The 48,952-nt window shown below is 54.5% G+C and carries 48 protein-coding genes, 2 tRNA genes, 1 rRNA gene and 1 pseudogene (1 of these 52 running past the window's edge); 20 read left to right on the top strand and 32 right to left on the bottom strand.

Annotated elements, in window-relative coordinates; all coding sequences use genetic code 11:
* On the bottom strand, window positions 1-758 hold the 5' portion of the coding sequence (proB, locus tag ACQE3Y_RS18570; RefSeq protein WP_426982235.1) for a glutamate 5-kinase. The gene continues 346 nt to the left of window position 1, outside the view; 758 of the gene's 1,104 nt are visible here — the first part of the coding sequence; its start codon is at window positions 756-758; its stop codon lies beyond the left edge, outside the window.
* A gap of 244 nt (window positions 759-1,002) precedes the next feature.
* Here proB and ACQE3Y_RS18575 point away from each other — a divergent pair, with 244 nt between their 5' ends.
* Entirely contained in the window at window positions 1,003-2,115 is a 1,113-nt protein-coding gene (locus tag ACQE3Y_RS18575) for a porin (protein ID WP_426974706.1), read from the top strand.
* Between the two features lie 131 nt (window positions 2,116-2,246).
* Here ACQE3Y_RS18575 and crl read toward each other — a convergent pair whose 3' ends face one another.
* The 3 genes from crl to gpt form a co-directional block, all read right to left on the bottom strand.
* Window positions 2,247-2,648 carry a sigma factor-binding protein Crl gene (crl, locus tag ACQE3Y_RS18580; RefSeq protein WP_426974707.1) on the bottom strand — a complete coding sequence of 134 codons (402 nt, stop codon included), beginning with the start codon at window positions 2,646-2,648 and terminating at the stop codon, window positions 2,247-2,249.
* Between the two features lie 60 nt (window positions 2,649-2,708).
* Entirely contained in the window at window positions 2,709-3,953 is a 1,245-nt protein-coding gene (gene frsA / locus ACQE3Y_RS18585; protein ID WP_426974708.1) for an esterase FrsA, read from the bottom strand.
* 121 nt (window positions 3,954-4,074) lie between these two features.
* The gene (gpt, locus tag ACQE3Y_RS18590; protein ID WP_085067843.1) at window positions 4,075-4,533 is read right to left on the bottom strand and encodes a xanthine phosphoribosyltransferase; all 459 of its coding nucleotides are present in this window, start codon (window positions 4,531-4,533) and stop codon (window positions 4,075-4,077) included.
* Between the two features lie 253 nt (window positions 4,534-4,786).
* Between gpt and pepD the strand changes: the two genes are divergently transcribed.
* Window positions 4,787-6,241 (top strand): beta-Ala-His dipeptidase, encoded by a 1,455-nt coding sequence (pepD, locus tag ACQE3Y_RS18595; protein ID WP_426974709.1) that lies wholly within the window; start codon window positions 4,787-4,789, stop codon window positions 6,239-6,241.
* A 74-nt stretch (window positions 6,242-6,315) separates the two neighbouring features.
* On the opposite strand, the gene ACQE3Y_RS18600 is transcribed toward pepD, so the two are convergent.
* The 3 genes from ACQE3Y_RS18600 to dinB all read right to left on the bottom strand — a co-directional run bounded on the left by ACQE3Y_RS18600 (window position 6,316) and on the right by dinB (window position 8,580).
* The gene (locus ACQE3Y_RS18600; protein WP_426982236.1) at window positions 6,316-6,918 is read right to left on the bottom strand and encodes a hypothetical protein; all 603 of its coding nucleotides are present in this window, start codon (window positions 6,916-6,918) and stop codon (window positions 6,316-6,318) included.
* A 158-nt stretch (window positions 6,919-7,076) separates the two neighbouring features.
* Window positions 7,077-7,208: a hypothetical protein gene (locus ACQE3Y_RS18605; protein WP_426974711.1), complete on the bottom strand. Its 132-nt coding sequence runs from the start codon at window positions 7,206-7,208 to the stop codon at window positions 7,077-7,079.
* Between the two features lie 316 nt (window positions 7,209-7,524).
* Window positions 7,525-8,580: a DNA polymerase IV gene (gene dinB, locus ACQE3Y_RS18610; RefSeq protein WP_250651944.1), complete on the bottom strand. Its 1,056-nt coding sequence runs from the start codon at window positions 8,578-8,580 to the stop codon at window positions 7,525-7,527.
* A gap of 255 nt (window positions 8,581-8,835) precedes the next feature.
* Between dinB and dpaA the strand changes: the two genes are divergently transcribed.
* Window positions 8,836-9,573 carry a peptidoglycan meso-diaminopimelic acid protein amidase gene (gene dpaA, locus ACQE3Y_RS18615; protein ID WP_426982237.1) on the top strand — a complete coding sequence of 246 codons (738 nt, stop codon included), beginning with the start codon at window positions 8,836-8,838 and terminating at the stop codon, window positions 9,571-9,573.
* On the opposite strand, the gene ACQE3Y_RS18620 is transcribed toward dpaA, so the two are convergent.
* On the bottom strand, window positions 9,544-10,311 hold the full coding sequence (locus ACQE3Y_RS18620; protein ID WP_426974713.1) for a class II glutamine amidotransferase: 768 nt from the start codon (window positions 10,309-10,311) through the stop codon (window positions 9,544-9,546). The genes dpaA and ACQE3Y_RS18620 overlap by 30 nt on opposite strands.
* Before the next feature lie 156 nt (window positions 10,312-10,467).
* Window positions 10,468-11,049, bottom strand: a complete 582-nt coding sequence (gene lpcA / locus ACQE3Y_RS18625; RefSeq protein ID WP_084971004.1) for a D-sedoheptulose 7-phosphate isomerase — start codon at window positions 11,047-11,049, stop codon at window positions 10,468-10,470.
* Between the two features lie 290 nt (window positions 11,050-11,339).
* Here lpcA and fadE point away from each other — a divergent pair, with 290 nt between their 5' ends.
* The gene (gene fadE / locus ACQE3Y_RS18630; protein WP_426982238.1) at window positions 11,340-13,787 is read left to right on the top strand and encodes an acyl-CoA dehydrogenase FadE; all 2,448 of its coding nucleotides are present in this window, start codon (window positions 11,340-11,342) and stop codon (window positions 13,785-13,787) included.
* A gap of 333 nt (window positions 13,788-14,120) precedes the next feature.
* Here fadE and ACQE3Y_RS18635 read toward each other — a convergent pair whose 3' ends face one another.
* From ACQE3Y_RS18635 to ACQE3Y_RS18645, 3 genes are all read right to left on the bottom strand, one after another.
* Entirely contained in the window at window positions 14,121-14,639 is a 519-nt protein-coding gene (locus tag ACQE3Y_RS18635; RefSeq protein ID WP_426982239.1) for a GNAT family N-acetyltransferase, read from the bottom strand.
* 3 nt (window positions 14,640-14,642) lie between these two features.
* Window positions 14,643-14,915, bottom strand: coding sequence for a DUF1778 domain-containing protein (locus tag ACQE3Y_RS18640; RefSeq protein ID WP_426982240.1), 273 nt, complete (start codon window positions 14,913-14,915; stop codon window positions 14,643-14,645).
* A gap of 369 nt (window positions 14,916-15,284) precedes the next feature.
* Window positions 15,285-16,760: a TrkH family potassium uptake protein gene (locus ACQE3Y_RS18645; protein ID WP_426982241.1), complete on the bottom strand. Its 1,476-nt coding sequence runs from the start codon at window positions 16,758-16,760 to the stop codon at window positions 15,285-15,287.
* 324 nt (window positions 16,761-17,084) lie between these two features.
* Here ACQE3Y_RS18645 and ACQE3Y_RS18650 point away from each other — a divergent pair, with 324 nt between their 5' ends.
* Complete coding sequence (locus ACQE3Y_RS18650; protein WP_426982242.1) at window positions 17,085-18,575, top strand: sensor domain-containing diguanylate cyclase; 1,491 nt, start codon at window positions 17,085-17,087, stop codon at window positions 18,573-18,575.
* A gap of 91 nt (window positions 18,576-18,666) precedes the next feature.
* On the opposite strand, the gene mtnK is transcribed toward ACQE3Y_RS18650, so the two are convergent.
* Complete coding sequence (gene mtnK, locus ACQE3Y_RS18655) at window positions 18,667-19,866, bottom strand: S-methyl-5-thioribose kinase (RefSeq protein ID WP_426982243.1); 1,200 nt, start codon at window positions 19,864-19,866, stop codon at window positions 18,667-18,669.
* A 107-nt stretch (window positions 19,867-19,973) separates the two neighbouring features.
* Between mtnK and mtnA the strand changes: the two genes are divergently transcribed.
* Window positions 19,974-20,996, top strand: a complete 1,023-nt coding sequence (gene mtnA / locus ACQE3Y_RS18660) for an S-methyl-5-thioribose-1-phosphate isomerase (RefSeq protein ID WP_426982244.1) — start codon at window positions 19,974-19,976, stop codon at window positions 20,994-20,996.
* Window positions 20,997-21,003: 7 nt separating this feature from the next.
* Here the strand turns inward: mtnA and ACQE3Y_RS18665 are convergent, their stop codons facing one another.
* Genes ACQE3Y_RS18665 through ACQE3Y_RS18675 form a run of 3 tightly spaced genes read right to left on the bottom strand, consistent with a single transcriptional unit; the run spans window position 21,004 to window position 22,843 of the window.
* Window positions 21,004-21,546 (bottom strand): 1,2-dihydroxy-3-keto-5-methylthiopentene dioxygenase, encoded by a 543-nt coding sequence (locus ACQE3Y_RS18665; RefSeq protein ID WP_426982245.1) that lies wholly within the window; start codon window positions 21,544-21,546, stop codon window positions 21,004-21,006.
* Window positions 21,543-22,232 (bottom strand): acireductone synthase, encoded by a 690-nt coding sequence (gene mtnC / locus ACQE3Y_RS18670; RefSeq protein ID WP_426982246.1) that lies wholly within the window; start codon window positions 22,230-22,232, stop codon window positions 21,543-21,545. The genes ACQE3Y_RS18665 and mtnC overlap by 4 nt, the downstream gene beginning before the upstream one ends.
* Window positions 22,232-22,843 (bottom strand): methylthioribulose 1-phosphate dehydratase, encoded by a 612-nt coding sequence (locus ACQE3Y_RS18675; protein WP_426974723.1) that lies wholly within the window; start codon window positions 22,841-22,843, stop codon window positions 22,232-22,234. Before ACQE3Y_RS18675 ends, mtnC begins: the two co-directional genes overlap by 1 nt.
* 148 nt (window positions 22,844-22,991) lie before the next feature.
* Here ACQE3Y_RS18675 and ACQE3Y_RS18680 point away from each other — a divergent pair, with 148 nt between their 5' ends.
* The 5 genes from ACQE3Y_RS18680 to ACQE3Y_RS18700 all read left to right on the top strand — a co-directional run bounded on the left by ACQE3Y_RS18680 (window position 22,992) and on the right by ACQE3Y_RS18700 (window position 28,036).
* Window positions 22,992-24,152: a pyridoxal phosphate-dependent aminotransferase gene (locus ACQE3Y_RS18680; RefSeq protein ID WP_426982247.1), complete on the top strand. Its 1,161-nt coding sequence runs from the start codon at window positions 22,992-22,994 to the stop codon at window positions 24,150-24,152.
* A complete protein-coding gene (locus ACQE3Y_RS18685) occupies window positions 24,140-24,910 on the top strand; it encodes an amidohydrolase (RefSeq protein ID WP_426982248.1) in 771 nt (256 codons plus the stop codon). The genes ACQE3Y_RS18680 and ACQE3Y_RS18685 overlap by 13 nt, the downstream gene beginning before the upstream one ends.
* 362 nt (window positions 24,911-25,272) lie before the next feature.
* Window positions 25,273-26,640, top strand: a complete 1,368-nt coding sequence (locus ACQE3Y_RS18690; protein WP_426974726.1) for an MFS transporter — start codon at window positions 25,273-25,275, stop codon at window positions 26,638-26,640.
* Window positions 26,641-26,656: 16 nt separating this feature from the next.
* Entirely contained in the window at window positions 26,657-27,442 is a 786-nt protein-coding gene (locus ACQE3Y_RS18695) for an AraC family transcriptional regulator (RefSeq protein WP_426974727.1), read from the top strand.
* 105 nt (window positions 27,443-27,547) lie between these two features.
* The gene (locus tag ACQE3Y_RS18700) at window positions 27,548-28,036 is read left to right on the top strand and encodes a hypothetical protein (protein ID WP_426974728.1); all 489 of its coding nucleotides are present in this window, start codon (window positions 27,548-27,550) and stop codon (window positions 28,034-28,036) included.
* 55 nt (window positions 28,037-28,091) lie between these two features.
* On the opposite strand, the gene ACQE3Y_RS18705 is transcribed toward ACQE3Y_RS18700, so the two are convergent.
* The 7 genes and pseudogenes from ACQE3Y_RS18705 to hpxU all read right to left on the bottom strand — a co-directional run bounded on the left by ACQE3Y_RS18705 (window position 28,092) and on the right by hpxU (window position 34,204).
* A complete protein-coding gene (locus ACQE3Y_RS18705) occupies window positions 28,092-29,417 on the bottom strand; it encodes a nucleobase:cation symporter-2 family protein (protein ID WP_426982249.1) in 1,326 nt (441 codons plus the stop codon).
* 64 nt (window positions 29,418-29,481) lie between these two features.
* Window positions 29,482-29,817, bottom strand: coding sequence for a hydroxyisourate hydrolase (gene uraH, locus ACQE3Y_RS18710; protein WP_426974730.1), 336 nt, complete (start codon window positions 29,815-29,817; stop codon window positions 29,482-29,484).
* Window positions 29,814-30,305, bottom strand: coding sequence for a 2-oxo-4-hydroxy-4-carboxy-5-ureidoimidazoline decarboxylase (gene uraD, locus ACQE3Y_RS18715; protein WP_426982250.1), 492 nt, complete (start codon window positions 30,303-30,305; stop codon window positions 29,814-29,816). The genes uraH and uraD overlap by 4 nt, the downstream gene beginning before the upstream one ends.
* A complete protein-coding gene (gene hpxK / locus ACQE3Y_RS18720) occupies window positions 30,305-31,585 on the bottom strand; it encodes an allantoate amidohydrolase (RefSeq protein WP_426982266.1) in 1,281 nt (426 codons plus the stop codon). Before hpxK ends, uraD begins: the two co-directional genes overlap by 1 nt.
* 8 nt (window positions 31,586-31,593) lie before the next feature.
* Complete coding sequence (locus ACQE3Y_RS18725) at window positions 31,594-32,835, bottom strand: pyridoxal-phosphate-dependent aminotransferase family protein (RefSeq protein WP_250651922.1); 1,242 nt, start codon at window positions 32,833-32,835, stop codon at window positions 31,594-31,596.
* 13 nt (window positions 32,836-32,848) lie between these two features.
* Window positions 32,849-33,092: pseudogene (locus ACQE3Y_RS18730) on the bottom strand (amino acid ABC transporter ATP-binding protein); the annotation flags it as partial.
* Window positions 33,093-33,364: 272 nt separating this feature from the next.
* Window positions 33,365-34,204, bottom strand: coding sequence for a MurR/RpiR family transcriptional regulator HpxU (gene hpxU / locus ACQE3Y_RS18735; protein ID WP_426982251.1), 840 nt, complete (start codon window positions 34,202-34,204; stop codon window positions 33,365-33,367).
* A 119-nt stretch (window positions 34,205-34,323) separates the two neighbouring features.
* Between hpxU and ACQE3Y_RS18740 the strand changes: the two genes are divergently transcribed.
* From ACQE3Y_RS18740 to hpxZ, 4 genes are read left to right on the top strand one after another with little or no spacing between them, the layout of a single operon-like run.
* Window positions 34,324-35,910 (top strand): gamma-glutamyltransferase family protein, encoded by a 1,587-nt coding sequence (locus ACQE3Y_RS18740; RefSeq protein ID WP_426982252.1) that lies wholly within the window; start codon window positions 34,324-34,326, stop codon window positions 35,908-35,910.
* A gap of 10 nt (window positions 35,911-35,920) precedes the next feature.
* Window positions 35,921-36,103 (top strand): oxalurate catabolism protein HpxX, encoded by a 183-nt coding sequence (gene hpxX / locus ACQE3Y_RS18745; protein ID WP_250651917.1) that lies wholly within the window; start codon window positions 35,921-35,923, stop codon window positions 36,101-36,103.
* Window positions 36,100-37,527, top strand: a complete 1,428-nt coding sequence (locus tag ACQE3Y_RS18750) for an AtzE family amidohydrolase (RefSeq protein WP_426982253.1) — start codon at window positions 36,100-36,102, stop codon at window positions 37,525-37,527. Before hpxX ends, ACQE3Y_RS18750 begins: the two co-directional genes overlap by 4 nt.
* A gap of 4 nt (window positions 37,528-37,531) precedes the next feature.
* Window positions 37,532-37,921 carry an oxalurate catabolism protein HpxZ gene (gene hpxZ, locus ACQE3Y_RS18755; protein WP_426974735.1) on the top strand — a complete coding sequence of 130 codons (390 nt, stop codon included), beginning with the start codon at window positions 37,532-37,534 and terminating at the stop codon, window positions 37,919-37,921.
* A gap of 46 nt (window positions 37,922-37,967) precedes the next feature.
* Here hpxZ and puuE read toward each other — a convergent pair whose 3' ends face one another.
* The 3 genes from puuE to ACQE3Y_RS18770 are packed head-to-tail and all read right to left on the bottom strand — an operon-like array spanning window position 37,968 to window position 40,417.
* Window positions 37,968-38,927: an allantoinase PuuE gene (gene puuE, locus ACQE3Y_RS18760; RefSeq protein WP_426974736.1), complete on the bottom strand. Its 960-nt coding sequence runs from the start codon at window positions 38,925-38,927 to the stop codon at window positions 37,968-37,970.
* A gap of 33 nt (window positions 38,928-38,960) precedes the next feature.
* Window positions 38,961-39,698 carry an aspartate/glutamate racemase family protein gene (locus ACQE3Y_RS18765; RefSeq protein ID WP_426982254.1) on the bottom strand — a complete coding sequence of 246 codons (738 nt, stop codon included), beginning with the start codon at window positions 39,696-39,698 and terminating at the stop codon, window positions 38,961-38,963.
* Entirely contained in the window at window positions 39,695-40,417 is a 723-nt protein-coding gene (locus ACQE3Y_RS18770) for a GntR family transcriptional regulator (protein WP_426982255.1), read from the bottom strand. The genes ACQE3Y_RS18765 and ACQE3Y_RS18770 overlap by 4 nt, the downstream gene beginning before the upstream one ends.
* 144 nt (window positions 40,418-40,561) lie before the next feature.
* Here ACQE3Y_RS18770 and ACQE3Y_RS18775 point away from each other — a divergent pair, with 144 nt between their 5' ends.
* Window positions 40,562-42,052: an NCS1 family nucleobase:cation symporter-1 gene (locus tag ACQE3Y_RS18775; RefSeq protein WP_426982256.1), complete on the top strand. Its 1,491-nt coding sequence runs from the start codon at window positions 40,562-40,564 to the stop codon at window positions 42,050-42,052.
* A 46-nt stretch (window positions 42,053-42,098) separates the two neighbouring features.
* Here the strand turns inward: ACQE3Y_RS18775 and ACQE3Y_RS18780 are convergent.
* Window positions 42,099-42,175 (bottom strand) — tRNA-Asp (locus ACQE3Y_RS18780).
* Between the two features lie 133 nt (window positions 42,176-42,308).
* Entirely contained in the window at window positions 42,309-43,040 is a 732-nt protein-coding gene (gene dnaQ / locus ACQE3Y_RS18785; protein WP_426974740.1) for a DNA polymerase III subunit epsilon, read from the bottom strand.
* Here dnaQ and rnhA point away from each other — a divergent pair.
* On the top strand, window positions 42,994-43,560 hold the full coding sequence (gene rnhA, locus ACQE3Y_RS18790) for a ribonuclease HI (protein ID WP_426982257.1): 567 nt from the start codon (window positions 42,994-42,996) through the stop codon (window positions 43,558-43,560). The two genes, dnaQ and rnhA, sit on opposite strands and share 47 nt — an antisense overlap.
* Here the strand turns inward: rnhA and ACQE3Y_RS18795 are convergent.
* Entirely contained in the window at window positions 43,545-44,279 is a 735-nt protein-coding gene (locus ACQE3Y_RS18795) for a class I SAM-dependent methyltransferase (protein WP_426982258.1), read from the bottom strand. The two genes, rnhA and ACQE3Y_RS18795, sit on opposite strands and share 16 nt — an antisense overlap.
* A gap of 42 nt (window positions 44,280-44,321) precedes the next feature.
* On the opposite strand from ACQE3Y_RS18795, the gene gloB reads away from it, so the two are divergent.
* Window positions 44,322-45,077: a hydroxyacylglutathione hydrolase gene (gene gloB / locus ACQE3Y_RS18800; protein WP_426982259.1), complete on the top strand. Its 756-nt coding sequence runs from the start codon at window positions 44,322-44,324 to the stop codon at window positions 45,075-45,077.
* Between the two features lie 70 nt (window positions 45,078-45,147).
* On the top strand, window positions 45,148-46,530 hold the full coding sequence (gene mltD, locus ACQE3Y_RS18805; protein ID WP_426982260.1) for a murein transglycosylase D: 1,383 nt from the start codon (window positions 45,148-45,150) through the stop codon (window positions 46,528-46,530).
* Window positions 46,531-46,581: 51 nt separating this feature from the next.
* Here mltD and ACQE3Y_RS18810 read toward each other — a convergent pair whose 3' ends face one another.
* Window positions 46,582-47,385, bottom strand: a complete 804-nt coding sequence (locus ACQE3Y_RS18810; protein ID WP_085067889.1) for an endonuclease/exonuclease/phosphatase family protein — start codon at window positions 47,383-47,385, stop codon at window positions 46,582-46,584.
* A gap of 194 nt (window positions 47,386-47,579) precedes the next feature.
* Here ACQE3Y_RS18810 and yafC point away from each other — a divergent pair, with 194 nt between their 5' ends.
* Window positions 47,580-48,476 (top strand): DNA-binding transcriptional regulator YafC, encoded by an 897-nt coding sequence (yafC, locus tag ACQE3Y_RS18815; protein WP_426982262.1) that lies wholly within the window; start codon window positions 47,580-47,582, stop codon window positions 48,474-48,476.
* Between the two features lie 203 nt (window positions 48,477-48,679).
* Here yafC and ACQE3Y_RS18820 read toward each other — a convergent pair.
* Together ACQE3Y_RS18820 and rrf are read right to left on the bottom strand one after the other, a co-directional pair.
* Window positions 48,680-48,756 (bottom strand) — tRNA-Asp (locus ACQE3Y_RS18820).
* 73 nt (window positions 48,757-48,829) lie between these two features.
* Window positions 48,830-48,945 (bottom strand): 5S ribosomal RNA (gene rrf, locus ACQE3Y_RS18825).
* Window positions 48,946-48,952: the final 7 nt, after the last annotated feature.

Below are 48,952 nucleotides of genomic sequence, written 5' to 3' on the forward strand. Positions count from 1 at the left end.
GTACCCACCGGTTTGCCTTCGATCACATCGCCAATAACGTTCGGACGGCCGCCCGCCGCGATAATCACCTCAATGCCGGAGCGGCAGGCGACATCCGCCGCCTGTAGTTTAGTTGCCATGCCGCCGGTGCCAAGGCCGGAAACGCTGTCGCCAGCGATGGTGCGCAACGCATCATCGATGCCATGCACATCACTAATAAGCGATGCCTGCGGATTATGACGCGGATCGGCAGTAAACAGCCCCGGCTGATCGGTCAGCAAAAGCAGCTTATCGGCACCGGCCAGCATCGCTGCCAGCGCCGACAGGTTGTCGTTATCGCCGACTTTGATTTCCGCCGTCGCCACCGCATCGTTCTCATTGATCACCGGCACGATATTGTTATCCAGCAGCGCACGCAGCATATCGCGTGCGTTAAGGAAGCGCTCGCGATCTTCCATATCCGCCCGCGTCAGCAGCATCTGACCAATATTGATGCCATAGATAGAGAACAGCTGTTCCCACAGTTGGATCAAACGGCTCTGCCCCACCGCAGCCAGCAGCTGCTTTGAGGCGATGGTAGGCGGCAGTTCCGGGTAACCCAGGTGTTCACGTCCGGCAGCCATTGCGCCAGAGGTAACAATCACAATTCGATGGCCCGCCGCGTGCTGCTGTGCGCACTGACGAACTAACTCCACAATATGTGCCCGATTTAACCGACGCGATCCGCCGGTCAGCACGCTGGTACCCAGTTTGACCACTAAGGTCTGACTGCCGCTCATGATTTCCTGCCGTAGTAAAAATGTCTTTGAAAGGACTTTTTATCAGGAGTGGGCAAGGATGCCAACAGGCACTAAGGGGAAAAGCCTGGAAAATGCCTGACAACCGCGTAGACCAAAAGTTCGCGTTTAACAATAAAAGCGGAAAAGCTTCATAAAACATTCATCAAATCCCGGTAAAAACGTTTCCGCAGTCATAAGAGTTTTCCGAGCGGTACATTTTTTTACTCATTGGGATTAATAACAAATGAAAAAGAGCGCATTGGCACTACTGGTATCCGCCCTGACCCTGAGCACCGCAGCGCAGGCAGTAGAAGTGTACAATAAAGACGGTAACAAGCTGGATTTCTATGGCAAATTGAAAGCAATGCGTTACATGAGCGATGCTGAAACCAATGCCAGCAGCAACGCCGACAAATCTTATGTGCGTATCGGCTTTAAAGGCCAGACGCAAATTAACGAAATCATGACCGGTTACGGTCAGTGGGAATATCAGTACAACGCTAATAACCCAGAAAGCGACTCTAACGCAGGCAATAAAACGCGTCTGGGCTTTGCCGGGATTAAAGTCACGGATTATGGCTCGCTGGATTACGGTCGTAACTACGGCCTGATTTATGATGTTGAAGCCATCACCGATATGATGCCGGAATTTGGTGCCACTGCATATACATCCGCTGATGTCTACATGCTGAGCCGCGCTAACGGCGTCGCCACCTATCGCAACAGCAATTTCTTTGGTCTGGTAGATGGCCTGGATTTTGCGCTGCAATATCAGGGCAAAAATGAAAGCTCGTCACGCGGCGACGGCGTCTCTAACGGCGACGGCATGGCCGCATCGCTTTCTTATAAAATCCTCGATAGCCTGAGCCTTAAAGGCGCGGTCTCTTCTTCTAACCGTACGCTGAATCAGAAAAACAGCGACTTTGGCGGTGGCGAGAAAGCCGAAGCCTGGGCAACCGGCATTAAGTATGACAACAACGGTGTTTATCTGGCGGCCACTTACGCTGAAACCCGTAATATGAACCCGATTAGCGGCAATGATGTTAACGTTAACGGCACCGTAGAAGATATCAGCGGCTACGCTAACAAACTGCAAAATATCGAAATCGTAGCGCAGTATCAGTTTGATTTCGGCTTGCGTCCGTCGCTGGCTTATGTTCAGAGCAAGGTGAAGGATATTGAAGGCGGCATCGGTGATGCGGATTACCATAAGTTCGCTGACGTCGGCGCGACCTATTACTTCAATAAAAACATGTCCGCATTCGTGGATTACAAAATCAACCTGCTGGATGATGACAACACGCTGAACCGCAACACTGACGATATCGTTGCAGTGGGTATGACCTACCAGTTCTGATATTCGGCATCATCCGGTCAGCCTTCTGAATACACCGGTATTGCTGCAACAGAAGGCGGGCCGCCTGATGCGGTAATAATACAGAAAAGGGCAGACTTCGCGTCTGCCCTTTTCTTTGTAAAAACGACTGATTAGGCGGTTAACTTAAGCGTCTGTTCATTAGCGCCTTCAGCAGGCAATAACCCCAGTTCCAGTTCAGCCAGCGTAGACTTCAGGCGTTCGTGGAAGTTACGCAACGTCTCTTCCAGCTTCTCTTCATTCTCTTTGCCTTTGATAGCGCATGGCTTCCAGTTGCCATCTTTATCGTGCAGGCCATAGTGATACTGATAGGTAAAGTGATCGGATTGCGCATCCAGCTCCAGCCACCATCCCCAGAATTCACGGCTTTCCGGTGCAGGTTTAACATTGACGCAAACGGCCAGGCAATCAAAAAAGAACCGCTCATTTTCGCATTTGTTCTCGCGAATATAGGGACCCAGCGCGGTAAAACGTTTAAGCAACCGGCTTCGTGGATGTCCATTCGGTAACGTCATGGTTTACACCTCCTTAAATGAGCTAACAGTTTTAGCAAACTAATGCAAAATAGCAACTTATCACTTCAACTGTTGTACCAGCCAGTCGCAGATGGTTTGCAGTGCCCGATCGAAGTTGCCCAACACCGGCGAAAAGCCGATCGGCAACAGCTTGCCGTTTGCGGATGAGTTAACAATCAGACGCGCATCTTCTTCCGGGCTCCAGGGATCGTTCTGCCAGTAGCCTGCCAGCATTGGCGTTGGTGTACGGCGTCCCAACAGCCCCTGGGTTTTCAGCGAATAGCGATTTAGCTCAGTGCGCAGTACGTCATCTGTGGCGCGTGCCATACCCAGCCGACTGGCTAACACATCAATATACATATCCGGCACACGCTCCTGCTGAGCGGAGTTAGCCAGCAACGCATGAACAATTGGCCCCAGGGTAGCGACGGCGCGCAGACGCTGCGCTTCCAGATAAGCCAGACGTACCGCCACGTTAGCGCCAAAACGATAGCCCAGCGCCGCCACGCGCGTATGATCGACCCACGGTACCGCATCCAGACCGCGTAGCACCTGCTGATGCAGAAAGCTGGTATCCTGGTTCAGTTTCCATTTAGAGGAAAAACCCACCGACGGCATATCAATCGTCAACATCGCGATGCCGCGCGGTGCCAGGTAATCGTGAAACAGGCGATAGTGATCGATCTGCAGGCTATCAAGGTTGCCGCATAGCAGCACCGTAGGATAAGGCGCGCTAACATTAGGCGGCATATGCAGGAAGCCCGTAATCGAGCCGCCGCCCTGAATCGGGAACGATAACTCTTTCAGCTCGCCAGGCAGACGCAGCGTAGCTTCTTCATAGGCGCGGTTAGCCAGCGTTTGCGCCTGTTCGGCCAGCTCATCGCCTTTGATATGTGGCCACGCGGCCAGGCTGTAGAGATTAACCGCATGCAGCCAGTGCTCGCCCGCTTCCGGCGTTTCGCCTGCGTCCATCGCCTTCTGCTGCCATAGCGCCGCCTGTTTGCTCCATTCATAAATCCAGTTGCCGCTGCGATAGCCAATGACCGTATCCAGCAGATCTTCGCTGGTGCGCTCTGCTGAACTGACAGCAATCCGCGCCAGCACTTCGCTAATCTCAATCAGCGGCAAGCCGCGCCAGCTCCAGAGCAGGCGGTTGAGCATGCGATACCAGCCGGTATGGCTCTCACCATCCAGCGTGGATTGAACGGTCGAAGTAACGTGATGCCGTTGGCGCACCAGTGATGACGTTTCCGGGTGTTTAAATCGGGGTTTGAATAGCTCTTCGCTGAGATTTTTTGCTGACATGGTGTCGCTCTCCTGCCGCCGCGCAATCACGAGACTACAGTGTACTTCACCCATCCCCAGGGTGCGACCCGCAGAAACGACAACGCCCGGACGAACCGGGCGTTGTTTTGATGCAGGTCAATCAGCGATCGACGATCGGCGGAACAAAGGCAACGCCCATATCCCACGGCTGCTCAATCCAGGTATTCTGTGCGATATCCACTACATAATCGTCAACCAGCGGCGCGCCAGCAGGCTTAGCGAAAATAGTGACGAAACGCGCTTTCGGATACATTTCACGGATCGCCTGAGCGGTGCCGCCGGTATCAACCAGGTCATCAATCACGATAAAGCCTTCGCCATCGCCTTCCGCACGCTTCAGCACGTTCATTTCGCGCTGATGATCGTGGTCATAGCTGGAAATACAAACGGTGTCGACATAACGGATAGAGAGTTCACGCGCCAGCAGCGCAGCCGGAACCAAACCACCGCGGCTTACGGCAATAATGCCTTTCCACTGTTCAACAGGAAGCAGGCGCTGAGCCAGTTTACGGGCATGAATCTGCAACATGTCCCAGGTGACGACGTATTTTTCGCTCATAAAAGGAATCCCGACCAATCGAATTGGCCTAAAAAATATGCAATGGGAAAAGGTTGCGCGGCATTATAAGGATCTGACGCGTTAAAAACCAGCACCGGATTGCGCGGTTGCCGCATTTTAACGCGCCCGACTGCACAGCAGACAATAAAGGATGTTATTCTCACCCCATCACGTCAGATTCGCTGACGGCGATCGATTACTGGAAATTTCGCAATGATGCGCAGCCGCGCACCGATGACACAGGAGACCTGTCGTGTCTGAATTGTCTCAACTCTCTCCCCAACCGCTGTGGGATATTTTCGCTAAAATCTGCTCCATTCCGCATCCTTCATTTCACGAAGAGGCGCTGGCGCAGCACATTCTCTCCTGGGCAAAGGAAAAAGGCTTCTGGTGCGACCGTGACCAGGTCGGCAATATCTTGATCCGTAAGCCAGCTACGCCAGGCATGGAAAACCGTAAGCCGGTAGCGCTGCAGGCGCACCTGGATATGGTGCCGCAAAAAAACAACGATACGGCCCATGATTTCACTAAAGATCCAATTCAGCCCTGGATCGATGGCGAATGGGTAAAAGCGCGCGGCACGACGCTGGGCGCGGATAATGGCATTGGTATGGCCTCTGCGCTGGCGGTACTGGCTGATGAGAGCGTACAACACGGTCCGCTGGAAGTGCTGTTGACCATGACGGAAGAGACCGGCATGGACGGCGCATTCGGTCTGCAACCGAACTGGCTGCAGGCTGAGATCCTGATTAACACCGATTCTGAGGAAGAAGGTGAAATCTATATGGGCTGCGCCGGCGGTATCGATTTTACCTCTACGCTGCCGCTGCAGCGTGAAGCGGTTCCTGCCGATTACGAAACGTTGCGCCTGACGCTGAAAGGGTTAAAAGGCGGTCATTCCGGGGCAGAGATCCATCTGGGCCTGGGCAATGCCAACAAGCTGCTGGTGCGCTTCCTGGCACAGTATGCACGTGAATACGATCTGCGTCTGATTGATTTTACCGGCGGCACGTTGCGCAATGCGATTCCGCGTGAAGCCTACGCTACCTTCGCTCTGCCAGCGGCAAAAATCGATACGCTGAAATCTGCGGCGATGGGCTATCTGGCGACCCTGCAGAACGAGCTGGGCCTGATTGAGAAGAATATCACCCTGCAAACCGAGCCGGTGGCGGGTGGCGCGGCGCTGACCGCTGACAGCCGCGATCGTTTTATCGCCCTGCTGAACAGCACGCCGAACGGCGTGATCCGCAACTCTGACGTGGCGAAAGGCGTGGTGGAAACGTCGCTGAACGTCGGTGTGGTTTCCATGACCGAGCAGGAAGCAAAAATCAACTGCCTGATCCGTTCGCTGATCGACAGCGGCAAAGATTATGTGGTGACAATGCTGAGCTCGCTGTGTGAACTGGCCGGTGCGCAAGGTGCAGCAAAAGGCAGCTATCCGGGATGGCAGCCGGACGCCAGCTCGCCGGTCATGGCGCTGGTGCGTGAGACCTATCAGCGCCTGTTTAACAAGACGCCGAATATTCAGATCATTCATGCGGGGCTGGAATGTGGTCTGTTCAAGAAGCCTTACCCGGATATGGATATGGTTTCCATCGGCCCGACCATTACCGGCCCGCACTCGCCGGATGAGCAGGTGCATATTGGCAGCGTAGCGCTTTACTGGCAGCTGCTGACCGAACTGCTGAAAGTGATTCCGGCGAAGTAATTTCGTCTGGAACGCGTCGCAATCAGTAAAATCAAAGGCCAGAGCATTTCTGGCCTTTTTATTTTTTACGCAATTTATTTTATAGCGCGTTGTTTAACGCAGCTGACCTGTAATTTTCTGAGCGTTCGGCAATAGAGTGTAAACAACAGGGATGAGTAAAAGCGCTCGGTGCGTATGATAAACAGGCTAAGACCAATAAAGATTAACGCTAATGAGGCGCTAATAATTCCTCCCCATGCCGTAAACGCGCTAGCTATCCACTCTATAACCATACTCAGAAAGTATATAATGGCGCTTAGCAGTGTTAAATATGCCAATATCAGATGAAGTCTGGCACCGGCCATAAACCCCTTCGACATGATAAACACTGGCATTACATAAAGTATGCCGCAAATCAGCGAACCAATCACCAAAAAGACCATGGTCATGGCAGGTGGCAATAATAGCCACTGCGTTACAGCCTGCCATAGTGAAAACTGCACTATAGCAAAGCTCATAATCATAAAAAAAGCGCTAAGCACCAGCGGAAACGCAAAATTAAACATCCCGACGGAATCCTTCATCTCTGCGTTAATTTTTTCTTGCAGGGCTGAAAACTTGTTAACCGAAGCACTTTTGATCTCATGCTCAATTGCCCGACAGCGCTGGAAGCGTGCCAGGAAAATCTTTAATAACATTTTATTCCTTAAAAACCAGAGAAAGACTGGAGAGTAGATATGGCATATTTGGCGCTAACCCCCATGTTTTGCGGATTCCGTATTGTCCCTGTCACCCCACTGCCAGAAAAAGTTACTGTATTATTTATCGCAATTAATAATTCTCTTTGTAATTGGCATTAAATAGCTTCTGTGGGGAAACGTTTGGGGTAACGCCCCGCCTCCATTGCTGCTTTCACTCCAGCGTTAGAAATGCCACCAAAATCATAACTTAGCATGCTTTTTTCTGATGAGTAGCCAGTGAAACTCATTATTATCCTCTTTCATTCCATGATAAAACTGATTAGCGGTGCATGAATGATAAATTATCCTAAAGCAATAATAAACTATAAAAATAAACCACAGAACATAGCTAGCCTATTAAATATTACTTTGGGCGTTAAATTCAAAGTTAGGAAGTACGCCTGCTAACCAAATTTAATTTTCTAAACGCGTGATAAAGTAATCAGGGGCTGTCAGCAGCAGGAACATAACAACAGCTACTTTTACATGCAGCACATTTTATGTTTATTTATCGATACATACTGTATTCAAAAATCAGTTCTGGCGTGAGAAGGCTTAACCATCCTACAGCCCCAGCAGCAGTTGCCGTTCCAGCTGAGGATTCAGCAACGTCACATGCAGCCCCACCAGCCTGACGCCGCGGCCGGCACGGCGCTCTTCCCAGGCCTCTTTCGCTACCGCAATCAAATCTTCTTTATTCAACACCGGCCAGACATGCTCCTGCGTGGTCTGCTGAAAATCACTGAACTTAAGCTTAACGCCCTGGCGCGCAATATGACGATCCGGTTTGATTTTCGTCAGCCGCCGCTCCAGTTCGTCATAAAGAAAATCAATAATCTCCAGGCACTGCTCCCAGTGATGAATATCTTCCGACAGCGTGCGCTCAACGCCGAGCGACTTACGCTCGCGATCGGTAATCACTTCACGCTCATCAATACCGTGGCTGCGCTCCCAGATTACCCGGCCAAATTTACCAAAGCGCTTTAGCAACATTGCCAGATCGCTGTTTTGCACATCGGCGCAGGTGCGCAGCCCTAAATCTTCCAGCTTCTTTGCCGTTACTTTGCCGACGCCGGGAATTTTGGCCAGCGGCAGCGTCAGTAAAAACTGCGGCACCTCATCCGGGGTAATCACATACTGGCCGTTTGGCTTATTCAGATCGGAAGCGATTTTGGCAAGAAACTTAATCGGCGCAACGCCCGCTGATGCGGTAAGATCCAGTTCACGGGAGATAGTCTGGCGGATTTCACGCGCCATCAGCGTTGCCGAACCGTGACAGTGCGGGCTGTCGCTTACGTCAAGATAGGCTTCATCCAGCGACAGCGGCTCAATACGCGCGGTATAACGTGAAAAGATTTCGCGAATATGGGCGGAAGCCTCTTTATAGGCATCAAAGCGGCCCGGCAGCAGCGTTAAGTGCGGACAGAGCTTTAACGCCATCGCGGTGGACATCGCGCTGCGCACGCCATATTTACGGGCCGGGTAGTTAGCGGTGCTGATAACGCCGCGCTGCGTCCGGTTGCCGCCAATGGCCAGCGGAATATCACGCAGGCTGGGGTTATCACGCATTTCCACCGCCGCGTAAAAGCAGTCCATATCGACATGAATGATTTTGCGCATAGCCCCCTCCGCCATTACTGGATAAGTATACAGCCAACTTAAGGGGATTCAATGGCGTAGCGCGATGAATATGCAGTAACGGCATACGTTAATTTGCGGGCCATCTCCGGAATAACAGCTATTTCTTAGCTGGCATCTTGATAAAAAAACAGACAGTGATAATGTTGCGCAGCAATAGCGGAATTATCCTATATGCATGTTACAGACGCCGCAGGGCGTTGCAGTTTAATCCCCCTCATCATCAAGGGAACAAGAATGGGCAAAATCGCACTTTTGTTTGCGATGATTCTTCTGCCAGCCCTCAGCATGGCAAGCGCGCCTGAGCCAGTTCAGCCACTGGCACCGGTCAGCAAAGAGTTAAAGAAGCAGTTATTAGGTACGCCGGTTTACATTCAGATATTTAAAGAAGAACGCACGCTGGAACTGTACGGCAAGATCGGCAATGAGTTCCGCCTGCTCGATAGCTATCGCATCTGTAACTTTTCTGGCGGCCTTGGGCCAAAGCGCCGTCAGGGCGATTTTAAAAGCCCGGAAGGCTTTTACAGCGTAAAACAGAGCCAGCTTAAGCCGGACAGCCGTTTTTACCGCGCAATCAATATTGGTTTTCCTAACCAGTACGACCGCCAGCAGGGCTATGACGGCAAATACCTGATGATCCATGGCGCCTGCGTCTCTGTTGGCTGTTACGCCATGACAAATGCCTATATGGATGAGATCTTCAGCTACGTAAACGCGGCTTTGCGTAACGGTCAGCCTGAAGTGGCCGTCAGTATCTATCCGTTCCGCATGACCGAAAGCAATATGCAGCGTCACCGGAACTCTTATTACGCCAGTTTCTGGAAACAGCTGCAGCCGGGCTATGCGTGGTTTGTACAGCATCGCCAGCCGCCAACGATAGCGGTAAATAACGGCAGGTATGTGCTGAACGGCTCACCGGTCAGCGGCACGCCCGCCGCTTCACAGTCATTCCTGGCGCTCTCCAAGGCAAAATAGTTGCCATTCGCCTGGCGCAATACGATGCCAGGTCTCATTGCCGGTTAGCGGCTGAGTGGCAATCACCGTGACCACGTCATTTGGCGTGGTCTGCTTCTGAAAATCGATCTCTACATCCTGATCCAGCAGCTTCGCCTTACCAAACGGCGCACGTCGCGTAATCCAGAAAAGATTGGTCGAGCAATAGGCCATTAAATAGCGGCCATCTGACAGCAGCATATTAAACACCCCTTTCTGCCGCAGTTCCGTCGCCAGTTCGGCAATATAGCGAAACACCGCAGGCCAGTTGCCCGGCGTTCGCGGATAGCGCGTCGCCAGCTTATGCAGCAGCCAGCAGAACGCCTTTTCACTGTCTGTCTCGCCTACCGGACGAAAATTACCGGTTTCCAGCTGGCGATAGCCGCTTAGCTGCCCGTTGTGCGCATAGGTCCAGTTACGTCCCCACAGCTCGCGAGTAAAAGGATGGGTATTCTCCAGCGACACCTGCCCCCGGTTCGCCTGACGAATATGCGCCACCACCGAGCAGGACTTAATAGGATACTCCTGCACCAGACGCGCGATTGGCGAGTTATAGCTGGGCTGCGGATCTTTAAAGGTGCGGCAGCCTTTGTTTTCGTAGAAGGTGATACCCCAGCCATCTTTATGCGGCCCGGTGCCACCACCGCGCTGCACCAGTCCGGTAAAGCTAAAGCAAATATCAGTTGGGACATTAGCGCTCATGCCGAGCAGTTCACACATAGAGAGGCCTCCGGCGCGGTTTTGTGACGATTATAACGAATCAAATGGAGACTGGCAGCGGAAGAGCATTTTTGTTAACAGAACGCGACAAGCGCCCTGCTGCTTCGGATTAGCCGCGCCGGGGCTGACGCGGCAAAGTTAACGGCTGGTGCGCCGTTACTTTTTCTCCATCTCTTTTTCGATCAACAGCATCAGGATATGAATCACTTTGATATGGATCTCCTGAATGCGGTCGGCATAGCCAAAGTGCGGCACACGGATTTCGATGTCTGCGCTGCCCGCCATTTTGCCGCCATCTTTGCCGGTCAGGGTGATCACTTTCATGCCCTGCGCGCGCGCCGCCTCAATCGCCTTGATGATATTGGCGGAATTCCCCGAGGTGGAAATACCCAGCAGCACATCGCCCGCACGGCCTACGGCCTCAACATAACGAGAGAAGACATAGTCGTAGCCAAAATCATTACTGACGCAGGAGAGATGACTGACGTCAGAGATGGCGATAGCCGGATAGCCAGGGCGGTTTTCGCGATAGCGACCAGTCAGCTCTTCAGCAAAATGCATGGCATCACAGTGCGAACCGCCGTTGCCGCAGGAAAGCACTTTGCCCCCCGCCTTAAAGCTATCGGCAAGCAGCACGGCAGCGCGCTGGATCGCATGAATATTTGCGTCTTCGCTCAGGAATTTATTTAGCGTATCCGCTGCTTCGTTAAGTTCTGAACGAATAATATCCTGGTACATAGGGAGGTCCTTTGGAGGAGAAAGAGTCAGCGCAAGTTTACCGAAATGCCAGCGGGTCGCAAAGCCTTACAGGGTAAAGCTGAGATGTAAAGACCGGGGCGCTGTCAGGGTAATAATCGGTTTAATCCACAACGGGCTGGGATAAAATTCATGCTTTGACGAATGATGCGAATGGAATGTGAGCCAGGTTGTAATTATTCTGTTGCCAGATTGCTAAATAAACAGAACTGCTTTAAACCTGTAGCCAGACCAACAGGTCAGACCTCTTACTTGTTACGGAGCGGTTCATTATGATGGTTCTTAGCATTGTCGCGACGCTGATTCTGATCGGCGCGCTTTTTTGGCACCGCATTTCGCTTCCAGCCAGCAGCGCTATCCTGCTGTTATGGAGTGCAGCAATGGCCCTATTCGATCTCTGGACGCCCTGGCTGTTGCTTCCGCTGGCCCTGATACTTCTGCCGTTAAACCTGCCGTCGATGCGTCGTTCGATGGTCTCTGCCCCCATGCTGCGCACCTTCCGTAAGGTGATGCCACCGATGTCACGTACTGAAAAAGAGGCGATCGATGCGGGCACAACCTGGTGGGAAGGCGATCTGTTTCGTGGCAATCCTGACTGGCAAAAACTGCACAACTATCCGCAGCCGCGTCTGACCGCTGAAGAACAGGCATTTCTTGATGGCCCGGTGGAAGAGGCCTGCCGTATGGCTAACGATTTTCAGATCACCCATGAAATGGCCGATCTGCCGCCGGAGCTGTGGGCTTACCTGAAAGAGCATCGCTTCTTCGCCATGATTATTAAAAAGGAGTATGGCGGACTGGAGTTTTCTGCCTACGCCCAGGCACGCGTGCTGCAAAAGCTGGCGGGCGTATCCGGCATTTTGGCGATTACCGTTGGCGTACCCAACTCGCTCGGCCCCGGTGAATTGCTGCAGCACTACGGCACCGATGAGCAGAAGAAGCATTATTTGCCGCGTCTGGCACAGGGCCTGGAGATCCCCTGCTTTGCATTAACCAGCCCGGAAGCGGGTTCCGATGCAGGCGCGATCCCCGATATCGGCATCGTTTGTATGGGCGAATGGCAGGGCCAGCAGGTGCTGGGTATGCGTCTTACCTGGAACAAGCGCTATATCACCCTGGCACCGATTGCCACCGTGCTGGGCCTGGCATTTAAGCTTTCCGACCCTGAGCATTTACTGGGCGATACCGAAGAGCTGGGCATTACCTGTGCGCTGATCCCAACCCATACGCCAGGCGTTGAGATCGGCAAACGCCATTTCCCGCTTAACGTGCCGTTCCAGAATGGCCCGACACGCGGTAACGATATTTTTGTCCCTATCGACTACATCATCGGCGGGCCTAAAATGGCCGGTCAGGGCTGGCGCATGCTGGTTGAGTGCCTGTCGGTAGGTCGCGGCATCACCCTGCCCTCCAACTCCACCGGCAGCCTGAAAAGTCTGGCGCTGGCAACGGGCGCCTATGCGCATATTCGTCGCCAGTTCAGGGTTTCTATCGGGAAGATGGAAGGGATTGAAGAACCGCTGGCGCGCATCGCCGGCAACGCTTATGTGATGGATGCCGCCGCCACGCTGATTACCTGCGGCATTATGCAGGGCGAGAAACCAGCGGTGCTCTCGGCGATAGTTAAATATCACTGCACCCATCGCGGCCAGCGCGCCATTATCGATGCGATGGATATTGCTGGTGGTAAAGGCATTATGCTCGGCAAGAGCAATTTCCTTGCCCGTGCTTATCAGGGCGCACCGATCGCAATTACCGTCGAAGGCGCGAATATTCTGACGCGCAGCATGATCATCTTTGGTCAGGGCGCAATCCGCTGTCATCCTTATATCCTGCGTGAGATGGGCGCCGCAGAGCGTAACGACCTGCCAGAGTTTGATCGCGCGCTATTCAGTCATATTGGACATGTCGGCAGCAACCTGATTCGCAGCCTGTGGCTGGGTGTTACCGGCGGTTACGGCAGCGCTGCGCCAACCCGCGATGCAACCCGCCGCTATTACCAGCATCTGAACCGCATCAGCGCGAACCTGGCGCTGCTGTCAGATATTTCGATGTCGGTACTGGGCGGTAGTCTGAAGCGACGCGAACGCGTTTCAGCCCGGCTGGGCGATATTCTGAGTCAGCTTTATCTTGCCTCGGCGGCGCTAAAACGTTACGACGAAGAAGGCCGTAATGTAGCGGATCTGCCGCTGCTGCACTGGGGCGTGCAGGATGCGCTGAATCAGGCAGAGAATGCTATTGACGATCTGCTGCGTAATTTCCCCAACGCGGCGGTTGCAGCCACACTGCGTGTGATGATTTTCCCGGCAGGCCGCCACTGCCGTGCGCCATCGGATCGTCTGGACCATCAGTTAGCGAAACTGTTGCAGACGCCGTCCGCAACGCGCTCTCGCCTGGGACGCGGCCAGTATTTAACGCCGAGCGAACATAATCCTGCCGGACAGCTGGAAGCGGCGCTACAGGATGTAATGGCTGCGGAAGTGATTCACGACCGTCTTTGCAAGCAGTTGAAAAAGCATTTGTCATTTACCCGACTTGATGAGCTGGCACAGCGCGCCTTGCAGGAGGAGTGGATCACACAGCAGGAGGCGGATGTTTTAGTGCGTGCCGAAGCCAGTCGCCTGCGTTCGATTAACGTTGATGAGTTTGAGGCGGATGCGCTGGCTACCCAGCCGGTAAAGCAGGATCAGACGCATGAGCGTAAAAGCGAAGCCGCCTGAGGGCGAATAAAAATAAAGACTACCCAGCAAGCGTCACGTTTGCGGTAATAAACCGGACATTTTAGCGTGGCAACCAGGGCCTGAGCGGTAACGCTCGGGCCTTTTCTTTATGAAAAGCAGGAACGGAAGTTTTACTTTTATCTGCCTGTGCGGCAGTGAACAAGCGCATAAGGTTTTAACGTTTTCAGTTAAGTGGCGAGACCAAAAAATAACTTCTTTAGGCAAAAAAAATTAATATAGAAACTTTGTTTTGGCGCAGAAAAAATATTTCCTTAACTCTATATTAACACCTCGCTGAAACCCCTGGCACATTGTTCATAAACATCTGGATTATTATTGAAATAATTTTTCAATGGATTGTATTGGATAAAATAATGAACTGTCGTTTTCACCTGCCAATTCAATAAAACCGAGACTGGTATAAAATTGTTTAGCCTCATCATCCAGGGCGTCGACAAACATGCCATGTATACCTACCGCCAATGACGCGTGATAAACAACGCTCATCGCATGAGAAATCAACATGCTTCCCCAGCCTTGCCCATGCAGAGTTTTATCTATCGCCAGCCTGCCAAGGGTAACGCATGGCACATTTTTATATGGTTTTTTTTTCTGTTGCGTTTTAGAGGGCAAGCTAGATCTTTCAAAACTACCGCCGGATAACGTGTAATAGCCCAGGACTTTTGGCTCCGCCTCATGATTTATCAGCACATACGCTCTTAATATTTCCCCGTTATGTTGACGTCTGAGATGCTCGAGCAGAAATTTATTTAAAGTTGTTTTGCCACAATCAAAGTTATTTATTTTGTACTGAGCTTCATCCATGAAAAGCTCGACTTTTAAAGTGTCCAAAACTTACTCCATGTTCTGTAGACGTTGGGCCGCTTGCTTTAACTTTACATTAGGTTTAGGTGGATTGCTGATGGCATCCATAACCTGCTTCCATGATGCTTCATTGAGCACTATACGTTGATGCTGTTCAATGACTTCAGCTGCCCGTTCAGAAGCACTTGCCAGCATAAATTGCGAGATGGTTAGATTGCTGAGAGAGGCCGCGTTTTCGATAAGCGTTTTATCTTCTGGAGATAAACGCAGATCGATGCGTTGTTTCTTTAATGTGTTTGCCATGTTTCCTCTATGTCCATATGACTGACGCATTGCTATGCAATACAGTTTCAGGATTTGATACGCCTGCATGTACGGTCTCTTACCGTACATGCAGTATGTGGTGAGGCGGACTATTTTTTAATCAATCTTTATATGATCCCAAGAAATACCACCGAGAAACCAGTAAAAGTCGTTTGATAAGCTGCCTGTACGGCAGTGAACATCGTGTTCATCCTCAATCCACAGGTAATACTTTTCTAAGCTGCCTGTGCGGCAGTGAACCCTGGAGCAGATTAGCTTGAATGTATGCTGAACCAGCACGGCCAACGTATCGACATTATCAATACGCCAGCCGCAGCAATAAGCATCGTTTTCAAACTGAGCAAGACTCTATTTTCGCCAGAAAAAGCGCGAGAAAAGTATCAGCACCGGATAAATTTCAAGACGTCCCATTATCATGGCGGCACACATCAAATATTTAGCCCCTTCGCTAAGCGTACCAAATGTGGATGCCGTTTCTCCAAAGCCAAGCCCCATATTATTGATACAGGCCGCAACGGTAGCGAAAGCGGTCATCAGGTCATAGCCCATGATATTGAGCATCCAGACAAAAAACACCGTGAACAGTACGTAAAGAAAAAAGAAACTCCATACCGAGCGCAACACGCGTTCCGTCACCACGCTCTCGCCAACCCGAATGCTTAATAGCGCACGAGGATGCGCCAGTTGATGTAGCTCATGGCGGCTTTGCTTAAATAACACCAGGAAGCGCAGCGCTTTTATACCGCCGCAGGTAGAGCCCACACAGCCGCCAAAAAAGCTTGCCGTCAGTAACAGCACAATAGTATGTGCAGGCCAACTGGCATAGTCGCCGGTCGCCAGGCCATTATCGGTAATCATAGAGCTGGTCAGGAAGAACGCATGCATCAGACTGTCCGTTGCGTTATACATGCCGACATGCCAGAGCTGCCATGCGGTTATCAACACTATAATCAGCGTCACCAGCAGGAAAAAGCGTAGCTCTGCATTACGGCGAAACGGTTGTAATGTGCGTCGGGTAAAGGCAACAAACCACACGGTAAAGTTAATTGCTGACAGTAGCGAGAAAAGCCCGGCAACCAGTTCGATCGCAGAACTGTTCCAGTAACCAATGCTCTCGCTGCGTGTGGAAAAGCCGCCCAGCGACACGGTAGAAAGGCCATGACAGAGCGCATCAAAAGCGGGCATCCCCGCCAGCATATAAGCGGCGCAACAGGCCAGTCCCAGCAGCAGATAGGTAAGCCACAGGCTGCGTGAAGTATCGGCCAGACGCGGCGTCAGGCGCTCTTCTTTAAAAGGGCCGGGCATCTCTGACTGATAAAGTTTCGCCCCACCAATTCCCAAAAGCGGCAGTACCGCGACCGCCAGAACAATAACTCCCAACCCGCCGATAAAATTGAGCTGCGCCCGATAATAGAGATAGGCAGCCGGCAGGTTGCTAACGTCGCCAATCACGGTGGCGCCCGTGGTGGTGATACCGGATACCCCTTCAAACAGCGCATCAATAAAACTCAGCCCCACCGAATCATCCAGCCAGAGCGGCATGGCGCTGATAACCGAAAACAACAGCCAGAACAGAACAATAATCAGAAAGCCGTCACGGGTTTTAAGCTGTATACCGGCACGTTTGGTGGCAAGCCAGGCACCGCCGCCCAGGGTAAAAAAGGTGAAGAAGGTAGTAAAAAAAGCAAACCAGCTGCGCTCTTTGCTGAACAAAGCGACCAGCATCGGCGGCAGCATGGAAAAGCTGTACAAAAACACCAGAAAACCGCACAGGTGAATAACCACGCGCACCTGTGAAAAATTGAGTGTGAGATAGCGTTGCAAAGCAAGGCTCCCTGATGACAAAAGATCGGCAGCAATGATGCCTTCTTACCGGGCATATCACAAACTCAGATAAAGCAACGGATGAATATATTCATTATCTACAGAAGATTGTATTGTGCGCTCTGAGGAGTGTGGCCACGGAAAGCCCATCCATAAAACTGGCTGTCACGCCTGGTCAGCGGTGGAACTAAAAACGTTGTCGGTTGTAACAGGTGAATTTATAAATTACGCTTATGTATCGGCACGAAACAGGACAACCTGGCCTTGAATAAATATTCGTCAAATACTTCCTCCCGCCTCAGACATACGCCTCTTGGCAGGAGTATGGCGGCCTTTTTGCTGCTGACAGCCATGGCCGTTATGGGCATTAATGCCTGGACACTCTGGAGCTCCTGGCAACAGCGAATTACAGAGCGCGAAGAGGATGCCCGTAATCTCGCCGTCTCGCTGGCAAAACAGGCAGAAGACGCCTTTCTTCAGGTGGATATTACCCTCTCTGATGCGGTCAGGCAGCTCACGCAGCAGGGGCCAGACTATGCAAAAACGGAGGCTTTTTCACGTCAGCTGAAAGAGCAGCACGGTAAACTGCAGCAGCTGCATGGGCTTTTTATTTACGATGCACAGGGAAACTGGATCGCCACATCAGGCAATTATATCCCTTCAAAGGGCAGCAATGCAGATCGGGAATATTTTGTCTGGCACCGTAGCCACTCTGATACCTCTGTTCATATCGGTCACGTTATTCGCAGCCGTTCCACTGGTGAACAGGTTATCCCGGTATCGATGCGCCTGAACGACAGCGCCGGTCATTTTGCCGGCGTCGCACTGGCCACGGTTAAAGTGGACTACTTCAGGCAATTTTACGGTTATTACACCCTGGGAGCACGCGATGTTCTGGGGCTTATCCTCGCCGATACCACCGTATTGTATATGCGCCCCCTGCCGGATTCAGTGATTAACCGAAGCCTTTCTGCCAGCCCGCTGTTCAGAATCGCGCTTAAAACATCCGCCAGCGGCAGTGCAACATGGCGCTCCGCGCTGGACGGTATTGAGCGTATTTATGGTTATGCCCGGCTGGAGCAGTATCCGCTGGTCGTCACCGCTGGCTATGATCGTGACAGAGTGCAGAAAGCGTGGCTTGAAACCAACCTCACAGATGTGGTGCTTAACCTGATCCTGCTGACCATGATAATGGGAATGGGAGTATTTATTCTGAAGCAAATCAGGGCCAACGTCAGAAACCAGCTTGAGCTGACGCAGGTCAGAGATGAACTTACCACCATTAACCATACCCTGCAGTCGATGGCGCTGATTGACGGCCTGACCGGCCTGGCTAACCGCAGACAGTTTGATGTGGTGCTTGAAGAAGGGCTGCAGCGCTCGAAAAAAACTGGCGAGCCGCTGTCATTAATCATGATAGATATCGACTTTTTCAAACGCTATAACGATACCTTCGGTCACGTAGCAGGTGACATGTGTCTGAAAAAGGTAGGCGGCCTGCTGAAAGGTGCGACTCACCGTCATACCGATCTGGTGGCGCGCTACGGCGGCGAGGAGTTCGCTATCATTCTGCCTTTTACCAGCGCACCGGATGCCAGGCAGTTTGCTGACCGGGCGGTTAAGGTGATCAGAGATGCCGCGATTGTCCATACCTCGACGGAACTGCCGGAGAGAGTGGTCACTATCAGCGCCGGCTGCGGTACGATTATCTCAAATGGTGAGGACAACGAAGCCGAGCTGCTGAAGAAAAAGGCAGATAATGCGCTTTACCATGCCAAACGCAACGGACGTAATCGGGCTCAGGGAGAGATCTAACCTTAATCTGCGCCTCTCAGCTCTGTTGTTCTTGTCTGTAACGATGTGCAACCTTCACCACGGAAGGTTGCACATGCAGTCAGGGCAAACCCTAGCCGTTCTGTCGAATACGGGCAATCAGCGTATCGATATTATCGATATGCGGCGCGGCAACAATTAACGTTTTCCCCAGGCTAATCGCGTGACGAATACACTCAATGCGCATCGCTTCATCCTGAATGGTTTCCAGGTCCGCCACGTGTGCCATGCCGACTGTACGACGAATCAGTTCGCTGCCGCAGTAACCGATACTGTCCGCAAATACTTTCTTCAACCAGGTCGCGGTATAGTCCGGCCACGCCAGCATGCGATCGCGGCTTTTTTCCGCTGCCAGTGCCTGAAAGCATTCGGCAAATGTCAGCCACAGGGTGCGTATATCCTGTAAACGCTGCTCGCGCCCGTCGGCCGCTTCACGCGTCGCCAGCAGCCCCGGCAGCGCACAATAGTTCAGCAGCAGGTTACCCAACGCCGTACCCACGTCAAAACCCACTGGCCCAAAATACCCAAACTCGGCATCAATTGCTTTCAGGCTACCGTCGGCAACAAACACGGAACCGCTGTGGATATCACCATGCAGGTGCGCTTCCGCATGGGAGAAAAAGCGGTGCTTTAGTCCGGCGACCTCGTTACGCAGCCGTTCATCGCTACGCAACTCCGCCACCTCAGTTTCCAGCTGTGCCGGGTAATCGTTGCGCGGATGATCTTCATAGGGATCGGTAAAAAAGAGATCCTCAGTGATTTCACACATTTCAGGATTGGTAAAACGGATAACCCGCGCCTTTTTCTCATGAGGATGCAGGTAAAAATCGGAGGTATGAAACAGCGTTTGCGCCAGATATTCACCCAGCTGACGCGTCGCCTGCGGATAGTAGCGTCCCTGTACCAGCTCACCGCGCCAGATACGATAGCTGGAGAGATCTTCCATCACCATCACCGCCAGCTCAGCATCGTAATGCAATACTTTTACCGTATGCTGCGGGCAGTGCCGATAATGTTCCGTGAGCGTTTCAGCTTCCAGTCGCGCACGCTCCAGTGTCAGCGGCCAGGACTCGCCAACGCAGCGCACCCAGGGCAGCGCCTGCTTTACCACAACGCGACTGATGCCGTCGCGATCAAAGATTTTAAATACCAGATTAAGGTTACCGTCACCAATCTCTTCAGCCGTTACCAGCGAAGATGCATCACTTAGCCCACCAAATCGCTGCGCATATTCTACCGCATCGGCGGCAGTGAACGTCCGGTATTGCGACATTATCCGTTTCCTCTGCAAATCTGTAGTAAAAGCCGTTCAGACGTCTATACTTCCGTTTCGCATGTTGGCACAATATGCTGCATTAACGCAACATGGATTTCACTGTTATGCAAACTCTTCATACCACCAGCCTGCAGGTGCGTGATAACCAGCTGTGGATCCTCGATCAGCAGGCTCTGCCGCAGCAAAAAAACTGGCTGGACGCGAGCAGCGTGGAAGCGCTGGTTAGCCATATTCATGCGCTGCGGGTACGCGGTGCGCCATTAATTGGCCTCTCCGCCAGTCTACTGCTGGCGCTGCTGGCGGAAAATGGCATGTCCAAAAACCAGCTGACGCAGGCGCTGGCGATCTTACGCGCCGCGCGTCCTACTGCCGTTAATCTGATGAACAATCTGGACAGGATGAAGCAGGCGCTGCTGCAGGAGAATTTCGTTGATGCGTTAAGCGCTGAAGCGCTGCGGCTGGTGAAAGAAGATAAAGCGCTATGCGACAGCATCGCTCAGGCGGGCAGCCAACGGGTAGCGCCCGGCAGCCGAATTTTAACCCACTGCAATACCGGCGGTCTGGCTACCGCTGGCGTTGGCACCGCCATCGGCGTTATCGCCCTGGCTTTTCAGCAGGGAAAAGTCGAACAGGTCTGGGTGGATGAAACTCGCCCGCTATTACAGGGTGGCCGCCTGACGGCCTGGGAACTAACCGAACTGGGCATTCCCAATCGTTTGATCTGCGATTCTATGGCGGCCGCGCTGATGGCGCAAAAACAGGTGGACGCCATCTGGGTCGGTGCCGATCGTATTGCCGCTAACGGCGATGTCGCTAACAAAATCGGCACCTATAGTCTGGCGGTGCTGGCGCGCTATCATCACATCCCTTTTTACGTAGCCGCGCCGCATACCACACTCGATCCGCACTGCCCCAACGGCAGCGCCATCCCGATTGAGCAGCGCGCCGCCTCCGAGGTCACTGGCGTATCCGGCAGCTTTGGCCAGCTACAGTGGGCGCCGGAAAATGCGCAGGTATGGAATCCGGCATTTGACGTGACGCCAGCAGAATTAATCAGCGGTTGGGTGTTGGATAGCGGCGTGGTAACGCCTGAAGAGGTGGCGGCCGGTTATTTCCAGCCGCGATGAACCAGAATCAGGGTAGACGCGGGTAACTAACCGCAATCGGATCGCCGGTGAAGTTGGCGATCCAGCCTTCCGGGTTATCGAAAATACGGATCGCGGTAAAATGCGGGGTCGATCCCATATCAAACCAGTGCGGTGTACCGGCCGGTACGGAGATCAGATCATTTTTCTCACACAGGATTTGGTAGACACGCCCTTCCAGATGCAGGCAAAACAGCCCGGCCCCTTCGACAAAAAAGCGCACTTCGTCTTCACCATGGGTATGCTCCGCCAGAAACTTACTGCGCAGCGCCTCTTTTTGCGGATTATCGGCGCGCATGCTGATCACATCCCAGCTTTGATAGCCCTTCTCCGCAACCAGTCGATCGATGGCATGCTGATAAGCATTAATCACGGTTTCCGCATCAGGGTTTTCGCCTAATTCGCGGTTGGCTTCCCAGCGTTCAAAGCGTACACCGCGCGCGTTGAGCTGCTCGCGAATCGCCTCAGGATCGGTGCTGTGCCACACCGGCACCGTGGTTTCTGTTTCGGTATAGATGGTCAATTCACTCATAAGGAAAACAGCTCCAGCTTAATCTGATCAAAACGGTTTACCTGGCGATGAAGACTCTTATTATCCGCTTCGCCGCGAATCAACTGCAGGGTGTACCAACCGGCCTGCTGCGCAGCATCCAGCTCCTGGCGAATATCAGACAGGAACAGCAGCTCGCTGGCAGGCAGATTAATCTGGCGGGCAATATTTTGATAAGCACTGACCTCACGCTTGGCCCCGACATGGGTATCAAAATAACCGCTGAACAGCGCTGTAATATCGCCGTGATCGCTGTAGCCGAACAACAGCTTTTGCGCAGCAACCGAGCCAGACGAATAAACGTACAGGGAAATCCCCTGTTCATGCCAGTTCTTTAACGCAGGCAATACGTCAGGATAGAGATGACCGGTAAAATCACCGTTAAGGTAGCCGCTGCGCCAGATCATGCCCTGCAACGCTTTCAATGCGGTGGATTTACGGTCTTCATCCATAAAACGATACAGCACGGTAATCAGCTGTTCGGTATCCGCCTGCGGCTGGTTGATCTCCTGACGCAGATCGTTCAACGCAGCGGCCACCGCCGGTTCTGCCATATGAGTACGCAGATACGCCGCCAGATGCTGACGCGCCCAGGGAAACAGAACATTATGCACGAAGCGAATGTCGCTGGTGGTGCCTTCAATATCGGTAACAATTGCGCGGATCATTATCTCTCCAGCAAACGACGTTGCATTTCACAGTTAAACAGGAACTCCAGCCCTTCCAGATGGCGACGCGCCTCCTGCACATCCCTGCCCCAGCAGGTCAGGCCATGACCGCGCAGCAGAAAACCGTAACGCAGCGGCCTGGTTTGCGCCCAGGCTTCAATACGTGCCGCCAGCGCGCTGATATTCTGATCGTTATCAAACAGCGCTATCGCTACGCTATCCAGATGGCTGCGCTGACCGGACAGCGACTTTTGCATTTCATAGCCCTGCAGCAGCAGCGCCGATCCTGTTTCAATACGTGACAGCACGGTGCTGTTAACGCTGTGGGTATGCAATACCGCGCCCGCCTCCGGAAACAGGCGATAGATAAGCGTATGCAGGCCGGTTTCCGCAGAGGGCTTGCGCCCTGACGGTGCCAGGCCGCTGGCGATCTCTACTTCAATAAAATCGGCGGCGGTCAGGCTGCCTTTGTCCTTGCCAGATTCGCTGAGCAGGCATAATCCTCTCTCCGCACGGATCGACATATTGCCGCCGGTCGCCGGTGCCCAGCCCTGTTGCCCAATCCAGTGGCAGGCAGCCACCAGCTGCGCCAGTTGTGGAGTTACGGTCATTGCGCTCCTTTTATCGGCCTCGCCGTTACGGGAAATTTTTGCTTTTAGACGTCTACCCATCTTGATTGCCAAATACTAACATCATGATTATAGTGGCTCAACACAGCCGTAACATCGGGCCGCTACCCGCACGAAAGGTGAGCTATTTATGCGTTCTAACCCGTTGATCCCACAAAGCAAGCTGCCGTCGCTCGGCACCAGCATTTTTACCCAGATGAGCGCGCTGGCGCAGCAGCACAACGCGATTAATCTCTCGCAGGGTTTTCCCGATTTTGACGGCCCGCGTTATTTGCAGCAGCGGCTGGCGCATCATGTTAGCCAGGGCGCAAATCAGTATGCGCCGATGACCGGCGTAGCGGCGTTACGTGAAGCAATTGCCGATAAAACGGCGGAACTTTACCGCCATCGCCCTGACGCTACCGCCGACATTACCATTACCGCTGGCGCGACCGAGGCGTTATATGCTGCGATTACTGCACTGGTGCGGCCTGGTGACGAGGTGATCTGCTTTGATCCCAGCTATGACAGCTATGCGCCCGCCGTCACGCTGTCCGGCGGCGTGATAAAGCGCCTGACACTGCAACCACCCGCCTTTCGCGTTGACTGGCAGGCGTTTCGTGAGTTGCTGTCGCCGCGAACCCGGCTGGTGATCCTGAATACCCCGCACAATCCTTCTGCCACCGTTTGGCAGCAGAGCGACTTTGCCGCGCTGTGGCAGGCCATTGCTGATGAAGAGATCTATGTGCTGAGCGATGAGGTATATGAACATATCTGCTTCACCGACGAGGGTCATCACAGCGTGTTAGCGCATGCGCAACTGCGCGAGCGGGCGATTGCCGTCTCCTCTTTTGGTAAGACATACCATATGACCGGCTGGAAAGTGGGCTACTGCGTTGCGCCAGCGGCGCTAAGCGCTGAGATCCGCAAAGTGCATCAATATCTGACCTTTGCCGTGAACACGCCTGCTCAGCTGTCGCTGGCCGATATGCTGCGCGCCGAACCAGAGCATTATCGCGATCTGCCTGCGTTTTATCGGGCGCGCCGCGATAGTTTTGTTCAGGCGCTCAGCCGTAGCCGTTTTGAAATCCTGCCCTGCGAGGGCACCTACTTTCTGCTGGCGGATTACAGTGCAATATCCGATCTGGATGATGTCAGTTTCTGTCGCTGGCTGACAGAGGAAGTCGGCGTGGCGGCGATCCCGCTATCGGTATTCTGTGCCGACGCCTTTCCTCATCGCTTGATTCGTCTTTGTTTTGCCAAGCAGGAAACTACCCTGCTGGCTGCTGCGGAGCGCCTGTGTCAAATTTAACGCTTTCACTGTTACAACAACCGCTGGTCTGGATGGATGGCGAAGCCAATCTGGCCCATTTTGATACGCTACTGGCGTCGCTTTCCGGGTGCGATTTAATCGTGCTGCCGGAGATGTTTACCACCGGCTTTGCGATGGAAGCGGCGCGTGAGTCGTTATCCCAGCATCGGGTGGTCGCCTGGCTGCATCAGCATGCGCGGCGTCTTAACGCTATGGTGGGCGGCAGTGCGGCGCTGCAAACGGAAAAAGGTGCGGTAAATCGTTTTCTGCTGGTGGAGCCGGATGGCCGCGTACACCATTACGACAAGCGCCACCTGTTTCGCATGGGCGACGAGCATCACTATTATGTTGCAGGCAGTCAGCGAGAGATCGTGGAATGGCGCGGCTGGCGTATTTTGCCGCAGGTTTGCTATGACCTGCGCTTCCCGGTGTTTTCCCGTAACCGCGACGATTACGACCTGGCGCTGTATGTCGCAAACTGGCCGGAGGCGCGTGCTCATCACTGGCAGGCGCTGCTGATGGCGCGCGCGATTGAAAACCAGGCTTACGTTGCTGGCTGCAACCGCGTGGGTGAAGATGGCAAATCGCTGCGCTACAGTGGCGATAGCCAGATTATTTCGCCGCAGGGCATTATTCTGGGCCGTGGCGAAGCGCATCAGCCAGCAGTGTTACATGCTGAGCTATCGCTGGAGGAGCTACGGTCATATCGCGAACGCTTCCCCGCCTGGCGCGATGCCGACGCGTTTGACTGGCGTTAAGTATTGGGTGGGCTGGTCAGTCCTGCAAAGAGACCAGCTCAATACACAGCAAATCCTGTTGTATTGTCACTGATTTTATCAGCGCCTTTCTAGAAAAGTTACATCCCTGCCTTACAAATAAGCTCTTTTTAATTTTTTCACCTCTCTCCTCTTTTTGTCGGTTCTGTTCGATATCTGGTCATCTTTGAACATCCTCTACTACATAAAAGTAATTTAACATTTTCATGGTTATCCCTCTGTGAAACGGGGCTGGAATAAGTTCTTGTGAAACAGGATGACTGTATGAAGGGGGAAACGGCAGCGATTGTGCAGCAATTCTCTCATGCGTCACGGGTTCATACCGCATATTGATAGAGGCAACGATGAAAGAAACCACTTTAGCGCCGGCAGCGGCGCTATCAAACAAGAGCGGCCCTGCCTTCGCGGCAGTTGTCACCGCCCTGTTTCTGGCCGCAGTGGACAGCACGATAGTCAGTACCGTTTTGCCGACCATCAGCGGGCAGTTGGGTCATCCAACGCTCTATCCATGGGTGATGTCCGCCTTTTTATTGCCGGTAGCCCTGTTTGCGCCTTTGGCAGGCGCATGCGGCGACAAGCTGGGCGTTTCCGTCACGCTTAAAGCGTGCCTGCTGTTGTTTCTGGCCGCCTCCGTGCTGGCTGCGCTGAGCCCAACCATGCCGCTATTGATCCTGGCACGAGCGCTACAGGGCATCGGCGCGGGCGGCATTATTGTACTTTCTTACGCCCTGTTGGCGGCGCTATTTGATGCCAGCAGACGCGGAAAAATGCAGGGGATGCTGAGCGGCGTGTGGGGGTTGGCCGCGGTAGCGGGACCGCTGCTCGGCAGCCTGCTTTCCGCCACGCTCGGCTGGCGCGCTATTTTTTGGCTCAATATCCCCGTGGGTCTGGTAGCCCTGCTACTGCTGTTTATGACCCCCGGCGTAAGCAAGGGTGCCGCTAAAGCGCCACTGGATGGCTGGGCGCAGCTGGCCTTGATTATATTCACCTGCAGCCTACTGCTGTTGGTTTCTGGTTCGATGGCATTGCCGGGAATAACAGGAATGCTGGGCGCAGCGCTGGCGCTGGCATTACTGATGTTGATCGCGCGCGTGCGTCAGCGGCCAGCCAGCAGCCCGGTGCCTTTACCCTTTTTTAATCATCGTGACCTGTTTGCCGTCATGATGCTGGTGCTGCTTTCCAGCGCCGGACTTTATGCCCCGGTAACGCTGCTGCCGCTAGCAATGAATCATCATGCTGGCGCAGGGATATCAACGGGCCTGCTGATTATGCTGGCCGCGCTGGGATGGGTAGCAGGCGCTGCCTTTTGCGGCGGCAAACTGGCAATCATCGGCTATCGACGAATGGCCTTTTACGGCATGCTGTTGTTAACCTTCGGTGCCCTGCTGATGATTCCAGCCATAGGAAGATTAAACACGTTGCCGATGGCGCTGGCGCTGTTGCTTATCGGGCTGGGAATGGGCTTAACCGCTACCACGACGCTGGTGCTGGCACAGAACGCGGCGCCGGCGGAACAGTTGGGAACCTGGACCGCAACCGTACAATTTTTGCGGAATCTGGGAGCGGCGCTGGGCGTCAACGTGCTGGCGACGGTGCAACTGCAGCTTAGCGGCGTTTACGCTTTCCAGATTTGCTTTATTATTCTTGGGGTAACTATGCTGGTAGGGTTGCTTTTTACCCGTTTTTTACCCCGCGCTTATCCGGCCAGATAAGCATGACAGGCAACAGATGAAATCAGCAACCTTAGACTATGATGCTCTGGTAATAGAGCGTGTTCTGGAACATATTGCGGTGGAGGAGAATGTTCCCCACCGTCATCCGCTCGGTCAGTTTGTACTGGTAAAACGTGGCGTTCTGCATGGTCACACACCCGATCAGCATTGGTTGATGAAACCGGGCATGGCGGTATGGATACCGCCCGATACCATGCACTGGGGGCAGGCTTATAATCGCGTTGATCTGACGGTACTGTATATTGCTCCGGCACTGTGCCATTCCTTTACATCCCATCTAAAGCTGTTTGACGCTTCTTTTTTGATTTCAGCTCTGTGTGAGCGGCTGGCTGACAGCAGCATGCCGCTTTCTGAAAAGCGTCGTAATAGCATGTTGCAGATGTTGTTTGAAGAGATCGAAGAAAAACCCGACAGTAATCTGACGCTGCCTTTGCCGCAAGATGCGCGGCTGAAGAAGGTGACCGATAGCTTGATAGCCGATCCCACTCAGCGTCTGGGTCTGGCCGAGTGGGGAAAACGCGTCGGCGCGACGGAGCGTACTCTGGCCCGCTTATTTCGTAAAGAGACAGGCCTGCGTTATACGGAATGGTGTAATCGTCTGTTGTTGGCCGTAGCGTGGCAGGGGCTGGCAAATGGTGCCTCAAACGATCGCCTGTCGTTAATGCTGGGATTTTCATCCAGCGATTCATTTGGCCACTGGTTTCGGCGCGTAGCCAATACCTGCCCAGGCAAGGTGCGCAAACAATTACAGTCCCACTTTTTATACAAGTCTGATAAATAAATTCTGTCTGTCTTAATCAGTAAAATGGTTTTTTTGAACATTCCTGGGTGCCCTTAGACTCCAGTAAATTATGGCTTATTGCTGTTATTACTGGAGGAAAAAGAGTTGAGTTATGACGTTATAAAACTGGTTCATGCCCTGGCTGCCGTAGCGGCAACCGGACCATTGCTTTTCGCCCCGTGGATGTCTGCGCATTTGAAGCGCGGTCAGCCCCAAAATCAGGCCATTTTGCTTCGCGGGTTGGATGCTACCGACAGATATTACAATATTGCCGGTTGGGTATTAATGCTGAGCGGAACGGTGATGTTTTGGCTGCTGGATTGGCACCGTGTTTTTCAACTGTGGTTTTTACTTAGCGTAGCGATTTTTGTGCTGGACTCCCTGGCGGAGAAGCGTTTGCGCGATCCGGCTAATGATGCGCTGGCGACATTGCAGCCTGGAGATGAGGGCTGGCAGGCGTCTGTTTCTCGTCTGCATAAGGCGGTAATTACACAGATGGTTTGCACCGCGCTGATTCTGGTGGTGATGCTAATGCACAGCCAGTTGCAGATTAATCTGCTGACCCTTTCCCCTTTTGCCCGGCTTTTTAGCTGAGGGAACACGTATCAAACAGGCGGCTCAGCAGCATGGAGAGCGGCGAGCAGACGACTCAACCCCGATCCGCCACCGCCAGCCTTTTCGGCAGCGGATTAAACAATGCATTCAGTAGCACAGAAACCAGGCAGGCAGCGCTAATACCGGAATGCAGAAGCGTCTGCACCCAGCCTGGAAAACGATCGTAAAAGCCCGGCATCACCACCGGAATCGTGCCGAAAGCGATGGCGGTGGCGACAATCACTAAATTCATATTGTCCTTATAATCCACCTTCGCCAGCGTGCGGATCCCGCTGGCGGCAACCGTACCAAACAACACCACGCCTGCCCCGCCCAACACCGGCATCGGAATGGCCGCAATCACTCTGCCCAGCACCGGCAGCAAACCGAGCAAAATCAAAATCACGCCGCCCGCCGCTACCACAAACCGGCTCTTGATACCGGTCATTGCCACCAGCCCGATATTCTGGGCAAAGGCGCTCTGCGGAAACGAATTAAACAGCGGCGACAGCGCGCTGGTTAACATATCGGCCCGCAAACCGCGCGCGATACGCTTCTCATCAACCGGCGTCCCGACAATCTCCCCTATCGCCACCAGCCCGGCGGTGGTTTCCGTCAGCAATACCAGCACAATCAACACCATCGATAAGATGGCCGCCAAATCAAACTGCGGCAGACCAAAACTCAACACGCCCGGCAGCGCGAACAGATTTCCGCTCATTACTCTGGAAAAATCCGCCTTGCCCACCGCCGCTGCCAGTAGCGTACCCAGCGCCATCGCCACCAGCACCGCCAGACGCTTTAGCCCGCCACGCGCCACCTTGCTTAACAGCAAAACCAATGCCAGCGTCAGCGCCGCCAGCCCTATATTCTGCGGCGAACCCCAGTCCGGCGCTTTTGTATTGCCACCCATCGCCCAGCGTGCCGCTACTGGCATCAGCGACAGACCAATTACCGTGATTACCGTGCCGGTCACCAGCGGGGGAAAAAAGCGGATCACATGCGCGAAAAAGTGCGCGATCAACAGCCCGAACAGCGCCGAACCGATAATCGCACCGGCAACCACCGGTAACCCACCAGAGCCGGAAGCGATCCCCACCAGCGTGGAAACGCTGGCAAAAGAGACGCCCTGTACCAGCGGCAGACGCGCACCGAAACCAGGTAACCCCAGCGACTGCAACAGTGTTGCCACGCCGCTGACAAACAGCGCGGCAGTAATCAGCAGGCCGATATCCGTTGCTGAAAGCCCGGCAGCGCTGCCGATAATCAACGGCGGCGCAATAATCCCGCCGTACATCGTTAATACATGCTGCATTCCCCAAGCGAAAGTCTTACCCAGCGGATAACGCACATCTTCAGGCCTGACGCGATTCTCATTCATCGTGACACCTTTTGCAGTTGCAGACCGGCACATCACCGGAGAGGGAGGAAATCAACGCGACCGCTCAGCTACCGCGATAGGTTGACCAGGACCAGGGGGAAATCAGAAAAGGCAAATGATAGTGGCTGCCCGCCTGAGCGATAACAAAATCGATCTGCGCACTGACATACAGCGCATCACGCCCGCTACCGGCAAAATAGTCGCCAATCTCTGCCGTCAGGCGATAGTGACCAGGCGTAAGCGGTTCAGCCGACAAGCTTTTGATGCGGCCATCGGCATCGGTTTTTGCCGCTGTTAACGTCAGCCATCCTTCCGTACTGCACTGCTCCAGCGTCACGCTAACTGCCGCTGCCGGAGTACCCAGCGCGGTATCAAGAATATGGGTGGATATGGCACTCATATAATGCTCTCCTGTAAACGCAACAGCGTAATTTCACGCAGCTGGCCTAACGCTTCCTCCAGCTCCTGCGCTGGCGTATTCGCCAGACGCCGCCGCAGTTCAGCCAGCATCTCCTGGCCGCTGCGGCCTTTAGCACGAATCAAAAACAGATGGCCAAAGCGCTGCTCATAATCCTGATTGGCAATGCGCAGCGCCTGCCTGAGCTCAGCGTCTTCACCAACCGCAGCCTGCTCCTGCCGCGATAACGCCGCCTCTTTATGCTCTCCACAGGCACGCTCGCCAATGCGCGGATGCGCCGCCAGCGCCTGCACAAAATCCGCTTCTCCCCACTCTTGCGCCAGCAGACGCGCCTGCTGACAGAGCGCCCCCAGCGAGGCATAAGGACGCGCCGCAACCATCGCCTGCTGCCAGCGTTTAATCGCCACGCAATGGGCCAGCACAGCCTGCGCCTGCTCAGGAGGAAGTTGATTAAAACCGGCAAGCTTCATCAGACAACCTCCCGGCTCGGCATCGCCAGCGGCGTAAAACTGGCGGCGAAACGCTCTACCGTCAGCAGCGCAGCCTGTACAGCCTGAGCCACGTCCGGTTGAGTGACCGCTTCTGCCGGATGATGGCTAATACCACCGGCGCAGCGTACAAACAGCATGCCGACCGGCCAGCGCTCAGCAATAGCGATAGCGTCGTGACCGGCTCCGCTGGGGAGAGAAAGCGAACGTCCCTGCACCTGAGCTACCGCATCGCTTAACGCCCGCTGCAGCTGAGAGTCACAGCGCGTGGCGTTGATTGCATAGTATTCCGTGGAGTGAAATGTTACGCCGCGCCGCCGCGCTATCGCCTCGCCCTGCGCCAGCAGATCCACCAGCAGCGCCGTCAGTTGCGCGTCGTCAGGACCGCGAATATCCAGCGACAGCTCCACCTCGCCAGGGATCACGTTCACCGCGCCGGAGGTGCACTGTAGCGTGCCAACGGTGGCGACGCGTTGCTGTCCGTAGCGGCGGGTCATCTGTTCAATATCAACAATCCATTCGGCGGCGGCGGCCAGCGCATCTTTACGCTGTGCCATCGGCACGGTTCCGGCATGACCCGCTTCGCCCTGAAAGCGGCAGCTCAGCCGACGCGCACCGTTAATTGCTGTTACCACGCCCAGCGCCAGATCGGCCTGCTCCAGACAGGGCCCCTGCTCAATATGCAGTTCGAGATAGGCGGCGATCTCTTCTGGCGCACGTGCGGCTTTGCCAATATTGGCGATATCCAGTCCGACATCTTTCAGAGCCTGCGCAACGGTAATTGAGTTGCCGTCGGCTACGGCGGACCAGCTTTCCGGCCAGCTGCCGGTAAGCCCCCTGCTGCCCAGCAGCGTGATGCCGAAGCGGGTGCCCTCTTCATCGCCAAAGCCGACTACCTCAATCGCCAGCGACAGGCGGCGCTGCAGCTGATGCAGCCAGCTGACGATTTCAATGGCGCTCAGCACTCCCAGCATGCCGTCATAGCGCCCGGCATTGCGCACCGTATCCAGATGAGAGCCAAGCAGCAGCGCCTGTGCGCCAGGCTCTGCCCCTTCATAACGGCCACAAATGTTGCCCACCGCATCCTGCCAGACACGCATGCCTGCTGCCCGCATCCACTCGCCGACGAGCGCGTTAGCCTGCAAATGTTCAGGCGACAGATAGACCCGCGTCAGACCATCCGGGCTTTCGCTGATCTGCGCCAGCGCATCGCAGCGTGCCATTACGCGGGCGGCAGCCCGCTCCGCCTCACTGAGGTTCATCGATGGATTCACAGGCGGCCCTCGCGGTTATAGCAGTCCCATGCCGCCTGCAGCGCCGCGCCCTGTACGGTTTTAAATCCAAGGTGATTTAGTACCGCTTCCAGCGCGCTCAGCGTCTGCATAACGCAATCTTTACGTGCGTTATAGCCCATGGTGCCGATGCGCCAGACTTTACCAATCAGCGGGCCAAACGAGGTGCCGATTTCAATGGCGAAATCTTCCAGCATCAGTTTCCGCACCTGCTCGCCGTTGATACCCGCCGGGATCATGACCCCCAGCACATTGTTCATCTTGTGACGCACATCGCCGAACACCTCCAGTCCCATCGCCTGGATACCGGTCAGCATCGCTTCGCCATGCAGCCGGTGGCGCGCAATGGTGTTATCCAGCCCTTCCTGCAGAATTAAACGGGCACATTCGCGCGCGCCAAACAGCGCAGTGGTTGCTTCGGTATGATGATTCAGCCGCTCCGGTCCCCAGTAATCCATAATCATGCCGAGGTCGAAATAGTTGGACCAGATCATCTGATCGTCGCCATCCTGATGCTCAGCGGTGCGGATGCCTTCCTCCACGCGTTTACGCCTGCGGATCACCTCTTCCATGCGCGCGCTGAGCGTGATCGGCGCAGTGCCGGAAGGGCCGCCCAGACATTTCTGCATCCCGGCGGATACCGCATCCAGTCCCCAGGCATCGCTTTCCAGCGCATTGCCGCCCAGCGAGGCGGTGGCGTCGGTGTAAAACAGCACGTCGTAGCGCCGACAAATCGCGCCCAGCTCCGCCAGCGGCTGCAGCATTGTGGTTGACGTATCGCCCTGCACCGTCAGCAGCAGACGCGGGCGCACACGCCTGATGGCATCTTCAATCTGGTCAGGCGTAAAAACTTCGCCCCACGGCACTTCAATGACATGCACTTCGGCGCGGCAGCGACGCGCAATCTCACAAAGCAGATGACCAAAGCGGCCAAACACCGGCACCAGCACCTTATCGCCGGGACGGATCGCCGACAGCAGGATCGCCTCGATACCGGCGCGCGAGGTGCCGTCAATCAGCATCGTCCAGCGGTTTTCAGTGCGGAAAACGCCGCGATAAAGCGTCATCACTTCATTCATGTAATGCGTCATCGCCGGATCGTACTGCCCAATCAGCTGAGTCGACATCGCACGCAGCACGCGCGGATCGGCGTTGATGGGGCCAGGTCCCATCAGCAGGCGCGGCGGCGGATTGATTTGTTCGAATTGTGAGATATCCATGCGTTGTTCCTTATCAGTTAAGTCCGCGAACCGAAGAGATAAACTGTTTCAGCTCCGCTGTCTGTGGGCTGGCAAACAGCGCTTTACTCTCGCCCTGCTCCCAGATGCGCCCCTGGTGCATAAACACCACGCGGTCGCCCACTTCGCGGGCGAAATTCATTTCATGCGTTACCAGGATCGGTGTCATCCCCTCCGCCGCCAGAGAGATTCGATGGGTAGTTGTCGATGCGATCGCCCAGACCCACTTTCTCCAGCATCTACCACGCCAGCGCGCTGCCCAACTGCGTGAACATCAATGCCGCGCCCATCATGATCATGGATACTTTTTTCATATCTGCTTTGCCCCGGAGTGAAGCGTTGCAACAAAAGATTCGTCAAAAAGCTTTTTGCAACTAATGTGCCAGGTACTGAACAGAGGAATTAAGGAGATAAAAAGCGTAAAACGGCCCGTTTAACAGACCGTCCTCAAAAGAGCAGAGAGATAAATGGAGTGTGCTGTAAAGGCGCAAAGCACCAAACTGGTGCCCCATTAACGCTGTTCCAGCTCATCCAGCTGCTGGTAAAGATCGGCAATAGCGTGAATACGCTGACGTCCCTGCGCCAGCCCTTCATGCAGTAACGCATTGGCCAACAGGTTAACCAGACTCATGGCGGCGGAGTAGCTGTCGAAGGCGGAAACGCTGTCAAGCGGGGTACAAAGCGGCCAGCGTGCCAGTGGAATAATCGACTGCGCCTGCGGCTCGCAAAGCAATACCACCGGCACCGCCTGCTGCTGGAGCTGTAGCAGTAAAGATTTCATAATGCGCGGACGCCGCCGGAAGGCAACGCCAATCACCAGATCGTCCGCGCTGATATCCACCAGCTCTTCACCAAGCGTTTGGCCAGGCTGCGGCAGAATATGTACCTGCGCACGCGCCTGTAACAGCTGCTGACGCAGATGCAGCGCCACCGGCCAGCCGTTGCGCATTCCGATAATAAAGATACGTCGCGCCTGCCCCAGCGCCGCAATAATCTCACTAAAGCACTGCGGATCGATACTGTTGACCCACTGCGTCAGATTAGCGATCTCCTGCTTATAGTGACGCGACAGCAGTGTGTTGCCCTGCACCGCATCGCGATTATCGGTAAGCGGCATGCCGCTCTGGCGCAGAGTCCGCAGCTCATCGCGCATATCCTTGTATTTCTCATAGCCAAGCCGCCGGAACAGACGGCTGACGGTGGCTTTCGAGACTCCGCTCAGGCGTGCCAGATCGGCGCTGTTATAGCTGATTAAATCGTCGAAATGGTCAAAAACAAAATCGGCAATGCGCTGCTCCTGCGGCGAAAGCTGAACGTAATGTTGCCGGAGCCGTTCATCAAGCTGCTTCATAAATTTCCCTGTAACTTTTGTTTCAGCTGAACATAGCATAAATCGATCCACTCTCTGCCCTGCCAAACCTGGAACAGCTCTTGCTTGATGTTTTTGTCTGAAGCAAATAAGGATACGCAATGATCCAAAGTAATATGGCGCCTCAGGGAATGGTGGTCACGCCGCATCATCTTGCCAGCGAAAGCGCACTGGCGGTGCTGCGCGAAGGCGGTAACGCGATCGAAGCAATGGTCGCCGCCGCCGCGACGATTGCGGTGGTCTATCCACATATGAACGGTCTGGGCGGTGACGGCTTCTGGCTGATTATGCCGCCGCAGGGCGATCCCATCGCCATTGACGCCAGCGGCGCTGCCGGTTCTCTGGCCCATCCCGACTTTTATCAGGGGCTGCCATATATTCCTCATCGTGGCCCCAAAGCGGCGCTGACCGTGGCAGGCACCGTGAGCGGCTGGTCGGAAGCGCTTACGCTTGCGCAGGAATATGACGGCGCTTCGCTGCCGCTGCCGCGCCTGTTGCGCGATGCGATTCGCTATGCCACCGACGGCATTCCGGTAACCGCCTCCCAGGCTGCGGCCACCCACGCCAAACAGCAGGAGCTGGGCTGTCAGCCTGGCTTCGCCGCCACTTTTATGCCCGACGGTGCACCGCCGCGTCCCGGTAGCCGCTTTACCCAACCGGCGCTGGCCGGGACGCTGTCAGAGCTGTGTGAAAACGGGCTGGATAGCTTTTATCGCGGCCCGCTGGCGCATCGACTGGCGCAGGGCATGAAACAGCTGGAAATGCCGATTGTGCTGCAAGATTTACAGCGCCATCGGGCAAAACGCCGCAGGCCGCTGCACCTGGCCCATCAGCACGGTGATATTTACAACATGGCACCGCCAACTCAGGGGCTGGTTTCGCTGGCGATCCTCGGCATTACCGACTGCCTGAACATGGCGGAAGCCGATGAGGTGCAGACAATTCATTGTATTGTCGAGGCAACAAAACAGGCTTTTGCCCTGCGCGACCGCTATATCACTGACCCGCTGCATATGCGTGAAGAGATGCAGCAGCTGCTGGAAAGTGGCCTGCTGGCGACCCGCGCGCAACAAATCGATCCGCAGCGCGCAGCGCCCTGGGGAAGCGGACGCGGGCCTGGCGATACCGTCTGGATGGGCGTTATGGACAGCAGCGGCCTGGCGGTCTCCTTTATACAGAGTATTTATCATGAGTTTGGCAGCGGCGTAGTGCTGCCGGATACCGGCATCGTCTGGCAGAACCGTGGCGCGGCATTCAGCCTGGATCCGCACCATTTGCTGTCGCTGCTGCCCGGCAAACAGCCGTTTCATACGCTTAACCCCGCCGCTGCCCGTCTGAAAGATGGACGCGTAATGGTTTACGGTTCGATGGGCGGCGACGGCCAGCCGCAAACCCAGGCAGCGATATTTACCCGTCATGTGATTCAGCGCATGCCGCTTCAGGAGGCGGTAAGCGCGCCGCGCTGGCTGCTGGGCCGCACCTGGGGTGACGCCTCAGACACCCTGAAACTGGAGGGCCGCTTCAGCGCCGATACGCTGGCCCGGCTGGCGGCGTTGGGTCATCAAACAGATACGCTGCCCGATTTTAGCGAAGCGGTCGGTCACGCTGGCGCGATTGTGCGTCATACCAACGGCATGCTGGAAGGCGCATTCGATCCGCGCAGCAACGGCAGCGCGGCAGGTTTTTGACAGGAGGAAAATGATGGCAAACGACTGGACGACTTATCTGAATCAGATGACGGCGATACTGGATATTGAGCTGGATGAGGCGCGGCGCGCCGAGCTGCTGCTGCAGTTTACCCGCATCGCACAGATGGCCGAACCGCTGATGGATTTCCCGCTGGATGATCGGCTGGACGTGGCGGGAGTGTATCAGGCATGAGATTGAGTGAACTTTCCATTACTCAACTGCAGCAGGCGCTGCGAAAGGGCGAGCTGAGTGCCGGAGAAATTGCTGAAGCAACATTAGCCGCCATTGAGCAGCAAAATCCGCGCCTTAACGCCTGGACCACGATCGTTGCCGATCGCATGCGCCAGCAGGCAGATCGCCTTGATCGTTTACGACGCGAAGGCCAGCCGCTGCTGCCGCTGGCAGGCGTGCCCTGGGCGGCAAAAAACCTGTTTGACGTGGCGGGTCAGCGCACGCTGGCCGGAGCCAGCCTGTTCAGCGATCGGCCGCCTGCCGAACGCGATGCCTGGGCAGTAGACCGGCTTAGCCAGGCGGGTGCGCTGCTGAGCGGCATGCTGAATATGGATGCTTACGCCTACGGCTTTACTACCGAAAACAGCCACTACGGCGCGACGCGCAATCCTCACGATCTGCAACGTATCGCTGGCGGTTCGTCCGGCGGATCGGCGGCGGCCGTGGCGGCCGGACTGGTGCATTTTTCTCTTGGCAGCGATACCAACGGTTCAATTCGCGTGCCCGCTTCGCTGTGCGGCATTTTCGGCCTGAAGCCCACCTTTGGCCGCCTGTCGCGCCACGGCACTCATCCCTTTGTCGCCAGCCTCGATCATATCGGCCCTTTCGCGCGCAGCTGCGAAGATTTAACCCGTGTCTATGATGCCCTGCAGGGACTGGATGCGGAAGACGCCTTTCAGGCAAAGGTTGCGCCTCAGCCCGCGCTGAGGCAGCTGGAGCAAGGGCTGGAAGGGCTACGCTGTGCGGTACTCGGCGGCTATTTTCAACGATTCAGCAATGACGATGCACAGCAGGCAGTCGCCACGGCAGCGCACGCGCTGGAGGCCCACGAACTGCTGGAGCTGGAGGAGATGGATCTTGCTCGCGCTTCAGCGTTTATTATTACCGCCGCAGAGGGCGGCAATCGCTATTTACCAGCGTTACGCAGCCAGCCTGAACGCTTTGAACCGCTGTCGCGCGAACGATTACTGGCAGGCGCCATGCTGCCCTCCGCCTGGTATCTGCAGGCCCAGCGCTTCCGCCGTTATTTCCAGCAAAAGGTGCTGACGCTGTTTGATGATTTTGATGTGCTGATTGCGCCTGCTACCCCCTGCAACGCCACGCTTATCGGTCAGGAAACCATGCAGATTAATGGTCAAACGCTGCCGGTGCGCGCCAGTATGGGAATATTGACGCAGCCGATCTCTTTCCTTGGCCTGCCGGTGACCACCGTACCGTTACGCACCGCCAGCGGTCTGCCGATTGGTTTACAGCTGATCGCCGCGCCTTTTCAGGAGGCAAACTGCCTGCGGGCTGCCCGCGCGCTGGAGCAGATGGGAATTACCGTGGCTACGGCAGCGCAGCAGGAAATGCCCGATGGTACGGCGGCTATGTCAGGGAGTTAATGGTGTGAACAATAACGAAATTAATCTGCCAGCTGTGGTAGCGGAAGTGACAGAAGCCTTTCAGCGCTATGAGCAGGCGCTGATCAGCAATGACATTGCGGAACTGGATGCGCTGTTCTGGCATGACGATCGCACGGTGCGTCTGGGAGCCGGAGAGAATCTTTACGGCATTGAAGCGATTCGCGCATTTCGGGCCGCGCGCCCCAGCGCCGGTTTATATCGCCAGTTGCGCAATACGGTCATTACCACCTTTGGCACTGACTTTGCCGTCTGCAGCACCGAATTTACCCGTCCCGGCAGCGATCGTCCTGGCCGACAGCAGCAAAGCTGGGTACGGCTGCCGCAGGGCTGGCGGATCGTTGCCGCACAGGTCAGCCTGCTGGAAGGACAATAAAAAGCCGCGGGCGCCTGATGCGCTCGCGGCAGATCAGGCAGCCGCGTCAGGCTTCCGGCGCCGGATGATGTTTGATCCAGTGATCGGCAATTTGCTGGCGAGTGCAAATCCAAACCCGTTCATGCTGCTGAATATAATCCAGGAAACGGGTCAGCGCACGGAAGCGACCCGGCCTTCCCAGCAGGCGGCAGTGCATCCCTACCGACATCATTTTCGGCGCGGTTTCACCCTCTTCATACAGCACGTCAAAGCTGTCTTTCAGGTAGGTGTAAAAATGCCCGGCGGTGTTAAACCCCTGCGGCGTGGCAAAACGCATATCGTTGGTTTCCAGCGAGTAGGGAATAATCAGATGCGGTTTGACCGTGCCGTCCTGACAGGTGACGCGCGTCCAGAACGGCAAATCATCGCCGTAATTGTCGCTGTCGTAGCTGAATCCGCCCTGCTCCACCACCAGCCGGCGCGTATTTGGACTGTCGCGCCCGGTATACCAGCCGGTGGGCGCTTTACCAAACAGATCCATCAGCACATCCACCGCCTGCTGGATATGCTGACGCTCGGTTTTCGCATCCATCGACTGATAGTGGATCCAGCGCCAGCCGTGGCTGACAACATCATATTGCGCATCGGCGATTGCCTGTACTATCTCCGGATGACGCGCCAGCGCCATCGCCACGCCAAATACCGTTAGCGGCAGACCGCGCTTTTGAAATTCCTGATGAATCCGCCAGAACCCCGCGCGCGAACCATATTCATACAGCGAGTCCATCGACATATGGCGGTCAGGATAGCTGGCCGCACCGATAATATCGGATAAAAACTGCTCAGAGCCGGCATCGCCATGCAGAACGTTATTTTCTGCGCCCTCTTCATAGTTGAGCACAAACTGGACCGCAATCCGTGCTTCGCCGGGCCAGGCGGCATGCGGTGGATGACCGGCATAGCCACGCAGATCGCGCGGATAGCTTTTATTGAAGCTGTATTCTTTCTTCTCAGGGGACTGACTCATTCACTGGCTCCTTTCTTGAGCAGATGATTTCCGTTAGTTTAGGTGCTGGAAAGCACCCGTTATCTTTTTTTCACGTGGAAACGCTAAATCGCCATATTTGCTGGTGCCTAACCCCAACGACACCAGCGACTCCACCATCTTTACCGCCGCGCCCACGCCATCAATAACAGGCAGGCCTAATTCCTGCGTCAGATCGCGCGCCAGCGTCGCCATCCCGCCGCAGCCCAGCACTATCGCACCGCAGCCATCCTCACGCTGCGCCTGCAGACAGCGGCTGCGCACCTTTTCCTGCACCAGACCGCTACTCTCTTCCAGCGCCAGGACCGGCAGATCGATCGCATGCAGCGCGGCGCAGTGATGCGTAAAGCCATACTGCCGCACCAGATGGCGGGCGATGACCAGCGTCCGCGGCAGCGTAGTGACCACAGAGAAACGTGTCGCCACCAGCGTCGCCATATGCATCGCCGCTTCAGCAATGCCAATAACCGGCCCGTTGGTCAGTTCACGCGCCGCCAGCAGGCCAGGATCGCCAAAGCAGGCGATAACGTGCCCATCGACGCCCTGCTCGCGTCCCCGCTTCACCTGCTCCAGCACGCCGAGCGCGGCGATCGCCTCATCGGCATGCCCTTCAATCGACGGCACGCCCTGCGTCGGCGAAACGGCAATAATTTCCGTTGTCGGTGCGGCCGCAGCACGGGCGACGCGGGCAATGGTGTCGGTCATTGACTGGGTAGTGTTGGGGTTGATGACCTGTATACAGAGGGAACTCATTTTTGTGGCGCTCCTTTATGGGCAAACAGCAGAGAAAAATTGGGCAGGACGTCACCGCCGCGCTCAAAGCGCAGTGATGTAAGGATATGATCGAAATGTTGCCGCATTGCGTCCGTCAGCTGCGTTAGCTGTCTGGTACGCAAATAGTCCACCAGCCTGTGGTGGTGATCGCAGCGGCATCCCTGTTGCCAGGGCGCGCCCCAGACGGCAATCACCAGCGACGAGCGCTGCGTCAATCGCGTTACCAGCTCCGTGAGTACCTGATTGCCGGAAATCGCCTGTAGCTGAATATGAAAAGCGGCGGAAAGGCGAATCGCCGCCGATCCGTTATGCTGCCGATATGCCTGACGCTCTTTATCCAGCAGTTGCTCAAGCGCCGCCAGATGCGGCGGCTGACGGCGCGCGCTCACCGCAGGCAGATTGGCGCATTCAATCAACGAACGGGTATGGAAAATATCCCGCGCCTCTTGCGCATCGGGCGCAGCGACCTGCGCACCACGCCCGGGCGTTAACCTGATCATTTGCACTGCCGCGAGGCGCTGTAGCACTTTACGAATGCCGGTGCGGCTGATGCCAAACACCTCAGCCAGCGCCTCTTCCGGTAAGCGGCTGCCGGGCGGTAACTGATGTTCCACAATCGCGGTCAGTAACGCCTGATAGACCGGTTCATGGTTATCCGTCAGGTCTGAGGCCGTTTTCTGGCCGGTTTCATGCTTCATTACCTACTCCGTTGGCGAGGGTTGTATACAAAACCTCCTGTCCGGCGCGGCGGCCTTATATACAAGATTTAACTTTTGGCCTGAATCCTGCAGATGCTGATACACAAGGTTTCTCCGTTACCCTTTCAAAGAGGAGCAGGTTTCATGCCAAATTATTCCAGCGTTTCTCCAACGGCTCGCAGCGATGCGGAGTACAGTCCGCGCCTGACCAATGAGGATCTTGCTCCTGTCCCACAGCAGAGCTGGAGCTGGTACAACATTTTCTCTTTCTGGATGTCTGATGTGCACAGCATGGGCGGCTATGTGGTGGCGGCCAGCTTCTTTACGCTGGGGCTGGCGAGCTGGCAGGTCCTGATCTGTTTGCTGGCGGGAATTTGTATCGTACAACTGTGCGCCAATCTGGTGGCAAAACCGAGCCAGATAGCGGGCGTTCCCTATGCGGTGATCTGTCGGCAGGCATTCGGCGTGTTTGGCGCCAATATTCCTGCGGTGATCCGGGGATTGATCGCCTTCGCCTGGTATGGCATTCAAACCTGGCTGGCTTCCAATGCGCTGATGCTGGTGTTATTAAAATTCTGGCCTGCGCTCTCGCCGCTGACGCAATCTTCCTGGCTGGGGCTGTCGCTGCTCGGCTGGATCTGCTTCGGTATTATGTGGCTGCTGCAGGCGGCGGTATTCTGGCACGGCATGAACGCCATTAAGCGCTTTATTGATATTGCCGGGCCCGCCGTGTATGTGGTGATGATGGCGCTGGCCGGCTGGATTGTATACAAAACCGGCTTTGACGGGATCTCTTTTACGCTGACCAGCAAAACGCTGAGCATCAGTGAACAGAGCTGGCAAATGATCACTGCTACCGCACTTGTGGTCTCCTATTTTTCCGGCCCGCTGCTGAACTTTGGCGACTTTGCACGCTACGGAAAAAGTATGGAACATATTCGTCGCGGCAACCGCTGGGGCTTACCTTTTAACTTTCTGCTGTTTTCCGTGGTGACGGTGATTATTGTTTCCGGCACCCGCTCGCTGTTTGGCAAGATGATTACCGATCCGATTGAAACCGTCAGCCTGGTGGGAAATGACCTTGCGGTGGCTATCGGCCTGCTGACGATGATTACTGCCACTATCGGCATCAATATCGTGGCAAACTTTGTCTCGCCCGCCTTCGATTTTTCAAACTGCGCGCCACAGAAAATCACTTTCCGTGCCGGCGGCATGATTGCTGCGGTGGGATCGGTGCTGCTGACGCCCTGGAACCTGTTCCAGTCGCCAGAGCTGATTCACTATACGCTTGACGTGCTGGGGGCGTTTATTGGGCCGCTGTTTGGAATTTTGCTGGTGGATTTTTATCTGATTAAACGCGGAAAGGTAGTGGTAGACGATCTGTTTAATGCCACGCCTGCAGGACGCTACTGGTATCGCGGCGGTTGTAATCCCAAAGCGATCGCCGCCCTGCTGCCGTCGGTGGCAATCGGTGTGCTGCTCAGTTTTGTCCCTGCGCTGCATGAGATCGCCAGCTTTAGCTGGTTTATCGGCGTCGCGCTTGGCGGCGGCTGCTATCGTTGGCTGGCGCGGGAAGATCGGGAAGAAGCGGCGGCAACGCCTTATGTGGCACAGGTTGTCATGCAGAAAGAGTAAAAAAGCAAAAGGCCGATTCATTGCTGAATCGGCCTTTCTGAATAGTTGGCGGTGCGGACGGGACTCGAACCCGCGACCCCCGGCGTGACAGGCCGGTATTCTAACCGACTGAACTACCGCACCGCGCTGTGTTCCCCGTCGGGAACGAGGCGCATATTAAGGGGAGTGCGCGTAGCCGTCAACGATTTTTCTTACCGCGGCGTTCGTTTGCCTGCTTTTTCATCTAACTGGCTTTTTTTAGCGCAAAATAAAGCATTTATGCGCGCCAGAGACAGCTCCCGCCTTTTTTCATTACTAAATCCAGGCGCTGTTCATGCGCCATGACCTCTTCATCGCTGGCAGCCACCACGCGCAGCCCGGACGTTCGTGCCACACGCTGAATATACTCACCGCCACCGTCATCCTGCTGCTGTTCGCCATCCAGGGAGAACGCCAGCGATGTCTGCCCGCCGGTCATGGTCAGGAACACTTCCGCCAGAATTTCGGCATCGAGCAATGCCCCGTGCAGGGTTCGCTTGCTGTTATCGATCTCATAACGCGAGCAGAGCGCATCGAGGCTGTTACGTTTGCCCGGGAATAGCTTACGCGCCATCAGCAGGCTATCGGTAATTTGACAGAAGGTTTCCGTTTTACCGATGCCCCGGTTCAGCTTGCTGAATTCATAATCCATAAAGCCGATATCGAACGACGCGTTATGAATCACCAATTCCGCGCCGCGGATGTAATCCAGAAACTCGTCCGCTATTTCGCCGAAGGTCGGTTTATCCATCAAAAATTCATCGGCAATACCGTGAACGCCGAATGCTTCCGGATCCACCAGCCGATCCGGCTTCAGGTACATATGAAAATTGTTGCCGGTCAGACGGCGGTTGATGATCTCTACCGCACCGATTTCAATGATGCGATGGCCCTCGTAATGAACCCCCACCATATTCATACCGGTGGTTTCTGTATCGAGAACGATCTGGCGTGTAATTGCTGTGCTCATAAGGCTCGTTTATGTCAGACTTGGCGTTTTATCAGGAGGAAGTCTACCAGAGATGCGCAAACAGGTAGAAATTTTCACCGATGGCTCTTGCCTCGGTAATCCCGGCCCTGGCGGCTATGGCGCTATTTTACGCTATCGCCAGCATGAAAAAACCTTTAGCGCCGGTTTTTATCGCACCACCAATAATCGCATGGAAATGATGGCGGCAATCGTTGCGCTGGAAGCGCTGACCCAGCCCTGTGAAATCACGCTCAGCACCGATAGTCAGTATTTGCGTCAGGGCATCACCAGCTGGATCCATAACTGGAAAAAGCGTGGCTGGAAGACGGCAGATAAAAAGCCGGTTAAGAATGTCGATTTATGGCAGCGGCTTGATGTGGCGCTCAGCCATCATCAAATTAACTGGGAGTGGGTTAAAGGTCACGCTGGCCATCCGGAGAATGAGCGCTGCGATGAACTGGCGCGCTCCGCAGCGGCCAATCCATCGTTTGAAGATATCGGCTATCAGCCGGAATCCTGATCGTCCAGCGAATGCAGTTGGCGCGTGGCGTTAACCGTCGCGCGTAACTTTACTTTGCTGGCCAGCTTTCTGGCTGGCGTCATGATGAGCGGCAGCGTGCGTTTGCGGGCCACCATGATATTCAGACAGCCCAGCGCTGGCACGTGTCGGCTCATCATCAGTCCGCCCTGGCGATTCCAGGGCACCACCTGAAAACTGCTGCGGTAGACGACCTCATAGTTCAGCAGGCTTAGCCAGTCGAGCAGCCGCATCTGGCTGAACATGCGCCCGCTCCAGGGGGGACGGCGGTGCAGACCTGGGATCAGCTTGCCTACTCCCAGCAGGCTTAGCGGATTAAAACCGGTGATCACTATCCAGCCATCATCAATCAATACGCGGTCGACTTCACGCAGAATGCGGTGCGGATCCTGACTCCAGCTTAACGTATGCGCCAGCAAACAGGCATCAATCGATTTTGCCTCAAACGGTAAATGCATCGGATCGGCAATCACCTGCACTTCCTGTCCCTGATCCCCTACGCTAACCTGATGCGAAATAGCGCAGGCCTGCGTATCAATCTCTACGCTCAGGTTGCCGATTTTTAACAGATGAAAGCCATACAGTTTGCCAAGGCAGGGCTGTAAATGTTGGGTTAACGCATCGCGGAACGACTCTCCCCACGGCATATCACGCCATGAATGCGGTGCGGTCAGAATTTGACGTGTTTTAGCTGGCTTCATGTTCTACCATCAGTGTTCCTTCACGACGTGCGAGAGGTGTGTATGAATCTTAACAGTATCCCAGCATTTCAGGATAACTACATCTGGACATTAACTGATAACCAGGGTCAATGCCTGATTGTCGATCCAGGCGAAGCGGCGCCGGTGCTGGCTGCTATTGAGCAGCAGCAATGGACACCGGTGGCTATTCTGCTTACACATCACCATCAAGACCATGTTGGCGGCGTAAAAGAACTGTTAACAAAATGGCCAAATCTTGTGGTGTATGGGCCGCAGGAGACACAAGATAAAGGGGCTACGCAAGTCGTTTATGAAGGCGATACCCTGCCTGTTTTAGGCTGCGAATTTAGAGTAATTTTTACGCCTGGCCACACTTTAGGACATATCTCATATTACAGCGAACCTTATCTTTTCTGTGGCGATACGATGTTTTCCGGCGGTTGTGGACGCCTTTTTGAAGGTACGCCAGAACAGATGTATGAATCATTTCAAAAGCTTGCTGAATTACCTGATGAGACGCTGGTTTGCTGTGCTCATGAGTACACACTCTCTAACTTAAAATTTGCTAACGCTACGCTGCCGCAAGATATGGAGATAAATCGCTATTATCAGAAAATTAAGGAATTACGCGCCAAAAACAGCAGTACTTTGCCCACAAAACTGGGGCTCGAACGGCAAATAAATTTATTTTTACGTACGCAAAACACTGATTTACAAAGCGCCCTCGGCTTCAAAGTCCCACCTCAGCACGCATGGGACGTTTTTGCCCTGCTACGTCAAAAGAAGGATGATTTTTGATTTTTCTGGTTGTGTTGTTGGTCGCCAGCACGTATCATTGCTCGTCTTTTAAGCAACCATTGACACATACATGAAGACTAGAGCGATTATCCTTCTCGCCTCGGTCTTGCTGATGGGATGCCAGGCATCGCGACATGATGCCAACATTCCTGAACAGCATGCCCAGAGTCTGTCTTCAGCTGGTCAAGATGAGAATGAAAAATTTACAGATCGCATGTTATCCCCGCGTTGGCAGGATGATGGAACGGCCCTTACTCAGGACCAGGATTTGTGGAATTACATTCGCGACGGGCTGAAGATGGAGGTTCCGGAAAACCCCCGGATCCGAGAGCAGAAACAAAAGTATTTAAGAAACAAGAGCTATCTCCACGATGTGACTTTACGGGCAGAGCCGTATATGTACTGGATAGTCGAGCAGATTAAGCAACGTAAGATGCCGATGGAACTGGTACTACTACCCATAGTGGAGAGCGCTTTTAACCCCCACGCCACATCTGCTGCAAATGCCGCAGGCATCTGGCAGATTGTGCCGAGTACGGGGCGGAATTACGGTTTAAAACAAAATCAGTGGTATGACGGCCGACGCGATATTGTCGCATCGACCCGAGCGGTTTTAGATATGATGGAACGTCTGAACGGGATGTTCGACGGAGACTGGTTGTTGACCATCGCTGCTTATAACAGCGGCGAAGGGCGTGTGCTGAAAGCGATTAAACAAAATAAAGCGCGCGGCAAACCAACCGATTTCTGGCATCTTTCTCTACCGCGTGAGACCACGCTATACGTGCCTAAAATGCTGGCGTTGCAGGATATCCTGAAAAACAACAAACGTTATGGCGTACGCTTACCGGCACCGAATGAAAGTCGGGCGCTGGCGCGTGTTGAAGTAGGTCAGCAGATAGAACTGACGCAGGCGGCAGAAATGGCCGGCTTATCAGTGACCAAGCTGAAAAACTACAACACCGGCTATAAACGCGGCGCTACTGCGCCTAACGGACCGCACTATATTATGGTCCCAAAAGCGAATGTCGCCAAGTTACGTAATTCGCTGGCTTCTGGCGATATTGCAGCGGTTCAGCCAACGCGTTTGGCCGCAGCGAGCAGCCGCAGTTATAAGGTACGTAATGGTGACACGCTGTCAGGCATAGCCAGCCGGATGGGCGTTTCAGTAAAAGAGTTACAGCGCACCAATAACTTGCGCGGTAACAAGATTAAACCGGGACAGACGCTCACCTTTGGCAGTGGCGTGACAGGAAGTGAACTGGCCGATAACGGCAACAGCATCACCTATAAGGTTCGTAAGGGTGATTCTCTTGCCAGTATTGCACGTCGACATGGTGTAAATATCAAAGACGTCAAGCGCTGGAACAGCGTGCTGAGTGACAGTAGTGCGATTCAGCCGGGTGATAAAATTACCCTGTTCGTTAAAAACAACGCGACGCCAGACAGTTAAACTTCCTGCACAGGATAGCTGTTAAAAAAGCCGATCTTTCGATCGGCTTTTTTATGGTGTCTCAGAGCCTGAAGAGGCAAATTCAACCAGCAGTGGATTGTGATCGGATGCGCGCGTTACCAGTACTGAGGCTTCCGTCACCTGTAGCTCGCGATAGAAAACAAAGTCCAGTGGACGCCCAAAGGCCTTACGCCGATGATCGTCAGTGAAGCGTACTTCCCGTAACCCCATATCCCGCGCAAAGCGATACAGGGCATTCATGCGCTGTCGACTCCATGCATTAAAGTCACCGGCCATGATAACCGGCCCGTTATGATGCGCTAACTGTTCGCCGATAGGTCCCAGCTGTTTGCTGTAAACATCAATGCCAAGACTGAAATTAACCGCATGGATATTTACGACCATTAGCATTCTGCCATCCGGCAGAGGATAAGCCGTTATTAATGCCGATTTCGCTAACCGCAGCAGCGGCTCGCGCTCGCGCAGTGGACAGCAATAAACCGGATGCGCCGCCGCCAGCGTCATGACTCCTGAGGGATGCTGGGGCAGAACAAAGGCAGGCACCTGATCGGCTGCCAGATAATTTGAAGTGGCGAAACGTACCAGTTCTGGCGTGGTTTGCGCTTCCTGCAATAATACCAGCTGCGCATCCTTGCCAAACGTTTGTAACACCGACAGCCAGTCAGCTCGCTGCTGCTTGAAGATATTCCATACCAGTACGCGTAGCGTTACTCCTGGGGTGATTGGCGCGCCTGGCGGAAGCGCTTGCCCTACAGGCAGCATAGCACTGGGCGGAAAGATTCTTTCCGCTGGCTGGCCAGCTACATACCTCATGGCATAGGTTTTTTTCCGCACAATACCGCCCGTTTCTGAAAAATGTCTGTCACTGAGTTACTGCTTTCAGTTATAGGGGCTTCAGCAGAGAGTTTCAATCAAAGCTGCTGAATTTACCTTTCGGACAAGCAAGCAAATGTTACGATAGCAACAAACTCAGCAAATCCGCGATCCGTCCCGCAGTGGGAATCAATATATTTACGACAGGAGCAGATGTGAAAGCGTCTTCAGAAGAGCTAAAAATTTTTGTTGCCGTAGTGGAAAGCGGTAGCTTTAGCCGGGCAGCAAAGCAGCTCGAACTGGCTCCTTCTGCGGTGAGTCGTGCAGTAAAAAAGCTGGAGGCGAAGCTGGGAGTGGAGCTACTGACGCGCACAACACGGCAAATCAATCTGACGCAGGAAGGTGAAGGCTATTTCCGTAAAGTGCAAAAACTTTTGCAGGAGATGGCAGCGGCGGAAAATGAGCTTATGGAAAGCCGTCAGGTACCGCGTGGACTGCTGCGTGTGGATGCGGCGACGCCGGTGGTTTTACACTTGTTGACGCCAATGGTCGAGCCTTTCCGTCAACGCTATCCAGAGGTAACCTTATCTCTGCTCTCCTCTGAAACCTTCATCAACCTGATTGAACGCAAGGTGGATGTCGCCATTCGCGCCGGTAATCTAACCGATTCCAGCCTGCGCGCGCGGCCCTTGTTTAGCAGCTATCGTAAACTGGTCGCCTCCCCTGCCTATCTTGCGCGTAATGGCATCCCGATAAAGGTGGATGAACTTGCGTTACACAGTTGTCTGGGATTTATCGAAACGCCCGCTCTTAATCGCTGGCCTGTCGCTCAGCCAGATGGCGAGCTCTATACGATCCAGCCAACGATCTCGGCTAATAGCGGTGAGACCCTGAAGCAGCTTTGCCTTGCCGGCAACGGCATTGCCTGCCTGTCTGACTATATGATCAATAAAGAACTTGAGACAGGCAGCCTGGTTGAGGTGTTAGCGGAGAAGCGCTTACCGGTTGCCATGCCATTTAATGCGGTATATTACAGCGATCGTGCCGTTAATAATCGTGTCCGGGCATTCATCGATTTCCTGAGCGAATGGATTAACATTCATAACGTGTAATAAATTGCCCGCGCCGTCAGTTATGTTAAAGCGCTGGCATGTTCAGTTGCCGGGATATTTGCTGAGCTGAGCGGTGGCTGGCTCAGCTTTTGTCACGCGAAGCAGGGTTTGAGCATTGCCTGATAGCGGAATAAGGGGGCGATTTTCTGGAAACGAAAAAGCAAAAAGCCCTGACATTACTGTCAGGGCTATAGCTAATAGAGTGGCGGTGCGGACGGGACTCGAACCCGCGACCCCCGGCGTGACAGGCCGGTATTCTAACCGACTGAACTACCGCACCACCGAATACTGCATTACCAGCGGGGTCTCGCTGATAACCGGTGTTACCTTTTCAGGTATTACCTTAATTTGATGCCTGGCAGTTCCCTACTCTCGCATGGGGAGGCCCCACACTACCATCGGCGCTGCGGCGTTTCACTTCTGAGTTCGGCATGGGGTCAGGTGGGACCACCGCGCTCTCGCCGCCAGGCAAATTC

Source organism: Pantoea sp. FN0305, from assembly GCF_050113845.1.
In the GTDB taxonomy this organism is placed as follows: Bacteria; Pseudomonadota; Gammaproteobacteria; order Enterobacterales; family Enterobacteriaceae; genus Mixta; species Mixta alhagi.

What these genes read in the sequence shown, in the direction of transcription:
- uraH (WP_426974730.1), bottom strand. Translation starts at nt 29,817, where the DNA reads ATGAGTGCCATATCCACCCATATTCTTGATACCGCGCTGGGTACTCCG.
- ACQE3Y_RS18740 (WP_426982252.1), top strand. Translation starts at nt 34,324, where the DNA reads ATGATCCAAAGTAATATGGCGCCTCAGGGAATGGTGGTCACGCCGCAT.
- uraD (WP_426982250.1), bottom strand. Translation starts at nt 30,305, where the DNA reads ATGAAGCTTGCCGGTTTTAATCAACTTCCTCCTGAGCAGGCGCAGGCT.
- ACQE3Y_RS18770 (WP_426982255.1), bottom strand. Translation starts at nt 40,417, where the DNA reads ATGAAGCATGAAACCGGCCAGAAAACGGCCTCAGACCTGACGGATAAC.
- ACQE3Y_RS18705 (WP_426982249.1), bottom strand. Translation starts at nt 29,417, where the DNA reads ATGAATGAGAATCGCGTCAGGCCTGAAGATGTGCGTTATCCGCTGGGT.
- crl (WP_426974707.1), bottom strand. Translation starts at nt 2,648, where the DNA reads ATGACGTTACCGAATGGACATCCACGAAGCCGGTTGCTTAAACGTTTT.
- puuE (WP_426974736.1), bottom strand. Translation starts at nt 38,927, where the DNA reads ATGAGTCAGTCCCCTGAGAAGAAAGAATACAGCTTCAATAAAAGCTAT.
- ACQE3Y_RS18725 (WP_250651922.1), bottom strand. Translation starts at nt 32,835, where the DNA reads ATGGATATCTCACAATTCGAACAAATCAATCCGCCGCCGCGCCTGCTG.
- mtnA (WP_426982244.1), top strand. Translation starts at nt 19,974, where the DNA reads ATGCAAACTCTTCATACCACCAGCCTGCAGGTGCGTGATAACCAGCTG.
- hpxK (WP_426982266.1), bottom strand. Translation starts at nt 31,585, where the DNA reads ATGAACCTCAGTGAGGCGGAGCGGGCTGCCGCCCGCGTAATGGCACGC.
- hpxU (WP_426982251.1), bottom strand. Translation starts at nt 34,204, where the DNA reads ATGAAGCAGCTTGATGAACGGCTCCGGCAACATTACGTTCAGCTTTCG.
- ACQE3Y_RS18605 (WP_426974711.1), bottom strand. Translation starts at nt 7,208, where the DNA reads ATGAGTTTCACTGGCTACTCATCAGAAAAAAGCATGCTAAGTTATGAT.
- ACQE3Y_RS18690 (WP_426974726.1), top strand. Translation starts at nt 25,273, where the DNA reads ATGAAAGAAACCACTTTAGCGCCGGCAGCGGCGCTATCAAACAAGAGC.
- fadE (WP_426982238.1), top strand. Translation starts at nt 11,340, where the DNA reads ATGATGGTTCTTAGCATTGTCGCGACGCTGATTCTGATCGGCGCGCTT.
- ACQE3Y_RS18695 (WP_426974727.1), top strand. Translation starts at nt 26,657, where the DNA reads ATGAAATCAGCAACCTTAGACTATGATGCTCTGGTAATAGAGCGTGTT.
- mtnK (WP_426982243.1), bottom strand. Translation starts at nt 19,866, where the DNA reads ATGTCGCAATACCGGACGTTCACTGCCGCCGATGCGGTAGAATATGCG.
- dinB (WP_250651944.1), bottom strand. Translation starts at nt 8,580, where the DNA reads ATGCGCAAAATCATTCATGTCGATATGGACTGCTTTTACGCGGCGGTG.
- ACQE3Y_RS18680 (WP_426982247.1), top strand. Translation starts at nt 22,992, where the DNA reads ATGCGTTCTAACCCGTTGATCCCACAAAGCAAGCTGCCGTCGCTCGGC.
- ACQE3Y_RS18775 (WP_426982256.1), top strand. Translation starts at nt 40,562, where the DNA reads ATGCCAAATTATTCCAGCGTTTCTCCAACGGCTCGCAGCGATGCGGAG.
- ACQE3Y_RS18675 (WP_426974723.1), bottom strand. Translation starts at nt 22,843, where the DNA reads ATGACCGTAACTCCACAACTGGCGCAGCTGGTGGCTGCCTGCCACTGG.
- ACQE3Y_RS18600 (WP_426982236.1), bottom strand. Translation starts at nt 6,918, where the DNA reads ATGTTATTAAAGATTTTCCTGGCACGCTTCCAGCGCTGTCGGGCAATT.
- ACQE3Y_RS18765 (WP_426982254.1), bottom strand. Translation starts at nt 39,698, where the DNA reads ATGAGTTCCCTCTGTATACAGGTCATCAACCCCAACACTACCCAGTCA.
- ACQE3Y_RS18750 (WP_426982253.1), top strand. Translation starts at nt 36,100, where the DNA reads ATGAGATTGAGTGAACTTTCCATTACTCAACTGCAGCAGGCGCTGCGA.
- dpaA (WP_426982237.1), top strand. Translation starts at nt 8,836, where the DNA reads ATGGGCAAAATCGCACTTTTGTTTGCGATGATTCTTCTGCCAGCCCTC.
- dnaQ (WP_426974740.1), bottom strand. Translation starts at nt 43,040, where the DNA reads ATGAGCACAGCAATTACACGCCAGATCGTTCTCGATACAGAAACCACC.
- ACQE3Y_RS18575 (WP_426974706.1), top strand. Translation starts at nt 1,003, where the DNA reads ATGAAAAAGAGCGCATTGGCACTACTGGTATCCGCCCTGACCCTGAGC.
- ACQE3Y_RS18665 (WP_426982245.1), bottom strand. Translation starts at nt 21,546, where the DNA reads ATGAGTGAATTGACCATCTATACCGAAACAGAAACCACGGTGCCGGTG.
- ACQE3Y_RS18620 (WP_426974713.1), bottom strand. Translation starts at nt 10,311, where the DNA reads ATGTGTGAACTGCTCGGCATGAGCGCTAATGTCCCAACTGATATTTGC.
- ACQE3Y_RS18650 (WP_426982242.1), top strand. Translation starts at nt 17,085, where the DNA reads ATGGCGGCCTTTTTGCTGCTGACAGCCATGGCCGTTATGGGCATTAAT.
- ACQE3Y_RS18640 (WP_426982240.1), bottom strand. Translation starts at nt 14,915, where the DNA reads ATGGCAAACACATTAAAGAAACAACGCATCGATCTGCGTTTATCTCCA.
- gloB (WP_426982259.1), top strand. Translation starts at nt 44,322, where the DNA reads ATGAATCTTAACAGTATCCCAGCATTTCAGGATAACTACATCTGGACA.
- ACQE3Y_RS18795 (WP_426982258.1), bottom strand. Translation starts at nt 44,279, where the DNA reads ATGAAGCCAGCTAAAACACGTCAAATTCTGACCGCACCGCATTCATGG.
- hpxX (WP_250651917.1), top strand. Translation starts at nt 35,921, where the DNA reads ATGATGGCAAACGACTGGACGACTTATCTGAATCAGATGACGGCGATA.
- gpt (WP_085067843.1), bottom strand. Translation starts at nt 4,533, where the DNA reads ATGAGCGAAAAATACGTCGTCACCTGGGACATGTTGCAGATTCATGCC.
- mltD (WP_426982260.1), top strand. Translation starts at nt 45,148, where the DNA reads ATGAAGACTAGAGCGATTATCCTTCTCGCCTCGGTCTTGCTGATGGGA.
- lpcA (WP_084971004.1), bottom strand. Translation starts at nt 11,049, where the DNA reads ATGTACCAGGATATTATTCGTTCAGAACTTAACGAAGCAGCGGATACG.
- frsA (WP_426974708.1), bottom strand. Translation starts at nt 3,953, where the DNA reads ATGTCAGCAAAAAATCTCAGCGAAGAGCTATTCAAACCCCGATTTAAA.
- mtnC (WP_426982246.1), bottom strand. Translation starts at nt 22,232, where the DNA reads ATGATCCGCGCAATTGTTACCGATATTGAAGGCACCACCAGCGACATT.